At 71.5% G+C, this 57,671-nt stretch carries 49 protein-coding genes and 5 tRNA genes (2 of these 54 cut by a window edge); 33 read left to right on the top strand and 21 right to left on the bottom strand.

The window, feature by feature from the left end:
- A protein-coding gene (locus LZ604_RS11220; RefSeq protein WP_234514841.1) for a ricin-type beta-trefoil lectin domain protein crosses the window boundary here: on the bottom strand, positions 1-1,700 show its 5' portion. It extends 169 nt beyond the left edge of the window; 1,700 of the gene's 1,869 nt are visible here — the first part of the coding sequence; it begins with the start codon at positions 1,698-1,700; its stop codon lies off the left edge, out of view.
- A gap of 251 nt (positions 1,701-1,951) precedes the next feature.
- On the opposite strand from LZ604_RS11220, the gene LZ604_RS11215 reads away from it, so the two are divergent.
- The 4 genes from LZ604_RS11215 (at position 1,952) to LZ604_RS11200 (ending at position 8,255) form a co-directional block, all read left to right on the top strand.
- The gene (locus LZ604_RS11215) at positions 1,952-4,975 is read left to right on the top strand and encodes a glycoside hydrolase family 3 protein (RefSeq protein WP_234514840.1); all 3,024 of its coding nucleotides are present in this window, start codon (positions 1,952-1,954) and stop codon (positions 4,973-4,975) included.
- 83 nt (positions 4,976-5,058) lie between these two features.
- Positions 5,059-6,408: a hypothetical protein gene (locus LZ604_RS11210; protein WP_234514839.1), complete on the top strand. Its 1,350-nt coding sequence runs from the start codon at positions 5,059-5,061 to the stop codon at positions 6,406-6,408.
- A 180-nt stretch (positions 6,409-6,588) separates the two neighbouring features.
- Entirely contained in the window at positions 6,589-7,008 is a 420-nt protein-coding gene (locus tag LZ604_RS11205; RefSeq protein WP_234514838.1) for a hypothetical protein, read from the top strand.
- A 128-nt stretch (positions 7,009-7,136) separates the two neighbouring features.
- Positions 7,137-8,255: a septum formation family protein gene (locus LZ604_RS11200; RefSeq protein ID WP_234514836.1), complete on the top strand. Its 1,119-nt coding sequence runs from the start codon at positions 7,137-7,139 to the stop codon at positions 8,253-8,255.
- A gap of 71 nt (positions 8,256-8,326) precedes the next feature.
- On the opposite strand, the gene LZ604_RS11195 is transcribed toward LZ604_RS11200, so the two are convergent.
- A complete protein-coding gene (locus LZ604_RS11195) occupies positions 8,327-8,929 on the bottom strand; it encodes a YceI family protein (RefSeq protein WP_234514834.1) in 603 nt (200 codons plus the stop codon).
- A 401-nt stretch (positions 8,930-9,330) separates the two neighbouring features.
- Here LZ604_RS11195 and LZ604_RS11190 point away from each other — a divergent pair, with 401 nt between their 5' ends.
- Positions 9,331-10,923, top strand: a complete 1,593-nt coding sequence (locus LZ604_RS11190) for an acyl-CoA carboxylase subunit beta (protein ID WP_234514832.1) — start codon at positions 9,331-9,333, stop codon at positions 10,921-10,923.
- A gap of 57 nt (positions 10,924-10,980) precedes the next feature.
- On the top strand, positions 10,981-11,178 hold the full coding sequence (locus LZ604_RS11185; protein WP_234514830.1) for an acyl-CoA carboxylase subunit epsilon: 198 nt from the start codon (positions 10,981-10,983) through the stop codon (positions 11,176-11,178).
- Between the two features lie 202 nt (positions 11,179-11,380).
- Here the strand turns inward: LZ604_RS11185 and LZ604_RS11180 are convergent, their stop codons facing one another.
- From LZ604_RS11180 to LZ604_RS11145, 8 genes are all read right to left on the bottom strand, one after another.
- On the bottom strand, positions 11,381-11,962 hold the full coding sequence (locus tag LZ604_RS11180) for a GTP-binding protein (RefSeq protein WP_046729246.1): 582 nt from the start codon (positions 11,960-11,962) through the stop codon (positions 11,381-11,383).
- Positions 11,943-12,512, bottom strand: a complete 570-nt coding sequence (locus LZ604_RS11175) for a DUF742 domain-containing protein (RefSeq protein WP_234514828.1) — start codon at positions 12,510-12,512, stop codon at positions 11,943-11,945. Before LZ604_RS11175 ends, LZ604_RS11180 begins: the two co-directional genes overlap by 20 nt.
- 97 nt (positions 12,513-12,609) lie before the next feature.
- Positions 12,610-13,023 (bottom strand): roadblock/LC7 domain-containing protein, encoded by a 414-nt coding sequence (locus LZ604_RS11170; protein ID WP_004983065.1) that lies wholly within the window; start codon positions 13,021-13,023, stop codon positions 12,610-12,612.
- 10 nt (positions 13,024-13,033) lie between these two features.
- Positions 13,034-16,252, bottom strand: a complete 3,219-nt coding sequence (locus LZ604_RS11165) for a sensor histidine kinase (protein ID WP_234514818.1) — start codon at positions 16,250-16,252, stop codon at positions 13,034-13,036.
- Positions 16,253-16,619: 367 nt separating this feature from the next.
- The gene (locus LZ604_RS11160) at positions 16,620-17,195 is read right to left on the bottom strand and encodes a GTP-binding protein (RefSeq protein WP_058922977.1); all 576 of its coding nucleotides are present in this window, start codon (positions 17,193-17,195) and stop codon (positions 16,620-16,622) included.
- A complete protein-coding gene (locus LZ604_RS11155; RefSeq protein ID WP_055493544.1) occupies positions 17,176-17,574 on the bottom strand; it encodes a DUF742 domain-containing protein in 399 nt (132 codons plus the stop codon). The genes LZ604_RS11160 and LZ604_RS11155 overlap by 20 nt, the downstream gene beginning before the upstream one ends.
- A gap of 111 nt (positions 17,575-17,685) precedes the next feature.
- Entirely contained in the window at positions 17,686-18,099 is a 414-nt protein-coding gene (locus tag LZ604_RS11150) for a roadblock/LC7 domain-containing protein (RefSeq protein ID WP_005479910.1), read from the bottom strand.
- A 9-nt stretch (positions 18,100-18,108) separates the two neighbouring features.
- Positions 18,109-21,846 carry a sensor histidine kinase gene (locus tag LZ604_RS11145; RefSeq protein ID WP_234514805.1) on the bottom strand — a complete coding sequence of 1,246 codons (3,738 nt, stop codon included), beginning with the start codon at positions 21,844-21,846 and terminating at the stop codon, positions 18,109-18,111.
- Positions 21,847-22,438: 592 nt separating this feature from the next.
- Here LZ604_RS11145 and LZ604_RS11140 point away from each other — a divergent pair.
- From LZ604_RS11140 to LZ604_RS11095, 10 genes are all read left to right on the top strand, one after another.
- Positions 22,439-22,627 (top strand): hypothetical protein, encoded by a 189-nt coding sequence (locus LZ604_RS11140; protein ID WP_234514793.1) that lies wholly within the window; start codon positions 22,439-22,441, stop codon positions 22,625-22,627.
- Between the two features lie 287 nt (positions 22,628-22,914).
- Positions 22,915-23,691 (top strand): fumarylacetoacetate hydrolase family protein, encoded by a 777-nt coding sequence (locus LZ604_RS11135; protein WP_234514791.1) that lies wholly within the window; start codon positions 22,915-22,917, stop codon positions 23,689-23,691.
- Positions 23,684-25,159: a glutamate--tRNA ligase gene (gene gltX / locus LZ604_RS11130; protein WP_234514767.1), complete on the top strand. Its 1,476-nt coding sequence runs from the start codon at positions 23,684-23,686 to the stop codon at positions 25,157-25,159. Before LZ604_RS11135 ends, gltX begins: the two co-directional genes overlap by 8 nt.
- Positions 25,160-25,378: 219 nt before the next feature.
- On the top strand, positions 25,379-26,083 hold the full coding sequence (locus LZ604_RS11125; protein ID WP_234514765.1) for a DUF4241 domain-containing protein: 705 nt from the start codon (positions 25,379-25,381) through the stop codon (positions 26,081-26,083).
- Between the two features lie 52 nt (positions 26,084-26,135).
- Entirely contained in the window at positions 26,136-26,891 is a 756-nt protein-coding gene (locus tag LZ604_RS11120; protein ID WP_234514763.1) for an HAD family hydrolase, read from the top strand.
- Positions 26,892-26,981: 90 nt separating this feature from the next.
- Positions 26,982-27,053: transfer RNA gene (locus LZ604_RS11115), tRNA-Gln, on the top strand.
- A 39-nt stretch (positions 27,054-27,092) separates the two neighbouring features.
- A tRNA-Glu gene (locus tag LZ604_RS11110) sits at positions 27,093-27,165 on the top strand.
- Between the two features lie 61 nt (positions 27,166-27,226).
- Positions 27,227-27,299: transfer RNA gene (locus LZ604_RS11105), tRNA-Glu, on the top strand.
- Between the two features lie 21 nt (positions 27,300-27,320).
- Positions 27,321-27,392, top strand: a tRNA-Gln gene (locus LZ604_RS11100).
- A gap of 28 nt (positions 27,393-27,420) precedes the next feature.
- Positions 27,421-27,493, top strand: a tRNA-Glu gene (locus LZ604_RS11095).
- 313 nt (positions 27,494-27,806) lie between these two features.
- Here LZ604_RS11095 and ndgR read toward each other — a convergent pair.
- A complete protein-coding gene (gene ndgR / locus LZ604_RS11090; protein ID WP_023546516.1) occupies positions 27,807-28,523 on the bottom strand; it encodes an IclR family transcriptional regulator NdgR in 717 nt (238 codons plus the stop codon).
- A 191-nt stretch (positions 28,524-28,714) separates the two neighbouring features.
- Here ndgR and leuC point away from each other — a divergent pair, with 191 nt between their 5' ends.
- The 4 genes from leuC (at position 28,715) to LZ604_RS11070 (ending at position 32,010) form a co-directional block, all read left to right on the top strand.
- The gene (leuC, locus tag LZ604_RS11085) at positions 28,715-30,145 is read left to right on the top strand and encodes a 3-isopropylmalate dehydratase large subunit (RefSeq protein WP_234514751.1); all 1,431 of its coding nucleotides are present in this window, start codon (positions 28,715-28,717) and stop codon (positions 30,143-30,145) included.
- Positions 30,146-30,151: 6 nt separating this feature from the next.
- Positions 30,152-30,745, top strand: a complete 594-nt coding sequence (leuD, locus tag LZ604_RS11080; protein ID WP_234514749.1) for a 3-isopropylmalate dehydratase small subunit — start codon at positions 30,152-30,154, stop codon at positions 30,743-30,745.
- Positions 30,746-31,013: 268 nt separating this feature from the next.
- Entirely contained in the window at positions 31,014-31,244 is a 231-nt protein-coding gene (locus tag LZ604_RS11075) for an SCO5555 family protein (protein WP_234514747.1), read from the top strand.
- A 127-nt stretch (positions 31,245-31,371) separates the two neighbouring features.
- Positions 31,372-32,010, top strand: a complete 639-nt coding sequence (locus LZ604_RS11070; RefSeq protein ID WP_234514745.1) for an HU family DNA-binding protein — start codon at positions 31,372-31,374, stop codon at positions 32,008-32,010.
- Between the two features lie 111 nt (positions 32,011-32,121).
- Here the strand turns inward: LZ604_RS11070 and LZ604_RS11065 are convergent, their stop codons facing one another.
- Positions 32,122-32,325, bottom strand: coding sequence for a hypothetical protein (locus tag LZ604_RS11065; protein ID WP_234514743.1), 204 nt, complete (start codon positions 32,323-32,325; stop codon positions 32,122-32,124).
- 61 nt (positions 32,326-32,386) lie between these two features.
- A complete protein-coding gene (gene cofC / locus LZ604_RS11060) occupies positions 32,387-33,034 on the bottom strand; it encodes a 2-phospho-L-lactate guanylyltransferase (protein WP_234514731.1) in 648 nt (215 codons plus the stop codon).
- Positions 33,035-33,270: 236 nt separating this feature from the next.
- Here cofC and LZ604_RS11055 point away from each other — a divergent pair, with 236 nt between their 5' ends.
- Genes LZ604_RS11055 through LZ604_RS11045 form a run of 3 tightly spaced genes read left to right on the top strand, consistent with a single transcriptional unit; the run spans position 33,271 to position 36,265 of the window.
- The gene (locus tag LZ604_RS11055; protein WP_234514728.1) at positions 33,271-34,041 is read left to right on the top strand and encodes a lysophospholipid acyltransferase family protein; all 771 of its coding nucleotides are present in this window, start codon (positions 33,271-33,273) and stop codon (positions 34,039-34,041) included.
- Positions 34,038-35,048, top strand: a complete 1,011-nt coding sequence (locus LZ604_RS11050; RefSeq protein WP_234514715.1) for an NAD(P)H-dependent glycerol-3-phosphate dehydrogenase — start codon at positions 34,038-34,040, stop codon at positions 35,046-35,048. Before LZ604_RS11055 ends, LZ604_RS11050 begins: the two co-directional genes overlap by 4 nt.
- A gap of 59 nt (positions 35,049-35,107) precedes the next feature.
- Positions 35,108-36,265, top strand: a complete 1,158-nt coding sequence (locus tag LZ604_RS11045) for a D-alanine--D-alanine ligase family protein (protein ID WP_234514713.1) — start codon at positions 35,108-35,110, stop codon at positions 36,263-36,265.
- A gap of 39 nt (positions 36,266-36,304) precedes the next feature.
- On the opposite strand, the gene LZ604_RS11040 is transcribed toward LZ604_RS11045, so the two are convergent.
- On the bottom strand, positions 36,305-36,787 hold the full coding sequence (locus tag LZ604_RS11040) for a DUF3515 domain-containing protein (protein WP_234514711.1): 483 nt from the start codon (positions 36,785-36,787) through the stop codon (positions 36,305-36,307).
- Positions 36,788-36,807: 20 nt separating this feature from the next.
- A complete protein-coding gene (locus tag LZ604_RS11035) occupies positions 36,808-37,041 on the bottom strand; it encodes an Lrp/AsnC family transcriptional regulator (protein WP_028802415.1) in 234 nt (77 codons plus the stop codon).
- Between the two features lie 206 nt (positions 37,042-37,247).
- On the opposite strand from LZ604_RS11035, the gene LZ604_RS11030 reads away from it, so the two are divergent.
- Entirely contained in the window at positions 37,248-38,213 is a 966-nt protein-coding gene (locus LZ604_RS11030; RefSeq protein WP_234514709.1) for a thiamine-phosphate kinase, read from the top strand.
- A gap of 55 nt (positions 38,214-38,268) precedes the next feature.
- On the opposite strand, the gene LZ604_RS11025 is transcribed toward LZ604_RS11030, so the two are convergent.
- The 3 genes from LZ604_RS11025 to rpmB all read right to left on the bottom strand — a co-directional run bounded on the left by LZ604_RS11025 (position 38,269) and on the right by rpmB (position 42,880).
- A complete protein-coding gene (locus tag LZ604_RS11025; protein WP_234514696.1) occupies positions 38,269-39,471 on the bottom strand; it encodes an FAD-dependent monooxygenase in 1,203 nt (400 codons plus the stop codon).
- A gap of 35 nt (positions 39,472-39,506) precedes the next feature.
- Complete coding sequence (locus tag LZ604_RS11020) at positions 39,507-42,584, bottom strand: AfsR/SARP family transcriptional regulator (protein WP_234514694.1); 3,078 nt, start codon at positions 42,582-42,584, stop codon at positions 39,507-39,509.
- 110 nt (positions 42,585-42,694) lie between these two features.
- The gene (rpmB, locus tag LZ604_RS11015) at positions 42,695-42,880 is read right to left on the bottom strand and encodes a 50S ribosomal protein L28 (RefSeq protein WP_003993230.1); all 186 of its coding nucleotides are present in this window, start codon (positions 42,878-42,880) and stop codon (positions 42,695-42,697) included.
- 313 nt (positions 42,881-43,193) lie between these two features.
- Here rpmB and LZ604_RS11010 point away from each other — a divergent pair, with 313 nt between their 5' ends.
- Positions 43,194-44,867 (top strand): DAK2 domain-containing protein, encoded by a 1,674-nt coding sequence (locus tag LZ604_RS11010; protein WP_234514682.1) that lies wholly within the window; start codon positions 43,194-43,196, stop codon positions 44,865-44,867.
- Between the two features lie 111 nt (positions 44,868-44,978).
- Here LZ604_RS11010 and LZ604_RS11005 read toward each other — a convergent pair whose 3' ends face one another.
- The gene (locus tag LZ604_RS11005; RefSeq protein WP_234514679.1) at positions 44,979-47,873 is read right to left on the bottom strand and encodes a tetratricopeptide repeat protein; all 2,895 of its coding nucleotides are present in this window, start codon (positions 47,871-47,873) and stop codon (positions 44,979-44,981) included.
- Positions 47,870-49,717, bottom strand: coding sequence for an HSP90 family protein (locus LZ604_RS11000; RefSeq protein ID WP_234514928.1), 1,848 nt, complete (start codon positions 49,715-49,717; stop codon positions 47,870-47,872). The genes LZ604_RS11005 and LZ604_RS11000 overlap by 4 nt, the downstream gene beginning before the upstream one ends.
- Before the next feature lie 171 nt (positions 49,718-49,888).
- Here LZ604_RS11000 and recG point away from each other — a divergent pair, with 171 nt between their 5' ends.
- From recG to mutM, 8 genes are all read left to right on the top strand, one after another.
- Positions 49,889-52,102, top strand: coding sequence for an ATP-dependent DNA helicase RecG (gene recG / locus LZ604_RS10995; RefSeq protein WP_234514676.1), 2,214 nt, complete (start codon positions 49,889-49,891; stop codon positions 52,100-52,102).
- Positions 52,103-52,206: 104 nt separating this feature from the next.
- Positions 52,207-52,794 (top strand): 16S rRNA (guanine(966)-N(2))-methyltransferase RsmD, encoded by a 588-nt coding sequence (rsmD, locus tag LZ604_RS10990; protein ID WP_234514674.1) that lies wholly within the window; start codon positions 52,207-52,209, stop codon positions 52,792-52,794.
- Positions 52,791-53,300 (top strand): pantetheine-phosphate adenylyltransferase, encoded by a 510-nt coding sequence (coaD, locus tag LZ604_RS10985; protein WP_234514672.1) that lies wholly within the window; start codon positions 52,791-52,793, stop codon positions 53,298-53,300. Before rsmD ends, coaD begins: the two co-directional genes overlap by 4 nt.
- A gap of 123 nt (positions 53,301-53,423) precedes the next feature.
- Positions 53,424-54,506: an ATP synthase F0 subunit B gene (locus tag LZ604_RS10980; protein WP_234514669.1), complete on the top strand. Its 1,083-nt coding sequence runs from the start codon at positions 53,424-53,426 to the stop codon at positions 54,504-54,506.
- Between the two features lie 164 nt (positions 54,507-54,670).
- Positions 54,671-55,315: a YceD family protein gene (locus LZ604_RS10975; protein ID WP_234514666.1), complete on the top strand. Its 645-nt coding sequence runs from the start codon at positions 54,671-54,673 to the stop codon at positions 55,313-55,315.
- A 2-nt stretch (positions 55,316-55,317) separates the two neighbouring features.
- Entirely contained in the window at positions 55,318-55,491 is a 174-nt protein-coding gene (rpmF, locus tag LZ604_RS10970; RefSeq protein ID WP_003951102.1) for a 50S ribosomal protein L32, read from the top strand.
- A 19-nt stretch (positions 55,492-55,510) separates the two neighbouring features.
- On the top strand, positions 55,511-56,335 hold the full coding sequence (gene rnc, locus LZ604_RS10965) for a ribonuclease III (protein ID WP_234514653.1): 825 nt from the start codon (positions 55,511-55,513) through the stop codon (positions 56,333-56,335).
- A gap of 105 nt (positions 56,336-56,440) precedes the next feature.
- On the top strand, positions 56,441-57,313 hold the full coding sequence (gene mutM / locus LZ604_RS10960; RefSeq protein WP_234514649.1) for a bifunctional DNA-formamidopyrimidine glycosylase/DNA-(apurinic or apyrimidinic site) lyase: 873 nt from the start codon (positions 56,441-56,443) through the stop codon (positions 57,311-57,313).
- 16 nt (positions 57,314-57,329) lie between these two features.
- Here the strand turns inward: mutM and LZ604_RS10955 are convergent, their stop codons facing one another.
- A protein-coding gene (locus LZ604_RS10955) for a winged helix-turn-helix transcriptional regulator (RefSeq protein ID WP_234514647.1) crosses the window boundary here: on the bottom strand, positions 57,330-57,671 show its 3' portion. 45 nt of this gene lie beyond the right edge of the window; only the last 342 of its 387 coding nucleotides appear in the window; its start codon lies beyond the right edge, outside the window; its stop codon occupies positions 57,330-57,332.

Raw genomic sequence — 57,671 nt, 5'->3', positions numbered from 1 at the left:
CAGTCGTACAGCTGGACCTTGGCCCCGTCCGCGGTCGAAGCGCCCGACACATCCAGGCACTTCCCGAGCGCCTGAACGGAACCGTCGGCCTTCACCGTCCACTGCTGGGCGGCCGTCCCGTTGCAGTCGTACAGCTGCACCGCGGTTCCATTCGCGCTCGACGCCCCGGCCACGTCCAGGCACTTGCCCGCGAGGCCCACGAACGCCCCCGACCGGTCACCGCCGCCCGACTGCGCCCCCGACCAGGTGAAAGTCGCCGACGTCTTGCCGGGCAGCGAGTAGGTCGCGTGCCGGCCGCCCCAGTTGATCGTCACGGTCTGCGCCGACGACGCGTCGTTGTACGCGATCAGTGCCTTGGAGCCGTCCGGGTTCCGCCAGGCCACGTTCGGCACCGCCGAGTCGGCCGTCGACGCGATGCGCTGGGCACCCGGCCGTACGAACTTCGTCAGATGGCCCATGGTGTAGTACTCGATCGTGTAGTCGACCGTCCCGCTCGCCCCGTCCCCGTTGTGGACCGTGATCAGGCCGGTGCAGGTGCCGCAGCCGCCGTTGTGCGGACCCCTGTTCTGGTCGACCGCGAGCGACCACTTGGTCACCGACTTCGCCCAGTTCCGGGTGTAGTCGACGATGTTGAGCATGTCCTCGCGCTGCTGGTTCGCGATCCAGGTGCCGCCCGAGTGTTCCGTGCCGAACGCGTCCAGCTGCGGGTACTGGTTGTGGACCGTGGTCTGCTTCGTCACGTCACCGCCGTAGCCGTGCCAGGCGATCCCGCCGAAGTTGGGGTGGGAGCGGACCGCCGCGTCGTCCACCGTCCGGGCGGCGTAGGAGTCGTAGCTGTCCCAGTTCCAGTCGTGCGCCAGCACCTTCGTCGCAAGATTCGCCGCCTGGAGTTTCGGCAGCAGCTCGTTCTTCGTGAAGTACGCGAGTCCGGACGCGTTCCAGCTCATCGACGGATAGCCCGAACAGCACGTCGGCTCGTTCTGGGCGGTGACGTAGGAGACGGGGACGTCCTGGTCCTTGTACGCCTGGAGGTACTTCACGAAATACGACGCGTAGGCGCCGTAGTCCTCCGCCTTCAGCCAGCCACCGTTGAGCTGACCGCTGTCCTTCATCCAGGCGGGCGCCGTCCACGGGGTGGCCATCACGGTCAGCGACGGATTGAGCTGGAGCGCCTGCCTGGTCAGCGGCACCACGTCGGCCAGGTCGTGCGCGATCGAGAACCTCGTCAGGTCGGGGTCGCTCTGCCCGGCCGGCACGTCGTCGTAGGTGTAGCCGTAGCGGGCCAGGTCCGAGGCGCCCATCGGATTGCGCAGGAACGACAGCCCGATCCCGTCCGTCGGCGAGAACAGCTTCCGCATCGTCGCGTCCCGCGTCGCCTGCGACAGCGCCCCGCTGCTGTTCATCAGCCAGGCCGCGGTGTCCGTGAAGGACGCGCCGCCGCCGGTGAAGGTCTGGTAGCGGGTGTTCTCGTCGACGGTGATGTTCTCGCCGCCGCCACCGGTTCCCGGCTGGAAGGCGAACGGTGTCTGTGCCTGGAGTCCGCGCACGACATGCCGTCCGCCGCTGTCGTCGGTCGTGGTCAGCCACGCCGTGACCTGCTCGCCGGCGGCGTGCGCGGGCAGGGTGCCCGCCGCGGTCAGCCCGGCCGTGGTCAGCAGCCCGGCGAGGAGCAGGCGTGCTGCGCGCAGGGGGGTTCTCATGGTGCGCCGCCCTTCTGGGGGGTGGTGGGGATGGGAGGCGTGCGAGGCGTGAGTAAATGACGGCGCCGGGGCCGCGTCAAGGGGGTGAGCGTTCAGTTTCCGAAGGGACAACCAGCTATCTCAGCCCGGGACTTGGGGCCCCAGTTGTTCTGACGTGAAGTCTTGACGGCGGGGCGGTACGCCAGTTAACTCACGGCGTGATCTAAGTCGTAAGCTCGCCACGTGGATTACGAGAGCCAAAGGGAAGGTCCATGCGAAGAACCGCCCTGCTCGCCTCCGCCGCCCTGCTCACCGCCCTGATCCCGCTCACCGCCGTCGGCACCGCGTCCGGCGCCGACGACCCCGCCCCCGTACCGGTCGACCGCTTCGAGGGCGAGGTGCCCTTCGCCAGCCAGCCGGCCGACGGCATCTTCACCTGGGGCGGCGACGCCGACGACCCGCCCACGCTGCGCCTCACCGAGCGCGCGGACGCCCCCGAGGGCGCCCAGGTCCTCACGGGCAGCTACGACATCAGCGGCTACGGCGGCTTCACCCACGACTTCGCCGCCGACCGGCCCCCTCATGACTGGTCCGCCCACCAGGGCATCCGCTTCTGGTGGGACGGCCGGAACAACGGCAAGAAGATCGCCTTCGAGATCAAGGACGGCGGCGCGAACGGCGAGGCCTCCGAGCTGTGGACCACCTCGTTCACCGACGACTTCAGCGGCTGGAAACAGATCTCGATCCCGTTCGCCGACTTCACTTATCGCACGGACTACCAGCCCGTCGGTGGCATCGACCACATCCTCGGCCTCACCGGGATGTGGGGGTACGCCGTCACGCTCCCCGTCGGCGTCAAGGGCGGGTTCGCCATGGACGGCGTCGAGCTGTACGGCAGGGCCGACCAGTCCCGGCGGGCCTCCGTCACCACGGACTCCGCCGTCTACCCGGTCAGGGAGGGCGGCACGGCACAGGTGAAGGTCACCGTCGCCACCACCGGCTCCGTCCCCCTTGACGAGCCCGTCACCGTCGCCTACGACACGGCCGGCGGCACCGCCGAGTCCGGCACCGACTACACCCCCGCCCGGGGCACCCTCACCTTCCCTGCCGGGACTCCCTCCGGCAGCACCCGGACCGTCCAGGTGCGCACCCTCGGGGACAGGGCCGCCGAGACGGCCGAGACCATCCCGCTCAGGCTGGCCGTCACCGGCGCCAAGGCCCCCGCCGAGACCCCGCAGGTGGTCATCGACGCCCACGGGCTGCCGTACCTGGACAGCAGGCTGCCGGTGAGGAAGCGCGTGGCGGACCTGCTCTCCCGGATGTCCCTGGAGGAGAAGGCCGGCCAGATGACCCAGGCCGAGCGCGCCGGCCTCACCTCCCAGGGCGACATCGCGACGTACGACCTGGGCTCGCTGCTGTCCGGCGGCGGCTCGACCCCGACGCCCAACACCCCCGAGGGGTGGGCGAAGATGATCGACTCCTTCCAGCTGCGGGCGCAGGCGACCCGGTTCCAGATCCCCCTGATCTACGGCGTCGACGCCGTCCACGGGCACAACAACCTCGCCGGCGCCACGATCATGCCGCACAACATCGGCATCGGGGCCACGAGAGACCCCCAACTGGCCGAGAGAACCGGAGCGGTGACGGCCGGTGAGGTACGCGCCACCGGCATCCCCTGGGACTTCGCGCCCTGCCTGTGCGTCTCGCGCGACGAGCGCTGGGGCCGCTCCTACGAGTCCTTCGGCGAGGATCCGGCGCTCGTGAAGTCCATGGAGACGATCATCCAGGGACTCCAGGGACGCGCGGACGGCCGGGACCTGAGCCGGAACGACAAGGTCCTCGCCACCGCCAAGCACTTCGTCGGCGACGGCGGCACCGAGTACGGCTCGTCCACCACGGGCTCGTACACCATCGACCAGGGCGTCACCAAGGTCACCCGGCAGCAGCTGGAGGCCGTCCACCTGGCCCCGTACCGGACGGCGGTCGACCGCGGCATCGGCTCGGTCATGCCGTCGTACTCCTCGCTCGACGTCCTCGGTGACGGCCGGGGCCCGGTGAAGATGCACGCCCGCGCCGACATGATCAACGGCGTGCTGAAGGGCCGGATGGGCTTCGGCGGCTTCGTCATCAGCGACTGGAACGCCATCGACCAGCTCCCCGGCGACTACGCGTCCCACGTCCGCACCGCGGTCGACGCCGGCGTCGACATGATGATGGTGCCGTACACGTACAAGGACTTCCGCACGACGCTGACCGACGAGGTGAGAGCGGGCCGCATCAGCGAGAGGCGGATCGACGACGCCGTCTCCCGCATCCTCCGGCAGAAGTTCAGGCTGGGGCTCTTCGAGCACCCGTACGCCGACACGAGCGGCGCCGACCGGATCGGTTCCGCCGCACACCGGGCCGTGGCCCGGCAGGCTGCCGCCGAGTCCCAGGTGCTGCTGAAGAACGCGGGCGGAGTGCTGCCGCTCAGGAAGAACCAGAAGGTGTACGTCGCCGGATCCAACGCCGACGACCTCGGTAACCAGACCGGCGGCTGGACCCTCACCTGGCAGGGCGCGTCCGGCACCCATACCCAGGGCACGACCATCCTCCAGGCTATGCGGAAGGCCGGGGGAGACGTCACCTACTCCAAGGACGCCTCGGCCCCGCTGAACGGCTACGACGCCGGCGTGGTCGTCGTGGGCGAGACCCCCTACGCCGAAGGTGTCGGCGACGTCGGCAACGGCCACGACCTTCAGCTGTCCGCCGCCGACAAGGCCGCCGTGGACAAGGTGTGCGGCGCCGTGAAGTGCGCGGTGCTGATCGTCTCCGGCCGCCCGCAGCTGATCGGCGACCGGCTCGGCGAGATCGACGCCCTGGTGGCCTCCTGGCTGCCGGGCACCGAGGGCGACGGCGTGGCGGACGTCCTCTACGGCAGGCGCCCGTTCACCGGACAGCTCCCCGTGACCTGGCCGAAGTCGGAGTCCCAGCTGCCGATCAACGTCGGTGACGCCTCGTACGACCCACAGTTTCCGTACGGCTGGGGACTGACCACGCTCACCAGGGTCCCGAAGGGAGGCGAGGCGACCCTGAGGGCGCTGGCGCTTGCCGCCGCCATGGCCGAGCGCACGGGCTCCGCACCGGCGGGCCGCGCCATCGTCGCCAAGGCCCGGCTGCTCGTCCAGCAGAAGGCGGGATCCGGGATCACGGCGGCTCTCGCGGGGCCGTTCGCGGAGGCGGACCATCTGCTGCTGACGGGGAGGTACGCGGCGGCGGTGGCCAAGCTGACCCAGGCGTACCGGGCGGTGACCTGACGTGTCCGGGCAGGGGCGGTCCACATCGGGCACCGCCCCTGCCCGGCCCTTCGGTTCCCGGCGCCTTCGGGTAGCGTCGAGGTATGAGGTCCGCACTGGTCAAAGGACTCGCAGTACCGCTGGTCGCGCTGCTCATGGCGGCCCTGACGGTCCTGTACGCGGGTGCGCCCCGCGCGGACGCGGCGACGGACGTCTCGACCATCGCCGTGGCGCTGCGCAAGGGGCCCGTCTACGTCGATCCGGCGGCCTCCGGACAGCTGTCCGCCCGGGACGCCGAGGCCCTCGCGAAGAAGATCGAGGACGCCGGCAAACCGGTCTTCGTGGCGGTCCTGCCCGCCGGCTACCCCACACAGAACCTGTTCTCCGACCTCCGCACCGCCACCGGCGTCACCGGTCTGTACGCGGTCCGCCTCGGCGACCGCTTCGACGCCCGGGCCGACTCCTCGGTGCTGCCCCGCACCGCCGTGCAGAACCTGGTCACCAGCGTGCAGGGCGAGTCCGCGAAGGCACAGCTCAACGACTTCACCGACCGGGCGCTGCTCAACGTGCGCGGTCACGCCCCCTCGAGCTGGGGCACCTCGGGCGGCAACGGCGGCGTCTCCTCCACCGCGCTGATCGCGGTCGCCGCGGTGCTGGTGGCCGGCGGCGCGGGCGCCTACGCGCTCGTACGGCGCGGCCGGCGCCGGCGGGAGGAGGAACAGCGGGCCGCGCTGGAGAAGCTGCGGGTCGTGGTCGACGAGGACATCACCGCTTTCGGCGAGGAACTGGACCGCCTCGACTTCCGTCCCGGGGAGCCGGGCGCGAACGACGCGATGCGCGAGGACTACGAGCGGGCGCTGGACGCGTACGAGCAGGCGAAGTCGGCGATGGCCGGGGCGCAGCGCCCGGAGGACGTCAAGGCCGTCACCCAGGCGCTGGAGGACGGCCGCTTCTCGCTGGCGGTGCTCTCCGCCCGCCGCGAGGGCCGTCCGCTGCCCGAGCGCCGGCCGCCGTGCTTCTTCGACCCGCGCCACGGCCCGTCCGTCGCCGACGCGCTCTGGACACCCGCGGGCGGCGCCCCGCGCGAGGTACCGGTCTGCGCGGCGGACCGGACCCGGCTGGCCGAGGGCCGCGACCCCGCGGTCCGCGAGGTGGAAACGGAATACGGCCGCCGCCCCTACTGGGACGCGGGCCCCGCCTACGGCCCCTGGGCAGGCGGCTACTTCGGCGGCGGCATCCTGCCCGGCCTGCTGGTCGGCACGCTGCTCGGCAGCATGATGGCCACCCCGTCGTATGCGGCGGACTACGGCGCGGGCTACGGCGACTTCGGCGGTTACGACGGCGGCGACATGTCCGGCGCGGACTTCGATCCCGGCGACTTCGGCGGCGGCTTCGGCGACGGCGGCGGAGGGGACTTCGGCGGGGGCGGCGGGGACTTCGGCGGAGGCTTCTGACCCACCGGCTCAACGGCCCCGGGCACGCCGCAGGGCCGCCGACTACTGCAACCGTCGCACTGTCCAACGTATTTGCCGCCCGTCACACGGCTATGGCGGCCGCCCCTTCCACCGGGTGGGGATGCTGTATGGCGCACAGGCAGCGCGGCACCTGCGTGCCTGTCCGTGACGGGGGGCACGATGAGTTGGTGGCAGTTCGGCCTGTTCGGCGCCGGAGGAGGACTGAGCGTAGAACTGCTCGCCGTGTTCCGCGGATGCATGCAGTGGCAGGCGGCCCGCAGAACGGCGAGCGGCAGACGGCGCGCGAGGCCCCCGGCCCTGTGGCACTACCTGGACACCGCCGCCCACGTGTGCCTGGCCGTCCTGCGCGCCGGCATGGGCGCCGCCGCGGCCCTGCTGTTCGCAGCCACCGGGCAGATCAGCGGCGCCTACGCGGCGGTGGCACTGGGCGTCAGCGCGCCGGCCGTGCTGGCCACGCTGGGAGCCGTCCCCCAGGTGGCGAACCTGGTCGCCGGATCCTCGGTGCCCGCGCCCGCGAACGGCGGCGCCCCGCAGGGCGACGGCACCCTCGAGGCGACCGGCCCCGGAGGCGGACAGTGACGAGGAGCCTCGGGCGACGCGTCCTCATGCATCTGCTCGGTGTGCCCGTGCCGGGGCCGCAGCTGTGGGGGCGGACACCTGTGTCCGCCCCGTACCTCCGGTACCGGCGGTACCCGTTGCACCGGCGTGTGGCGGCAGGACTCCTCGGTGCCTCCCTCCAGGGTCCTTCGGACCCGGGGCACCTCCCGGACGGGACGGACGGCGTTCCGCTCCCGGACTCCCGGGCGGCGACCGCTCCGGCCGGGTCCGCGACCGTCTCCCCGCGGGGTTCGTACGACGACGAGGCCGGCGATCAGGCACCCCCTTTCGTACCGGTACTCCTTCGAGGCCCGGGACCGGGGAACGGGAAGGAGCTCTCGTCCCCGGGCCTCGAGCCACCCGACGCGAGACGGCGCACCGGCTCGCACGTCCTGTGGGCCGCGCTGGCGGGCGCGTACGCGGTGGTGGTGGTCGTGGTGGGTGTCTGGATCTCCCTGGACCGTGTGCAGTCCCGTGAACCGGGTCCGGCATCGCCGGGTTCCGTCATCTCCGTCACCGAGCGGCTCGAGGTCGGCGACTGTGTCCTGGTCGAGTGGGCGGGCCCCCGCTTCGAAGGCACACCGCACCTGACCGTGGACCGCCCCTGCGCCGCTCGGGCGCCCGACGGCCAGGTCATCGCCGTGGTCGGCGCGAGGACCGCCGACGAGGCCCGGTGGCGCGGCCCGCTGCAGTGCGAGCGGCGGACGGAGGAACTCCGCGACAGGCTCGCCGATGTGAGCAGTTACGCCGTCGTTCCGACCCGGGAGACCTTCGACGTCGCGGGGCGGCGCACCGCCTGTCTGGTGCTGGGGGCGCACGGGCCGGTCTACGGGCCGCTCGGACCGGGCCGGACCTCCGGCTATGCCTTCACCGACACGGCGAACATGCAGATGGGGGACTGCCTACGGGTGCAGTCCAACCGGGCCGCCCGGCTGATCTCGTGCTCCCGGCCTCATGACCAGGAGGTCCTCGGCTTCACCCGGCTGGGCGCCGATGTCACGCTCACCGAGGCCAAGTCCCGGTCGGACGCCGCGTGCGCACGGGACGTGCCGCCGGCCGGACACGGATTCGACCCGGCCGTCTACGAGCCCGCCTCGTGGACGGCGCAGGGCGCCTGGAAGTCCGGTACCCACGTTGTCGTGTGCGCCGTCCGCAGGCAGAACGGGGCCACCATGCGGGGCAACGAATCCGGGGACTTACGGACGGCCGAGAGCCCGCCCTCCCTGTAGGGATCGGAGGACGGGCTCTTTCGGGCAGGCCGCGTGGCGTGGGGCGCACGCGGCGGCTCGGGCGGCAATGGTTACGCCTGCTTGATCGCCGAGATGTCGAAGACCAGCTTGATCTTGTCCGAGATCAGCACGCCGCCCGTCTCCAGCGCCGCGTTCCAGGTGAGGCCCCACTCCGAGCGCACGAGCTCGGCCTTGCCCTCGAAGCCGACGCGCTCGTTGCCGAACGGGTCCTTGGCCGCGCCGTTGAGCTCCAGGTCGATGCTGATCGGCTTGGTGGTGCCGAGGATCGTGAGATCGCCGTTGATCCGGAACTCCTCGGCGCCCAGGATCTGCACCCCGGTGGAGCGGAAGGTCATCATCGGGTGCTCGTCGATCTTGAAGAAGTCCGCGCTCTTGAGGTGGTTGTCGCGGTCGGCCGAGCCCGTGTCGATGCTCTCCATCGTCACGTCGATCGAGGCCGTGGACTTGGTGGGATCCGAGCCGTCCAGGTGCAGCGTGCCCTCGAACTCCTGGAAGGCGCCCTTGACGTTCGTGACCATGGCGTGGCGGGCCACGAAACCGATGGTGGTGTGCGACGGGTCCACGGTGTAGGTGCCGCTCAGCGCGGCGAGGTCGGGGTTCACCGCGGCGCTCGGGACGGTGGCGGTGGTGTTCTTGCGGGCGAAGATGCCCATGATGTGCTCCTTGAGGGTGCGGTTCGCGGCTTCCGGATCGGCGAGCCGGGCGGCTGAAGAAGCTGTTTAATCTTCAACGAGCTCAACATGCTCGACGGTAGCGGCATTCCGTTCAACTTTCAACCTTCATCCCGGACGGCTCCTTCGTGCGGGGTGGCGGATACGGTGAAGGGCGCCGCCGTTCGGGGCCTTGCGTCACTCCGGAGATGGCATCCGCGGCGCCGAATCCGCAGTGGCGTCCGGGTGAGCTCTTTGTGCGGGCCCTACAACGCTCGGGGCTTCTGAGCAGTCGGATCGGCTGCATCCGGGGATGGTTCTGTTCAGGGGTACCAGGAAAACGGGCCGGAGACTGTGAGGAGTCGACGGACCGCTTTCCTTGGTGGACTTCGTAAGGTCACTACATGACCGTTTTGGACGAGGCTGTAGATTCCGGGAGCGAGCCCACCGACGCGCGCGGGCGCGTCGCCGAACTGCACGAGATCCGTGCACAGGCCCTTGCCGGGCCCAGTGAGAAGGCGACCGAGGCGCAGCACGCCAAGGGCAAGCTCACCGCCCGGGAGCGCATCGAGCTGCTCCTGGACCCGGGGTCCTTCCAGGAGGTCGAGCAGCTGCGCCGGCACCGGGCGACCGGGTTCGGCCTGGAGACCAAGAAGCCGTACACGGACGGTGTGATCACCGGCTGGGGCACGGTGGAGGGCCGCACGGTCTTCGTCTACGCCCATGACTTCCGCATCTTCGGCGGCGCCCTCGGCGAGGCCCACGCCACCAAGATCCACAAGATCATGGACATGGCCATCGCGGCCGGCGCGCCGCTGGTCTCCCTGAACGACGGCGCAGGCGCCCGTATCCAGGAGGGCGTCAGCGCGCTCGCGGGCTACGGCGGCATCTTCCAGCGCAACACCAAGGCATCCGGCGTCATCCCGCAGATCAGCGTGATGCTCGGCCCCTGCGCGGGCGGTGCGGCCTACAGCCCCGCCCTCACGGACTTCGTGTTCATGGTGCGCGAGACGTCCCAGATGTTCATCACGGGCCCGGACGTGGTCAAGGCCGTCACCGGCGAGGAGATCACCCAGAACGGCCTGGGCGGCGCCGATGTGCACGCCGAGACCTCGGGCGTCTGCCACTTCGCGTACGACGACGAGGAGACGTGCATCGCCGAGGTGCGCTACCTGCTGTCGCTGCTCCCGCAGAACAACCGTGAGAACCCCCCGCGGGCCGAGTCCACGGACCCCGTGGACCGCCGCAGCGAGGTGCTGCTGGACCTGGTCCCGGCGGACGGCAACCGGCCGTACGACATGGCCAAGGTCATCGAGGAGATCGTCGACGACGGCGAGTACCTGGAGGTCCACGAGCGCTGGGCGCGCAACATCATCTGCGCGCTGGCCCGGCTGGACGGACAGGTGGTGGGGATCATCGCCAACCAGCCGCAGACCCTCGCCGGGGTCCTGGACATCGAGGCGTCGGAAAAAGCTGCGCGCTTTGTCCAGATGTGTGACGCTTTTAACATCCCGCTGATGACCTTCCTGGACGTCCCCGGGTTCCTTCCCGGTGTCGACCAGGAGCACGGCGGAATCATCCGCCACGGCGCGAAGCTGCTGTACGCCTACTGCAACGCGACCGTGCCGAGGATCTCGCTGATCCTGCGCAAGGCGTACGGAGGTGCGTACATCGTCATGGACAGCCAGTCCATCGGGGCGGACCTCACCTATGCCTGGCCGACCAACGAGATCGCCGTGATGGGCGCGGAGGGTGCCGCCAACGTCATCTTCCGACGGCAGATCGCGGGCGCGGAGGACCCGGAGGCCATGCGGGCGCGGATGGTCAAGGAGTACAAGTCCGAGCTGATGCACCCCTACTACGCGGCGGAGCGGGGCCTGGTGGACGACGTCATCGACCCGGCCCAGACCCGCGAGGTCCTGATCAAGTCCCTGGCGATGCTGCAGTCCAAGCACGCGGACCTGCCCGCCCGTAAGCACGGCAACCCCCCGCAGTAACCGAGCGGATCCCTCGCGGCAATCCCGCGGACCCCTCACCCACGGAGACTGACACCCATGAACACTGCCGACATCCGCGTCGAGAAGGGCCACGCCGAGCCCGAGGAAGTCGCCGCCATCACGGCCGTCCTCCTCGCCCGCGCGGCCGCCCAGCCGCCCGCCACCTCGCCGGCCCACCGAGGCCGTGCCAAGGCCGGCTGGCGCCGGCTGGAGCGCGAGCCCGGCTTCCGGGCACCGCACAGCTGGCACGCGTAGGCTGCCGCCGGCTCCGCCGCTCGTAGAAGGGCCCCTCCGCCATGGAGGGGCCCTTCTCGCTGGCGGGACACGTGCTGCCGGGAAGGGCGGCAGGGCCATGGAAAGGAAAAGCCCCGCGCCCCCTGAACAAGGGGCGCGGGGAACCGTGTGAGCGACCGGACACGAGGCGCAGACGGCGCGCAGGACGTGTCTGGGCGGCGCGTTACCGCAGGCGGGCCATCAGCGCGTGCTCGACCAGGGTGATCAGCGCGGACTTGGCATCGGCCCGATGTCTCGCGTCCGTCGTGATGATCGGGGTGTCCGGCCCGATCTGGAGCGCCTCGCGGACCTCCTCGGGGTTGTACGGCTGGTTGCCGTCGAAACCGTTGAGGGCGATGACGAAGGGCAGGCCGGAGTTTTCGAAGTAGTCGACGGCCGGGAAGCAGTCGGCCAGGCGGCGGGTGTCGACCAGGACGATGGCGCCGATCGCGCCGCGGACCAGGTCGTCCCACATGAACCAGAAGCGGTCCTGGCCCGGCGTACCGAAGAGGTACAGGATCAGGTCCTGGTCCAGGGTGATGCGGCCGAAGTCCATGGCCACCGTGGTGGTGGTCTTGTCCCCGGTGTGGGTGAGGTCGTCGATGCCCGCCGAAGCAGACGTCATGACGGCCTCCGTGCGCAGCGGGTTGATCTCCGAGACGGCGCCGACGAACGTGGTCTTGCCCACGCCGAAGCCGCCCGCCACCACGATCTTCGCGGAGGTGGTGGAGCGGGAAGGACCGCCGCTAGAGCTTGCGAAGTCCACTGAGCACCCTTTCGAGCAGTGTCACGTCTGGCTGGCCGCCGGCGTTTTCGGCGCCGCCCGGCTGATGGATGGCGACCAGGCCCGCCTCCGCCAAGTCGGCGACGAGGATCCTGGCCACGCCGAGAGGGATCGTCAGGAGCGCCGAGATCTCGGCCACCGACTTGATCTCCCGGCAGAGGTTGCAGATCCGCTGATGCTCGGGCAGCTGGCCCTGCATCTGGTGCGGCTGCGCGGTGGTGTGCACCAGCGCCTCGATGGCGAGCTGGTAACGCGGCCTGGTGCGCCCGCCCGTCATGGCGTACGGACGCACCAGAGGGTTGCTCGACGACCCCGCGGGCGCCGGCTCGGGGGAGCGGCGCTGCGGCTGCACGGGCTGGATGCGCGGCGCCGGCGGCTGGTCGTACGGCGACGGGCCGGGACCCTGGGGCGCGTACGGCTGACGCCGCTGGCTCGGTGCGGAGGGGAAGTTGTACCGGTTCTGATCACCCTGGCCCTGGCCGGGGCCATAGGACCAATTACCCGCGGGCGAACCGCCTGGGGGTGTTGCCACGTTCTCTCCTCCTCCGACTGCGCCTGGCACCCATCCCTGTGGAAGCCGCGTCCCGAAACCTTACGGTGCCGGGTCGCCAATACACACCGTTGGTCTCTTAGTTGAGAAGGCTTCCCTGAAGCTCCGCACGAAGGTCCGGAGTCAGGACGGTACCGGCTCGGTCCACCAGAAGCGCCATCTCGTACCCAATGAGGCCGATGTCGGCCTCCGGGTGTGCGAGAACGGCGAGCGAGGAACCGTCGGAGATGGACATGATGAAGAGGAATCCCCGCTCCATCTCCACAACCGTCTGGTTCACACTGCCGCCCTCGAAGATGCGGGAGGCACCCGCGGTCAGCGAGGTCAGACCGGACGCGACGGCCGCCAGCTGGTCGGCGCGATCGCGCGGGAAGCCTTCGGACATCGCCAGAAGGAGTCCGTCGGCGGAGACCACCACCGTGTGGGACACCCCCGGGGTGTTGTCCACGAAGTTGGTGATCAACCAGTTCAGGTTCTGTGCCGCCTGGCTCATCGGGCTCACACTAACGCTCCTGGTTGTAGGTGCTGTCAGGACCGAAGCCCTGGCCGTTCGTTTCACTGCCTGCGCTGCGTCCGCGTTGGACGCCTCGACGCAGGTTGCTCAGCCGGCCCCGGACGTCCTCCGGGGCACGGGAGACCTGTGGGCCTCCCTGCGGGGTGGTTTCCGCGGCGCCCTCGATCAGGTTCGCCTTGGGTACCCGGCGAGGCAGACCGGAAGAGGTGACCCCGCCCGCCTTGGGCTTCCTGAGCTGCGCTGCCTGCTGCCACCGCTGGTCGTTCGCGGAGCGCCACTCGTCGCCCGAGCCCGTGGCCGCCGGCGGATCCTGCGCCACGGGCCCCGGCCGGCCGGACGCGCCGTTCGCGGTGGAGCCGCGGCGGGGCAGTCCGGAGTCGGTCAGCTGGTGGCCGGCGGAGGGGGTCGGTTCCGGACGGTCGAAGCCTACGCGGTCCCGCTCACTCACGTCAGCGGCCTGCGCGGATTCCGTTTCCGGAGCGTAATCGGCGCGGTAGCCGTTCTGGTAGTCGTCCCGCTTGGACCAGTCGTCCTGGTAGGGCGACTCGCTGAAGGCGGAGAACGTCTCCGAGGCGGTGGCCTGGCCCGCCGAGTGGTTGTCCTGGGCCCGCTCCGCATAGCCGGACTCCGGGTAGCCGCCGCCGGACGAGAAGCCGTCGCTCTGCGGCAGGCCGCCGTTCGGTGAGTAGTACTGCTCGTCGTACGCAGGCTGCTGGGGCTCCTCGTACGCCGTCTGCTGGTCGTACGCGGCCTGCTGGTCGCCGTACGCGTGCTGACGGTTGTCGTACGACTGCTGCCCGTTGTCGTACGCGGGCGGCGCCCCCAGGCCGTCCTGGTAAGCGTCGGCCTCCTGCTGCTCCTGCGGCCTGGTGTGGCCTTGTGCCTGGGCCTCCAGGGCCGCACGGCGCTCCTCGCGCATCAGCGAGCGGCCGACGGGGTCCAGCCCGCGGATGTCGTCCGGGACCTCGGTGTAGCGGCTGTCGTCGAATCCCAGCTCCGCGGCCGTCAGCATCGGCTGCGGCGACCCGAAGTCCTCACCATGGAACTGCTGCTCGGGGATGATCTGCGACACCGTGAACTCGTCGCGCTGCAGCGCCTGTTCGCCGCCACCGCCGTGGGTGATGGCGTCGGGCAGCATGACCAGCGAGGTGGTGCCGGCCTGCTCGCCGGAGGGACGCAGCTGGACCCGGATGCCGTGGCGGTCGGACAGCCGGCCGACCACGAACAGACCCATGCGCTGCGAGATCGCGGCGTCCACGGTCGGCGGGTTGGCCAGCTTGTGGTTGATGTCCGCGAAGTCCTCGGCGGTCAGGCCGATGCCCTTGTCGTGGATCTCGACCATGATCCGACCGTCGGGCAGGCGGGTGGCGGTGACCCGAACCTTGGTCTGCGGCGAGGAGAACGTCGTGGCGTTCTCCAGCAGCTCGGCGAGCAGGTGCACGAGGTCGGTCACGGCGCGGCCGTGGATCTCGGCCTCCGGAACGCCGGACAGCTCGATGCGCTCGTACTGCTCCACCTCGGAGGAGGCGGCGCGGAGCACGTCGACCAGCGGGACCGGCTGGTCCCAGCGGCGGCCGGGCTCCTCGCCGGCGAGGACCAGGAGGTTCTCGCCGTTGCGGCGCATACGGGTCGCCAGGTGGTCCAGGCGGAAGAGGTTCTCCAGCTGGTCCGGGTCGGCCTCGTTGTTCTCCAGGTCGGTGATCAGGGTCAGCTGGCCCTCGATCAGGGACTGGTTGCGGCGCGAGAGGTTGGTGAAGATCGCGTTGATGTTGCCCCGCAGCAGAGCCTGCTCGGCGGCGAGCCGGACGGCCTCGCGGTGGACCTGGTCGAAGGCGCGGGCGACCTCGCCGATCTCGTCCTTGCTGGTGATCGGGATCGGGGCGACCCGGGTGTCGACCCGGCCGGGGTCCGTGCGGGAGAGCTGGTCGACCAGCATCGGAAGGCGCTGCTCGGCGATGCCGAAGGCGGCGTTGCGCAGCTGGCGCATCGAGCGGCTCATCTGGCGGGCGACCATGCCGGCCAGGATGAACGCGGCGAGCAGGGCCACGACCACGATGCCACCGGTGACCAGCGCGTCCTGCTTGGCGTTGTCGGCGATGTTCTGGGCGTCGGCCACCGCCTTGTTCACGAGCTCGGTCTCGACCGTGTTGTAGCCCTGGTACTTCGCCGTGGAGGCGCCCATCCAGGTCTTGACGGTCACGCCCTTGGCGGCGAGCTGCTGGGGGGTGAAGACGCCCGAGGCGATGCCCTGGACCATGCGGTCGGCGGCGGGCATGGCGGAGTAGGCGCCGCCCTGTGTGGAGGAGGTCTGGCCGGCGTCGACCGCGGTGCCCGTGTCACCGACGGCCTTGCGCTGGCCGGCCATGACCGCGTCGAGACGGTTGACGTCGGCCTCGGTGGCGCCGGAGACGAACTCGTTGACCGCGATGCCCTCGAGGTAGCGGTAGGAGACCAGGGAGACCCGCTGCTGCTGGGCCACGGCCACCTTGGCGCTCGGGCGCAGCAGCAGGTGCGTGCCGATGGAGCGCTGGAGTGAGGCGGCGGCCTTGGCGAGGGAGATGGCGTAGACGGTACGGCCGTAGCTGGTGACGTTGCCCGTACCGAGGCTGAGCTCGTTGGCGAACTCCATCAGACCGTGCTGGACGGCGACGTAGCCCTCCTCGGTCCTCACCGGGTCCATCGCCTCGGTGTACGCGGCCTTGCGCAGGCCGTCGAGTTTGGTCTCGTTGGAGCGGAACAGGCTCAGGCGGCGCTCCAGGGACGCCGTATGCGGCATGTTCTGCGCGGCCTTGTCGAAATTTGCCTTGGCCGCGTCCGTGGCGGCCCGGAGTTTCTTGACGTCGCCGGTCTCGCCCTTGCCGGTCAGCAGGTCGGGGGCGCCCAGGTCACGCTCGTCGAGGAGGGCCTGGCCGTACTGTTCGGCCGCGCGCACCATCAGTGCCACTTTCTCGGCGTCCTCGGCGTCCTGCCAGGTGTCGATCGAGCTCTTCACCTGGAAGCCGCCCATGACGAGGCCGACCAGCACGGGTATGAGCAGGATCGCGTTCAGCCTGGTCGGCACGCGCCAGTTGCGCGGGGAGAAGCGGCTGCCGCCGGGCGGGACAGCCGTCGGCTCCGGGCCGGGCACTTGTGCGGGCGCCGCTCCGCGCGGCGGCGGGGTGAAGTTGCCCCGTGCCGACGGCCCGGGACTGCTCTTGCTTCGCCTCACTCGACCAACAACCTCTCGGCGACGGCACCTACGTCGTGCCGCGGTGTCTCCAGAGCCCTGTCTCCGACCGGTACGTCCTTGACCCTTGGGCAGTTCAGGCATTCCAGCACGTCAGCCTGCGCGATTCCAAACACTCGGAAGTGAGGATTCGACCCGCTGTAAGTGCCAGATAAAACGGTCATAAAGAGCGAGCCCCGCCAAAAGGCGGGGCTTTTGTGAGCGCAGCGACACCGACCGACCGCGACGCGTGGCGATACCACCGGATTTCTCTGTCGAAACGTTATGAACAGCGGAGCCGACCGTGTCAAACGCCACAGCCGGCTCCCGCATATGTACGACAACTGCCGTATGTCACGGACGACTTGATCTATCGCAGACGCGCCATGAGGGCATGTTCGACCAGGGTGATCAGGGCACTCTTGGCGTCCGCGCGGTGGCGGGCGTCCGTCGTGATGATCGGGGTGTCCGGCCCGATCTGCAGTGCCTCACGGACCTCCTCGGGCGCGTACGGCTGGTGCCCGTCGAAGCCGTTGAGGGCGACGACGAAGGGCAGGCCGGAGTTCTCGAAGTAGTCGACGGCCGGGAAGCAGTCGGCCAGGCGGCGGGTGTCGACCAGGACGACGGCGCCGATCGCGCCGCGGACCAGGTCGTCCCACATGAACCAGAAGCGGTCCTGGCCCGGCGTACCGAAGAGGTACAGGATCAGGTCCTGGTCCAGGGTGATGCGGCCGAAGTCCATGGCCACCGTGGTGGTGGTCTTGTCCCCGGTGTGGGTGAGGTCGTCGATGCCCGCGGACGCGGACGTCATGACGGCCTCCGTGCGCAGCGGGTTGATCTCGGAGACGGCGCCGACGAACGTGGTCTTGCCCACGCCGAAGCCACCCGCCACCACGATCTTCGCGGAGGTGGTCGCCCGCCCTCCGTCAGAGCTTGCGAAGTCCACTGAGCACCCTTTCGAGCAGTGTCACGTCCGGCGCGCCGCCGTTGTTCTCGTCGCCACCGGGCTGGTGGATCGCGACGAGACCGGCCTCCGCGAGGTCCGCGACGAGAATCCGTGCCACACCGAGCGGCATGGCGAGGAGCGCCGACACCTCGGCCACCGATTTCACCTCACGGCACAGGTGGCAGATCCGCTGGTGCTCCGGCAGCAGTCCCATCAGCTGGGCCGGGTCGGCCGTCGTGCTGATCAGCGCCTCGATGGCGAGCTGATAGCGCGGCCGGGTCCGGCCGCCGGTCATCGCGTACGGACGCACCAGCGGCTGGTCGCCCTCGTCCCCGTACGGCTCAGCGTACGGATCATGATGGGCGGTGGGCGGGGTCATGAATCCTCCGGGCGGGACAGCAAGTCGGTCAGTCGTGCCGTCTGACGGGGCCGGTGGGGGGATTGTGGCGGCCGGACGGTGATTTGGTGAGGTGGGTGGTACCGATACCTATCAGTGGAGCAGACTGCCCTGGAGCTCGGCGCGCAGGTCGGGCGTGAGGACCGCGCCCGCGCGGTCCACCAGGAGCGCCATCTCGTAGCCGACGAGGCCGATGTCGCACTCGGGGTGGGCGAGTACGGCGAGCGACGAGCCGTCGGAAACCGACATCAGAAACAGAAATCCGCGTTCCATCTCGACGACCGTCTGCGCCACGTCCCCGCCCTCGAAGATGCGGGAGGCACCCGCGGTCAGCGAGGTCAGACCGGACGCGACGGCCGCCAGCTGGTCGGCGCGATCGCGTGGGAAGCCTTCGGACATCGCCAGAAGGAGTCCGTCGGCGGACACGACGACGGTGTGGGACACCCCGGGGGTGTTGTCCACGAAGTTGGTGATCAACCAGTTGAGGTTCTGTGCCGCCTGGCTCATCGGGCTCAACTAACGCTCCTGCTGGTGAGTGGGGCTGGGGAAGCTGCCGGTCTGGCCGGTACCGGCCTGGCGACCCTGTGCGATGCCCCGTCGAAGGTTGGTCAGCCGGCCGCGTACGTCATCGGGCGCACGCGAGACCTGCGGACCGGCTTGGTGCTGTTGCTGCTGGGCCGTGCCCGGCACGAGGTTCGCGCGCGGGACCCGGCGCGGCAGACCGGAGGTGGTGATGCCACCCGCGGCGGGCTGCCGCACGCGCTCGGCCTGGCGGACGAGCTCGTCGTTCGGTGAGGTGCGCCAGGCCGGGGTGGCGGCCGGACGCTGAGGTGCCGCGGGGGCCTGCTGTTGCGGGGCCTGCGGCGCGGAACCGTTGCTCTGCTGCTGCCCCTGTCCACCGCGGAACCAGTTGGTCTCCAGCGTGTCATACAGCGGCGTACGCCCGTCGCCGGGGCCCGTCGCCGGCGGAAGCGCTTCGGGCTCCTGACGGCGCGGAGGCTGCTGCGGCGGGCGCTGCTGGGCCGGCGGCAGGGACGCGCCGTAGCCGTCGCCCGCCGTCTGCGGCCGCTCGAACTGGCCGGTGCCCGAGGGGTCCTGGCGGTTTCCGTACCCCGGGGCCGCGAACTGGCCGGTGCCCGAGGCGTCATAGCCCTGGGCGGGGAACTGGCCGGTGGCGGCCGGGTCCTGGGGACGGCCGGGCGCCGGGTACTGGCCGGTGTCCTGCGTGCGGCCGGGCGCCGGGTACTGGCCCGTGCTCTGACCGTGGCCTGCGGACGGGTACTGGCCCGTTCCCTGACCGTGGCCCGCGGACGGGTACTGGCCCGTCGCACCGCCCTGGTTGCCGCTGCCGTAGACGTCCGAGCGGACGAACGAGCCGCCGCCCTGCGGTGCACCCGCCCCGGGGTGCGGCGTGTTGCCGTCCGGTCGCGGGAACTCGGAAGTGGCACCGTGGCCCTGGCGGTCGTCGATGCGCGGCAGGGGGGAGGTCGCGGACAGGGCGTCCGGCTCCTCATGACCGCGCGGGGCGTCCAGCGAGGCGCGCGGCACCGACGGCTGCGCGTTCTCGTCGCTCCAGCTCGGAGTGCGCTGCTGGCCGCCACCGGGCAGCTCGGCCCGCGCACCGCCACGTCCGGGCAGCTGCGGACGGCGCCGCGCGCCGCGTTCCTTGGGCTGCTTCTGCTGAGGCTGCTGCTTCTGCGGGGGCTGCTGCTGCGTCTGCTGCGGAGCACCGTCGCCGAAGCCGGCCTGGTGCATTCCCGAGCCGCCGTCGCCGAAACCGCCCTGGCGGGAACCGGCGTCCTGGAACGACTGGGGGTTCTGGGGTGCCTGCCGGCCGCCCTGGCCGAAGGCACCGGCGCCCGTCGCGGCGGGCCGTCCCTGCGGTCCGCCGGGGGCGGTACCGGGCAGCGCGGCACGGGGACCCTGTCCGGCGCCCACCTGCCCGCGCTGCGGGGCGGCGCCCAGTCCGGGGCCGCCGGAGGAACCGGTACCGAAGGACGAACCGCTCTGCTGGGCCTGGCGACGGGCCGCGGCCGCGCCGGCGGCGGCCTGCGCGGCGGCCGGGCCGCCCGTGGAGGGGGCGCCCGGCTTGCCCGGAGCGGGCTTCTTGCCGCCCTGGGCGACGTCGACCGGAAGCATGACCAGCGCCGTCGTACCGCCGGAGTCGGACGGCCGCAGCTGGATACGGATGCCGTGGCGCTGCGACAGACGACCGACCACGAACAGACCCATGCGCCGGGACACCGACACGTCCACGGTGGGCGGCGAGGCGAGCCGCTCGTTGATCTGGGCGAGGTCCTCGGGGGACAGACCGATACCCGTGTCGTGGATCTCGATCAGGACGCGGCCGTCCGGCAGCGCGTGACCGGTGACCTTGACCTTGGTCTGCGGCGAGGAGAAGGAGGTGGCGTTCTCGAGCAGCTCGGCGAGCAGGTGCACGAGGTCGTTGACGACGCGGCCGGCGACCTCGGTGGTCGGGACGGCGGCCAGCTCGATGCGCTCGTACTGCTCCACCTCGGACGCGGCGGCACGGAGCACGTCGACCAGCGGGACCGGGCGGGTCCAGCGGCGGCCGGGCTCCTCACCGGCGAGGACGAGGAGGTTCTCACCGTTACGGCGCATACGCGTCGCGAGGTGGTCGAGCTTGAACAGCGAGGACAGCTGGTCCGGGTCGGCCTCGCGGGACTCCAGTTCGGAGATCAGAGACAGCTGGCGCTGGATCAGACCCTGGGAGCGGCGCGAGAGGTTGGTGAACATCGCGTTGACGTTGCCCCGCAGAAGGGCCTGCTCGGCGGCGAGGCGGACCGCCTCGCGGTGCACGTCGTCGAAGGCCGCGGCCACCTGGCCGATCTCGTCCCGGGAGTGCACACCGACCGACTGCACGGACGTGTCGACGTCCTGCGGGTCGGACTCGGACAGCTGCTTGACCAACTCGGGCAGACGGTCCTGGGCGACCTTGGTCGCGGTCTCCTGGAGCCGGCGCAGCGAGCGGATCATGGACCGGGCCACGACGAAGGCCCCGACGAGGGACACACCGAGGACGAGCAGGATCAGCGCACCGGAGATGATCGCCTCACGCTGCGAGGCGCTCTTCAGCTCGCGGGCCTTCTGCTCCATCTGCTCGAGGAGCGTGCCCTCGATCTTCTTCATCTGCTCGATCTTGGTCGAGTCGTCGTCGACCCAGTCCTTGTACGAGCGCTTGTCCTGGTTGCGCATGCCGGACGCGCTCTTCAGGACGCGGCTGGCGTACTGGTCGGCGGCCTCGATCGTCGGGCTGCCCTGGTCGATCGGCTTCGTCAGGTCCTCGGCGCCGTCGCCGTAGATGCTGCGGAAGCTGTCCAGCTCGGAGTCCTGGCTCTCGAGGGCCGACAGGGCGTACTGGCGGTCGTTCTCGGAGAGCTTGCCGAACGAGTCGATGTTGGCGGGCAGGGCGGCCGCGATCACCGCGCGCTGCATGGAGGCGTACTCCTTGGCGGTGGAGAAGGCCGCCAGGGCGCGGGTGCGCTGGATCATCTCCGGGTTGCTGGTCGCCTCCGCCATGTCCTGGGAGAGGCTGAGCAGCTGGCTGATCAGACGGTGGTAGGCCTCGACCGTCTGCGTGGAGTTCTGCGAGTCCTTGTAGGCGCCGGCCCGGATGGCGCTGAGGTTGTTCAGCTCGCTCGCGATGCCGACGACGCTGTCGCGGACACCGGAGAGCTGGCCGCTGTCGGAGGCGTCACCGATCTCCTGGGTGCCCTCCAGGAAGGAGGAGCGGGCGCGGTTGGTCTTGTCGCGGACACCCTTGACCGTGTAGTCGGACGCCAAGGCGCCGTGGGCGAGCGGGCCGGCGGACTGGTCGCGCTCCTCCTGGAGCGCGGCGGCCAGCTGGGTCGCCTGCTTGGTCATGTCCGTCAGCAGCTTCATGTTGTCGAGCTGCTGGATCTGGTCCATGTTGTCGCTGATGCGCAGGGCACCGAGCGAGGTGGCGGCGACCACGGGGAGCGCGAGCAGCGACACCAGACGCGTGGAGATGCGCCAGTTGCGCAGCGCCACGCGGGAGCCGGAGTCGACCGGTGGAGCGCTCTTGGGTGGTGCCGGGGGAGTGGGTGCCGTGGGGCCCCCGGGCGCGCCGGGGCGCCCGGGCCGCTCGACACCGTTGCCGGACGGTGCCGGTCCCGGGTTCTGGGCGTGCTGGGGCGAGGAACCGCGGTCGGTCCCGCCATGCGGCTCCGGCTCGGCCGAAGCGCTGCCATCCCTCTTGAAACGTCCCTGCACTAGCGTCGCAACCTCTGGACCAGGCGCCCCTCCGCGCGAACGGCGAGGCGGTGTCGGCGTTGTGAGGGGCGCCCTGAATGCGCCCCTCGGGTGGTCGTGAGTGACCGGCGCTGGCTCCCCCTCCCCGCCGCTGCTCGGCGCTGCGTTGCGCCCCTTGCGCGCCGGTGCGATCCCGCGGCGGTCCGTGGAATTCCAGCACAGTGCCGGATCTCCAACAAGGCCAACGGGTGAGGCTGTGACCACCGTGACACCTTGTGAGGGCCGCATCACATGCCGTAGAAATAGATCTCGTACATAAGGGGCGTATGTGTACGAGTTATTGGAGGGCGCAGGGTGTCCCAGTCGCCATGATCAGGAGCGGAATGCAAGCTTCAGTGAAGCAATGTCCGTTTTGTCGCGGCGCGAAGGCGGTCTGGATTAGGCCTTTTGTCCGCGGCGTAGTGAGCAAACTCACACAAGGCTCACGGCCTCTTCACGGCTTCGCGCGGGAATTGCATGTTTAGCCTGACGCTTTACAGGGATGGCGAATCCGACAACCCGCGCCCCGGCGGCCATGCGCCCGGCGCCCGTCACGACAAGGTCAACGACAACAGTGAAGACCACGATGATGTTCCGCACCATAGCCAACCCGCGGCGCACGACGCTGGCGCACCTCGCCGACGCCGAAGAGCTGCAGACCCCGGCGACTCCGGAACACTCCGTCGACCTTCCCACCCAGACCGCCAATCCCCAGCGCACCGTTCTCATGGAGGTCCCGGTCCAGGCCTCCGCCGCGAGGTAATACGCGCGCCGGGCGCCGGTCGCTCAAACCGATGTGTACGAATGGCGCAGGCCCGGTGCCGGTTGCATCCCGAGACGGCGGCCGGCGTTCCCGTGCAGCTGATGATCAAGGCTGCGGGAAGCCGGTGACCGAAGCCGCCGGGAGCCGGTGATCACGAGTGCCCCGCAGGCCCGCGTCGCCCGGCGGTGCGGGCCGTGCCCGGCGTCATGCGCGGGGCGGCCGCCCCCGCCCGCGTTAGCCTGGAGCGTCAGACTCCAGCCAGCTCAGTTAAGGGGCGCAAGCATCCCGTGCGCATCGCCAGGTTCTCCATCGACGGGAACGTCGCCTTCGGCGCGGTCGAGGGCGACAAGCCGGACGAGCTCGTCCTCGACATCATCAAGGGCATCCCGTTCGCGGACTTCGAGCTCTCCGGTACGAAGGTGCCGCTGAGCAAGGTCAGGCTGCTGCCGCCCGTGCTCCCCAACAAGGTCGTGGCCTTCGGCCGCAACTACGCGGAGCACGCCAGGGAGCTGGGCAACGAGGTTCCGGAGGCCCCGTTCGCCTTCTTCAAGCCGTCCACCTCGGTGATCGGCCCCGGCGACGAGATCGCCTATCCCCCCTTCTCGCAGGAACTGCACCACGAGGCGGAGCTGGCCGTGGTGATCGGCCGCCTGTGCCGTGAGGTGCCGCGCGAGCGCGTCAAGGACGTGATCCTCGGCTACACCTGCGCGAACGACGTCACGGCGCGCGACGTCCAGCGGCGCGAGAAGCAGTGGGCCCGGGCCAAGGGCTTCGACACCTCCTGCCCCCTCGGCCCCTGGGTGGAGACCGACCTCGACCCGGGCGATCTCACCATCCAGCTCACGGTCAACGGCGCACAGCGCCAGCTCGGCCGTACGAGCGAGATGATCCACTCGATCGAGGATCTGATCGTCAACATCACCGAGGCCATGACGCTGCTCCCCGGCGACGTGATCCTCACGGGCACCCCCGCGGGGGTCGGCCCCCTCAACGTCGGCGACGAGGTCGCCGTCACCATCGAAGGCATCGGCACTCTCACCAACAAGGTGATCAAGCGTGGCTAACGCGAACGTCCGCGTACGTTTCTGTCCGTCCCCGACCGGCAACCCGCACGTGGGCCTGGTCCGCACCGCCCTGTTCAACTGGGCGTACGCCCACCACACCGGCGGCACGTTCGTCTTCCGTATCGAGGACACGGACGCCGCCCGTGACTCGGAGGAGTCGTACGTCCAGCTCCTGGACTCGCTGCGCTGGCTGGGCTTCGACTGGGACGAGGGCCCGGAGGTCGGCGGCCCCCACGCGCCGTACCGCCAGTCCCAGCGGATGGACCTCTACAAGGACGTCGCCCACAGGCTTGTGGACGGCGGGTACGCCTACCACTGCTACTGCACCACGGAGGAGCTGGACACCCGCCGTGACGCCGCCCGCGCCGCCGGCAAGCCGTCCGGGTACGACGGGCACTGCCGTGATCTGACCGCCGAGCAGGTGGCGGCGTACGAGGCCGAGGGCCGTACCCCGATCGTCCGCTTCCGCATGCCCGACGAGACGATCACCTTCACGGACCTGGTCCGCGGCGAGCTGACCTTCACACCCGAGAACGTGCCGGACTACGGGATCGTACGAGCCAACGGCGCGCCCCTGTACACGCTCGTGAACCCGGTCGACGACGCCCTGATGGAGATCACCCACGTCCTGCGCGGCGAGGACCTGCTCTCCTCCACCCCCCGGCAGATCGCCCTGTACAAGGCGCTGGTCGAGCTGGGCATCGCGAAGTCCGTGCCCGCCTTCGGTCACCTGCCGTATGTGATGGGCGAGGGCAACAAGAAGCTGTCCAAGCGTGACCCGCAGTCGGCGCTGAACCTCTACCGCGAGCGCGGCTTCCTGCCGGAGGGCCTGCTCAACTACCTCTCGCTGCTGGGCTGGTCGCTCGCGCCCGACCGCGACATCTTCTCGATCGACGAGATGGTCGCCGCCTTCGACATCGCGGACGTGAACCCGAACCCCGCCCGCTTCGATCTCAAGAAGGCCGAGGCGATCAACGCGGACCACATCCGCCTGCTGGACGTGAAGGACTTCGCCGAGCGCTGCCGGCCGTGGCTGAGGGCCCCGTTCGCCCCCTGGGCGCCCGAGGACTTCGACGAGGCGCAGTGGCAGGCGATCGCCCCGCACGCGCAGACCCGCGTCAAGGTCCTGTCCGAGATCACGGAGAACGTCGACTTCCTGTTCCTGCCGGAGCCGGTCTTCGACGAGGCGTCCTGGGCGAAGGCGATGAAGGAGGGCTCGGACGCGATGCTGCGCACGGCCCGCGAGAAGCTGGAGACGGCCGACTGGACGTCCCCGGAGTCCCTGAAGGAGGCCGTCCTGGCCGCGGGCGAGGCGCACGGCCTCAAGCTCGGCAAGGCCCAGGCCCCGGTCCGCGTCGCCGTCACCGGCCGCACGGTCGGCCTGCCGCTCTTCGAGTCCCTCGAGGTCCTCGGCAAGGAGAAGACGCTGGCCCGCATCGACGCGGCACTGGCGAAGCTGGCGGCATAGCCGCTTCCCCGACACCCGTCCTCACGACAGGGCGGCAGCCATGGCGGCTGCCGCCCTGTCGCGTTCCGTGCGCGGTGCCCCTCGTGCACCCCGAATAGCCGCGTGTGTCGGTCCCGAGGACTACCGTTCGGACATCGCACCGCGCGGTCGACGCAGGGCCGAAGTCGGCCGTGCCGTCCGTGGATCGACCGTGCCCGGCCCCGAAGGAAAGGCGCCCTCATGCCGATGCCCGCCCGTGACTACGCGTGGCTCTTCACCCCCGGAAGCACCTTCCGGTACGAGTCGGGGACGGCCGGCACGCTCGACGTGACCGCCGGCGGGGAGCTGTGGCTGCCCACCGGCCGGGTCGTGGCCTGTGACCCGTTCGTCTACCTGGGGCAGGGCGACGTCGAGCCCTTCACCGTCTCCGTCCCGCCCGGCCGCTACCGCGTCGACGCGGCCGTGGCGACGCTCACCCAGCCCGACGAGCCGCCGTCCGACGACCCCCACCTGCGGGTGGCCGCCGCACGCCTCGTCATCCGCGACGAGCCCGCCGCCCGGTGGGAGCCCGCCCTCCTGCCCGGCCAGGACACCGCCGCGCTCGGCGAGGACGAGTTCTACGGCTACGGCGTCGACGCCGGCACCGGCTGCTTCTACGACGCGGCGGCCGACGCCTCCTTCCGGGACTGGAGCGAGGGCGACGAGGGGCCGCTGTGGGATGCCTTCGAGAACAGCGACTGGTCCCCGGGCCCCCACCTGGTCACCGCACCGGACACCGGTCACACCCTGGCCGCCTTCTCCTCCGGCTGGGGGGACGGCTGCTACCCCACCTGGATCGGCCGTACGGCGGCCGGCGAGGTCACCTGCTTCGTCACCGACTTCTTCGTCGCCCCCGACCCTTCCGACGCCGAGGAGCCGAGCGGTGCTGCCGCCGCCACCGGCTGAGCGGCTACGGTCGTCGGGGCCCGGCCAGGGCCCCGAGCCGGAGGTGAACCACGTGCCGATCAAGGCCGTCGTCTGGGACGTCGACGACACCCTTTTCGACTACACGAGCGCCGACCGCGCCGGGATGCGCGGGCACCTGGCCGCCGAGGGGCTGCTCGGCGGGTACGGCAGCGTGGAAGAGGCCCTCGCGCGGTGGCGGGAGATCACCGACCGGCAATGGGCCCGGTACGCGGCCGGGAAGACCTCCTTCGAGGAGCAGCGCCGGGACCGCGTACGGGTCTTTCTCGGACGGACGCTCTCCGACGAGGAGGCCGACGCCTGGTTCCGGCGCTACCTGGACCGCTACGAGGCCGCCTGGGCCCTCTTCCCGGACGTCCTGCCCGTCCTGGACGCCCTCGCCGCCAGTCACCGGCACGCGGTGCTGTCCAACTCCAGCCTTCACGTCCAGGAGTACAAGCTGCGCTCCCTCGGGGTCCGCGACCGCTTCGAGGCCGTGCTGTGCGCCGCCGAGCTGGGCGTCTCCAAGCCGGACGCCCGGGCCTTCCGCGCGGCCTGCGACGCGCTCGGACTCGCCCCGCAGCACGTCGCGTACGTCGGTGACCACCCGGAGATCGACGGCCGGGGGGCCGCCGAGGCAGGGCTGCTGTCCGTGTGGATCGACCGTGCGGGTGTGCGTGTCGTCACGGACGGACTGGCCGGCGAAGGGGCCGAAGAGCCCGCCGGCCTGCACCGGATCGCCTCGCTCGACGAACTCCCCGCGGTCCTCCGCGTCGATACCCGTTTTGGAGCGCCGTCCACCTTCGGGTAATGTTCTTCCTGCGCCGCCGGGGAACGGGCCGAAAGGCCGGAACCGGAGGCGCAAGCTAGAACAAGACCCCCTCAGGGGCTTGCGTTCCAGTGGCCTATGGTGTAATTGGCAGCACGACTGATTCTGGTTCAGTTAGTCTTGGTTCGAGTCCAGGTAGGCCAGCTCGCAGAGCTCATCTGCACTCGCGGATCTCATCCGCAGGCCCCCGTTGTGTAGCGGCCTAGCACGCTGCCCTCTCAAGGCAGTAGCGCCGGTTCGAATCCGGTCGGGGGTACAGATCCTTCCCGCGAGGACAGCCGGGTCGCTCCCGCCGTCGTCGATGCAGGATCGCTAGGGCCCCCGTTGTGTAGCGGCCTAGCACGCCGCCCTCTCAAGGCGGTAGCGCCGGTTCGAATCCGGTCGGGGGTACTGTCTGGTCTAAACCATCATTGGTCTATGGTGTAATTGGCAGCACGACTGATTCTGGTTCAGTTAGTCTTGGTTCGAGTCCAGGTAGACCAGCTCGGATCTGCGGAAACGTAAGATCCTCGCCCCCGTTGTGTAGCGGCCTAGCACGCCGCCCTCTCAAGGCGGTAGCGCCGGTTCGAATCCGGTCGGGGGTACACGGCTCGCAGGGCCTCCACTTCGGTGGAGGCCCTGCGGCGTTTCCCGGCCCGGCCAACTGCGAGGACGGTACGAGGACTTCGGTGTCCCCGGCGCATGGGCGGCGGCCTCCACGTGATCCCTGTGATCAGGGTTTCTCATGGGGCATGGGTTGCTGGTGTCACTGATACGGCTGAATTGGACGGATGGGGCAGGTGTGGTCGACGTGCCTTCTGTGGTGAGGCGCCCGGACCACCGGGCGCCCCGCCCGCCTGCGCCGGAAAAGAGCCTGCCGCGGCGTTGAGGCCGGCCCTCCTCCGTGCTCGGCGACGGTCAGCCGGAGCGGCGCAGCGCCTCGGAGAGGCGGGCGGCCGCGTCGATGACGGCCTGCGCGTGCATCCGGCCGGGGTGGCGCGTCAGGCGCTCGATGGGCCCGGAGACGGACACCGCGGCCACCACGCGGTTGGAGGGTCCGCGTACGGGCGCGGACACGGACGCCACGCCCGGCTCGCGCTCACCGATGGACTGGGCCCAGCCCCGTCGCCGTACGCCCGACAGGGCCGTCGCCGTGAAGCGGGCGCCCTGCAGGCCGCGGTGCAGCCGCTCGGGCTCCTCCCAGGCCAGCAGGATCTGCGCCGAGGAGCCGGCTTTCATCGTGAGGGTGGAGCCCACCGGAACCGTGTCCCGCAGACCGGAAAGGCGCTCCGCGGCGGCGACGCAGATGCGCATGTCCCCCTGGCGGCGATAGAGCTGCGCGCTCTCGCCCGTGACATCACGCAGGTGGGTCAGCACCGGACCCGCCGTCGCCAGCAGGCGGTCCTCGCCCGCCGCCGCGGCCAGCTCCGCCAGCCGGGGGCCGAGAATGAAACGGCCCTGCATGTCGCGCGCCACCATGCGGTGGTGCTCCAGTGCCACGGCCAGGCGGTGGGCCGTGGGTCGTGCCAGTCCGGTGGCGCCGACCAGACCCGCGAGGGTGGCCGGACCGGACTCCAGAGCGCTCAGGACGAGGGCCGCCTTGTCCAGAACGCCGACGCCGCTACTGTTGTCCATGCAACGATACTCACGTCTCACTCTGTGAAACGCAAGTTCAATTTTCCGTGGGACGCGCCACCCTGGAAGTCACGACGGCCCGCGGACCAACGGGCCCGGCGGCACACGCCCGGAAACCCGGGGGACGGGCGCTGCCACCCCCAAGATCTCTAGTGGGGCCGGCACACACGTGCCCGGCCGGAGGGAAAGCGATGGGTAGGACACTCGCGGAGAAGGTCTGGGACGACCACGTCGTCCGGCGCGCCGAGGGCGAGCCCGACCTCCTCTACATCGATCTGCACCTGCTGCACGAGGTGACCAGCCCCCAGGCCTTCGACGGCCTGCGCAAGAGCGGGCGCCAGGTGCGGCGGCTCGACCTGACCATCGCCACCGAGGACCACAACACCCCGACCCTCGACATCGACAAGCCCATCGCGGACCCCGTCTCCCGCGCGCAGCTGGAGACCCTGCGCAAGAACTGCGCCGAGTTCGGTGTGCGCCTGCACCCGCTGGGCGACGTGGAGCAGGGCGTCGTGCACGTCGTCGGCCCGCAGCTGGGCCTGACCCAGCCGGGTACGACCGTCGTCTGCGGCGACTCCCACACCTCCACGCACGGAGCCTTCGGTGCGCTGGCGTTCGGCATCGGCACCTCCCAGGTCGAGCACGTGCTCGCCACCCAGACGCTGCCGATGGCCCGCCCGAAGACCATGGCCATCACGGTCGACGGCGAGCTGCCCGAGGGCGTCACCGCCAAGGACCTCATCCTGGCGATCATCGCGAAGATCGGCACCGGTGGCGGCCAGGGCTACGTCCTGGAGTACCGCGGCCCGGCCATCGAGAAGCTCTCGATGGAGGCCCGCATGACCATCTGCAACATGTCCATCGAGGCCGGTGCCCGCGCGGGCATGATCGCCCCCGACGAGACGACCTTCGCCTACCTCAAGGGCCGTCCGCACGCCCCCGAGGGCGCCGACTGGGACGCCGCGGTCGAGTACTGGAAGACCCTGCGGACCGACGACGACGCGGAATTCGACGCCGAGGTGCGGATCGACGCCGCCGAGCTGTCCCCGTTCGTCACCTGGGGCACCAACCCGGGCCAGGGTGCTCCGCTTTCGGCCTCCGTCCCCGACCCGGCTTCGTACGAGGACGCTTCGGAGCGCCTGGCCGCCGAAAAGGCCCTGGAGTACATGGGGTTGGCGGCCGGACAGCCGCTGCGGTCCATCAACGTGGACACCGTCTTCGTAGGCTCCTGCACCAACGGCCGCATCGAGGACCTGCGCGCCGCGGCCGAGATCCTCCGGAGCCGCAAAGTCGCCGACGGCGTACGGATGCTGGTCGTCCCGGGCTCCGCGCGGGTGGGCCTGCAGGCCGTCTCCGAGGGCCTGGACGTGGTCTTCAAGGAGGCCGGCGCCGAATGGCGGCACGCGGGCTGCTCGATGTGCCTGGGCATGAACCCGGACCAGCTGGCCCCGGGCGAGCGCTCCGCGTCCACCTCCAACCGCAACTTCGAGGGCAGGCAGGGCAAGGGCGGCCGTACGCACCTGGTCTCGCCGCAGGTCGCCGCCGCGACGGCGGTCCTGGGCCACCTGGCGTCCCCCGCCGACCTGTCCGACGCCGACACTCGTACGCCCGCTGGAGTCTGAGAAGTCATGGAAGCATTCACCACGCACACCGGGCGGGCCGTCCCGCTGCGCCGCAGCAACGTCGACACCGACCAGATCATCCCCGCCCACTGGCTCAAGAAGGTGACCCGGGACGGGTTCGAGGACGGGCTGTTCGAGGCCTGGCGCAAGGACCCCGAGTTCGTGCTCAACCGCCCGGAGCGGCAGGGTGCGACCGTCCTGGTCGCGGGCCCCGACTTCGGCACCGGCTCCTCCCGTGAGCACGCCGTCTGGGCGCTGCAGAACTACGGCTTCAAGGCGGTGATCTCCTCCCGCTTCGCCGACATCTTCCGGGGCAACTCGCTCAAGAACGGCCTGCTCACGGTCGTGCTGGAGCAGAAGACCGTGGACGCGCTGTGGGAGCTCACGGAGAAGGACCCGCAGGCCGAGATCACGGTCGACCTCCAGGCCCGCGAGGTGCGCGCCGAGGGCATCACCGCCGCCTTCGAACTGGACGAGAACTCCCGCTGGCGGCTGCTGAACGGCCTCGACGACATCTCCATCACCCTCCGGAACGAGGCCGACATCGCCGCGTACGAGGCGGGACGCCCCGCCTACAAGCCGCGGACGCTCCAGGTCTGACACCGGGGCCACCCGCACGGGCTGGTTTCGGCCACCGCAACACCTGTCTGTACCCCCAATCGTGGACGGTTGGGGGTACAGCCGTATCCGGCCCCGGGCGGGTCCGGCGCGCCGCCTGGCGGCGAGCCAACTGCGCTGGTTACACAGGTCATTGCCGGGGTACCCGCTGCTCGACGACACCGGGTGTCCGGGTCCCCGGAAGGCGGCGGAGAGGCGGTAGTTGCCCCCAGCGGGGGCGACAACTCGCCCCAGATGGCACAATCTGTGCATGGACAACGACGGCCAACTCGAGCTCTATACGGCGGTCGCGGCCCAACTCAAGGAAGCGCACTCCAGGGTGCGCGCACTGCAAGTCCCGGAGGGCGTACGGATGGCGCTGACCCGGAAGCTGCTGGTCATTACGGCCGCGGCCAAGCACGATCCCGCCGAAGCGGCCCGGCGTCTCGCACGGTTCGTGACCGGCCTCGACGAGGGCCGAATCCCCGAAGACGAACTCTGAGACGGCCGAGTCGGTTGCGGCACAAGGGTGATTAGCCCGTTTCGTGTTTGATTTGCGGTATATATCTGCCTAACGTGCGAAAAAGCTTGAACACTTTCGTTCTGGCGATGTCTCCGAAGGGGAAGACGTGAACAAGGCGCAGCTCGTAGAAGCGATTGCCGACAAGATGGGCGGTCGCCAGCAGGCCGCCGATGCTGTCGACGCGGTCCTGGACGCCATCGTCCGCGCGGTCGTCGGAGGCGACCGGGTCTCGGTCACCGGCTTCGGTTCGTTCGAGAAGGTGGAGCGTCCTGCCCGGTACGCCCGCAACCCCCAGACGGGCGAGCGGGTTCGGGTCAAGAAGACCTCCGTGCCGCGCTTCCGCGCGGGCCAGGGCTTCAAGGACCTGGTCAGCGGCACGAAGAAGCTGCCGCGCGGGGGCGAGGTCTCCGTGAAGAAGGCGCCCAAGGGCAGCCTCCAGGCCGGCGGCGCGGCGGCCACGGTCAAGAAGGCCGCGGCCAAGAAGACCACCGCCAAGAAGGCGGCCCCGGCGAAGAAGGCCGCTGCGAAGAAGGCGGCCCCCGCGAAGAAGACCACGGCGGCGGCGAAGAAGACCACCGCGAAGAAGACGACCGCCAAGAAGACCACCGCGGCCGCGAAGAAGACGACCGCCAAGAAGACCACCGCGAAGAAGGCGGCGGCCAAGAAGGCCCCGGCGAAGAAGGCCCCGGCCAAGAAGTCCACGGCACGCAAGACCACTGCCAAGAAGACCACCGCCCGCCGTTAACGGGGCGCACGGGCACCTACGCGCCGGGCCGGGCTCCCAGGGGGAGCCCGGCCCGCGGTGCGTTGCGGGGCATGCGCGGAAAGTGCACGGCGACGATCGGCGGCGGCCTGCTCAGAAGGTGTGCAGGGTCACCAGCGTGATACGCCGGGCCTCGCCCTCGCCCTCCATCTCGATCCGGACCCGCTGCCCCGGGCGCAGCAGCCTGAGCCCGCCCGCGTCGAACGCGGGCGCGTCGAAGGGGACGGGGGTGCCGTCGTCGAGCAGCACCTGGCCGGTGCGGCTCTCGGCGTCGTAGGTGTACGCGGTCGCCTGCATGACGGCAGCCTATCGACCGTTCCGCGCCCCTCGCGGCCCGTTCCCGGGCCGGAGCCCCACGTCAGCCCGCAGGCTGCCCCGGGATCAGCAGCCGGGCCGCCGCGGCCGCCGTACGCGGGCCCACACCCAGGGCCAGGGCCGCACGCAGATCGTCCCCGGTGTCCACGTCCTGACGTACGGAGTCCACCGCCTCAAGGGCGATTTCCACCGCACCCGAGGCGCGGTGCCGTACCCGTGAATCCATACCGAATGCGGGCAGCAATTCCCGACCGGGAGCCGCGGCGAGCAGAGTCGTACCGATTCCCGCGGCATCGGGCAGAAAAGCGCGCGGGAATTCGGCGGCCGTATCCAGGACCCGGGCCAATTCCACCGCGCGCAGCGCCGGGAGATCGGCGTTCAGCGCCGCCACGGCGGCGCCGGGCCGGGCCGCCCGTACCACCCCCGCCGCATGCGCGAGCGCGGCGTTCAGACCGTCCGCCGGCTCGTCCGCGACGACCCGGGCACCCAGGGCCGCCAGCTCGCGCCCGGCCAGTGGATCGCCCGTGACGACCGCCACATCGCGCACCGCGGCGCAGTCGAGCGCGGCGGCCACCGTGTCCTGGGCGAAGGCGAGGGCGAGGGCGGGACGCAGACCGTCCGCCGCGGTGTCCGAGAGCCTGCTCTTCGCCCGCGCAAGGGCTTTCAGGGGTACGACCACAGTCCACTGCACGAGCGCTCCGTCCCTGTCTTGGCGCGTCCATTGTCACCCGGATCCCCCCGGGGAACCGACGGCCCTGGCGGCGGTCGAGACGGGGAAAAGGCGTGCGAAGCCCCATGCAACGGCGGTCGGCGGAGACGGGCGGGCGTACCGTGTTCTCGACAGACGGGCGGCCTGGGGCGACACTTGTGCGGCCCCCAGCCCCAGCCCCGGGCCTGATCGCCGGGTCCCTAGAGGAAGGTGTCCGCGTGCCCCGCCGCAGAATCGGCTTCTGGTACCGCTTTGCAGCGGTCCTCTGCAAACCGCCGCTGGTGGTTCTGCTCAAGCGGGACTGGCGCGGAATGGAGAACATTCCGGCCGAGGGCGGATTTATCACCGCGGTGAACCACAATTCGCATGTGGACCCGTTCGCCTACGCGCACTACCAGTACAACACCGGGCGCGTTCCTCGTTTCCTGGCCAAGAGCGGTCTTTTCAAGAAGGGATTCGTCGGCGCCGCGATGCGCGGGACCGGGCAGATCCCCGTCTACCGCGAGACGACGGACGCCCTCAGCGCCTTCCGGGCCGCGATCGACGCGGTGGAGCGCGGCGAGTGCGTCGCCTTCTACCCCGAGGGCACCCTCACCCGGGACCCGGGCGGCTGGCCGATGACCGGCAAGACCGGTGCCGCCCGCGTCGCGCTGGAGACCAAGTGCCCGGTGATCCCCATCGCCCAGTGGGGAGCCAACGAGCTGCTGCCGCCCTACGCCAAGAAGCCGAACCTCTTTCCGCGCAAGACCCACCATGTGCTCGCGGGCCCGCCCGTGGACCTCTCGCGCTTCTACGACAAGGAGATGTCCCCCGAGCTTCTGAAGGAGGCCACGGAGGTCATCATGAAGGCCATCACCCGCCAGCTGGAGCAGATCCGCGGCGAGAAGGCGCCCGAGAAGCCGTACGACCCGCGCGAGGTGCGCATCCAGCAGCGCCGCCGCAGTGCCGCCCAGGAGATGGCACGCCAGAAGGAGGGGCAGGGCAAGTGAGCAAGCCGGTCAAGGCGGCCGTGTTCGGAACGGGATCGTGGGGGACGGCCTTCGGCATGGTGCTCGCCGACGCCGGGTGTGAGGTCACCCTGTGCGCGCGCCGCAGCGCACTCGTCGAGGCGGTCAACTCCACCCGTACGAACCCGGACTACCTGCCGGGCGTCGAACTGCCCGAGAACCTCAGGGCCACCACGGACCCGGCCGAGGCCGCGCGTGGGGCGGACTTCACCATACTTGCGATCCCTTCGCAGACCCTGCGCGGGAACCTCGCCGAGTGGACGCCGCTGCTCGCGCCCCACACGATCCTCGTCTCCCTGATGAAGGGCGTCGAACTCGGCTCGGCCATGCGGATGAGCGAGGTCGTCGAGGACGTCGCCAAGGTCGGACCGGAGCGCGTCGCCGTCGTCACCGGGCCCAACCTGGCCCGCGAGATCGCCGCCCGGATGCCGGCCGCCGCCGTGGTGGCCTGCACCGACGAGGCCGTCGCCCAGCGCCTCCAGAGCGTCTGCCACACCCCGTACTTCCGGCCGTACACCAACACCGACGTCGTCGGCTGCGAACTCGGCGGTGCGGTCAAGAACGTCATCGGCCTCGCGGTCGGCATCGCGGACGGCATGGGCCTCGGCGACAACGCCAAGGGCTCTCTCATCACGCGCGGGCTCGCCGAGACCACCCGGCTCGGCCTCGCCATGGGCGCCGACCCGCTGACCTTCTCCGGGCTCGCGGGCCTCGGCGACCTGGTGGCCACCTGCTCCTCGCCGCTGTCGCGCAACCACACCTTCGGCACCAACCTGGGCAAGGGCATGACGCTCGAGGAGACCATCGCGGTCACCCGGCAGACCGCCGAGGGTGTCAAGTCCTGTCAGTCCGTGCTCGATCTGGCCGGCAGGCACGGCGTCGACATGCCCATCACGGAAACGGTCGTCGGCATCGTGCACGAGGGCAAGCCCCCGGTCGTCGCCCTCAAGGAGCTGATGTCGCGCAGCGCGAAGCCAGAACGACGCTGAGCGACCCGGTCCGGCGGACGCTGTCTCAGGGCCCTACCACCGGGTACTCTCATCGCGATATGAGCACCGAGAACCTCCCCCAGAGCCCTGGGCAGCGCCCTCGCAAGCCGCGCGTCGCCGTCGTCTACGGCGGCCGCAGCTCCGAACACGGTATCTCCGTGGTCACGGCCGGTGCCGTGCTGCGCGCCATCGACCGGACGAAGTACGACGTCCTGCCGATCGGTATCACCCGGGACGGCCGTTGGGCGCTCACCGCCGACGAGCCCGAGCGGATGGCGATCGCCGACCGCCGTACGCCCAGCGTCGAGGAACTCGCCGAGTCGCAGGAGGGCGGCGTCGTGCTGCCCGTCGACCCCAAGAACCGCGAAGTCGTCTACAGCGAGCCCGGTTCGGTGCCCAAGGCACTGGGCGAGGTCGACGTCGTCTTCCCGGTGCTGCACGGCCCCTACGGCGAGGACGGCACCGTCCAGGGCCTGCTGGAGCTGTCCGGTGTGCCGTATGTGGGCTCCGGAGTCCTCGCCTCCGCCGTCGGCCAGGACAAGGAGTACATGAAGCGCGTGTTCACCTCGTTCGGGCTCGAGGTCGGCCCGTACGTGGTGATCCGCCCGCGCGAGTGGGAACGCGACGAGTCCGCCGCCCGCAAGAAGATCGTCGACTTCGCCGGCGAGCACGGCTGGCCGCTGTTCGTGAAGCCCGCGCGCGCGGGTTCGTCGATCGGCATCACCAAGGTCGACGACCTCTCTGGTCTCGACGAGGCGATCGCGGAGGCCCGGCGTCACGACCCCAAGATCCTCGTGGAGGCCGCGGTCAGCGGACGCGAGATCGAATGCGGTGTGCTGGAGTTCGAGGACGGCCCGCGCGCCTCGGTGCCGGCCGAGATCCCGCCGCCGGACGCGCACGCGTACTACGACTTCGAGGCCAAGTACATCGACTCCACCCCCGGCATCGTGCCCGCGCCGCTGACCGACGAGCAGACCGCCGAGGTCCAGCGGCTCGCCGTGCGGGCGTTCGAGGCCGCGTCCTGCGAGGGGCTGGTCCGCGCGGACTTCTTCCTCACAGGGGACGCGAAGTTCGTGATCAACGAGATCAACACGATGCCCGGTTTCACACCGATCTCCATGTACCCGCAGATGTGGCAGGCGAGCGGCATCGGCTACGCCGAGCTGGTCGACCGCCTGATCCAGGCGGCGCTGAACCGTTCGACGGGCCTGCGGTAGCACCGTTCGGCGGGCCCGCGGCAGGAGCGGGACGACCTCTCAGCCGGCGATCCCCTTGGGGATCGCCTTCTTGACGGCGGGCGCCAGACCGACGAGCGGTGCCACCCCGCCCTCCGTGCGTGCCTTGCCCAGGTTCACCTCGACGTATGCCCGGCGCAGCGTGGTGGTGAAGCGGAACGAGCCGTCGTCCCGCTTCTGCAGGAGCCAGCCCACACCGTCGACCTCCACGCCGTCGGCCTCGGGGTCGTCCATCTCCGCGGGCCTCACCACGCCGCAGCGCAGTATGATCGCCGGGCTTCCCCAGCCCGCCGTCAGTGCGGACCGGGGCTCGGGATCGTTCCGCTCGAGGCCGTCCACCTTCCGCGGCAGCACCTCGTCCAGGTTCCGGCACAGCTGTGCGACCTTCGCGTCCGGGCTGGGAACCGCCGCCGAGGGGCTGCCGTCGCTTGAGGAACAGCCCGCCGCGGCGATCAACAGGGCGAGAGCGGGCAGTCCGAGGAGCCGGTGACGGAAGAAGTGCACCGGCCAAGGGTAGACGGGGGCTACAGGTGCACCACCGGGCAGGTCAGGGTTCGGGTGATGCCATCCACCTGCTGGACCTTCGCGACCACCATGCGGCCCAGCTCGTCGACGGTGTCGGCCTGAGCGCGCACGATGACGTCATAGGGACCCGTCACGTCCTCGGCCTGGATGACCCCAGGGATCTTGCTGATCGTCTCGGCGACGGTCGACGCCTTGCCGACCTCCGTCTGGATCAGGATGTACGCCTGTACCACGGAACCTCCAGGGCGGCCACGAGGATCATGTGGGGGAAAGGGACGCCACGGTATCGCGTTGCCGCTTGCCGCGGGGAGACCCGCGGGGGCTGTGGCGTGAGCACCGGGGAACACCCGCGACACAAGTTGACGGTCGACTCGACCGTACCGGCGGCGACGACGGCTCGCGACCGCGCGCGGCAGGCAAGAGAAGGGGACGTACGACGATGAAGGGCACCGTGGGCGAGCTGGGCGAGTTCGGGCTCATCAGGGAGCTCACCGCGCGGCTCACCACCACCCCGGCGGTCCGGCTCGGCCCCGGCGACGACGCCGCGGTGGTGGCAGCACCCGACCGCCGGGTGGTGGCGAGCACCGACATCCTGCTGGAGGGCCGGCACTTCCGCCGGGACTGGTCGACGGCGTACGACGTCGGGCGCAAGGCGGCCGCGCAGAACCTCGCGGACATCGCCGCGATGGGCGCCGTGCCGACCGCTCTGCTGCTCGGTCTCGTCGTCCCGGCCGAACTGCCCGTCACCTGGCCCACCGAGCTGATGGACGGCCTGCGCGACGAGTGCCAGGTCGCGGGCGCGGCCGTGGTGGGCGGCGATGTCGTACGCGGCGACACCATCATGGTCTCGATCACCGCGCTCGGGGATCTGCGCGGCCACGAGCCGGTCACCCGGGCCGGTGCCCAGTCCGGCGACGTGGTCGCCGTCACCGGCTGGCTCGGCTGGTCCGCGGCCGGGCACGCGGTGCTCTCCCGCGGGTTCCGCTCGCCGCGCGCGTTCGTCGAGGCGCACCGGCGCCCCGAGCCGCCGTACCACGCGGGGCCGGCCGCCGCCGGGCTCGGCGCGACCGCCATGTGCGACGTCAGCGACGGGCTCATCGCCGACCTCGGGCACATCGCGGAGGCCAGCAAGGTGCGCATCGACATCAGCTCCGGCGCCATCGACATCCCCTCCCAGATGAACGACATCGGGCAGGCCGTGGGCGTCGATCCCATCCAGTGGGTGCTCACGGGCGGCGAGGACCACGCGATCGTGGCGACCTTCCCGCGGGACGTGAAGCTGCCCGCGCGCTGGAAGGTGATCGGCGAGGTCCTCAACCCCTCCGCGCTGCCCCAGGTGACGGTCGACGGGGCGCCGTGGACCAGCAAGGGCGGCTGGGACCACTTCGGAGACATCGAGATGTAGTCGCCCGGCTCGTGCGCGTTGGGGACGCCTGACCCACCGCGGGCGGCCGGTGCCCTCACGCGGGGTACTCGGGCAGCTCGATGTCCGTCGCCGCCTTCTCCGTCAGCCGTTTGAAGAACCCGGCGAGCAGACGCGAGCTGAGCAGCCGGTACATCCGGTCCCGGCTGCGGATCCGCCGCTCGGTCGCCGGGGCGAAGAACGGGCCCGCGTTGCCGGAGATCTTCTGGCAGCCCTTGGCGAAGTCACGGATCCGTGCCTCGTACGCGGCCAACGCCGTGCGGTGGTCGCCGCGGGCCAGCGCGAGTTCGCCCGCCAGGACATAGGCGCCGACGACCGCCGCACCGGTGCCCATCCCGCCCATCGTGGCGCCGTACCCGGCGTCCCCGAGCAGCACCACGCGCCCCTTGGCCAGCCGGTCGATGTGGATCTGGGCGATCGCGTCGAAGTACAGGTCGTCCGCCGTCTCCAGGGCCTTCAGCACCGCGGGCGTCTCCCAGCCCATCCCCGCGAACCGCTCGGCGAGGATCCTCTTCTGCGCGGCGACGTCCCGGCGGTCGTACGCGAGCTGCTCGGACCGGAAGACGAGCAGGGCGCCGGCGCGGTCCGGGTCACCGTCGTAGTTGCCGATGACGACCGCGCGGCCGGGCTCGCTGTAGACGCGCCCGGTGCGGTCCAGGCCCAGGTGGTTGGGGATGTCGAAGCCGGCCACATAGTGGTCGAAGAAGCGCAGATGGCGGGACTCGTCGCCGAAGACCAGGCGGCGGGTGTGCGAGTGCAGCCCGTCCGCGGCGACGACCAGGTCGAAGCGGCGCGGCGCGGCGCGCTCGAAGGTGACGTCGACGCCTTCGGAGGTGTCGGTGAGCGTGGCGATGGAGTCGCCGAACACGTACTCCACGCGGTCCTTGGTGTGCTCGTACATGATCCGTGCGAGGTCACCGCGGAAGATCTCCACATCGCCGCTCATCATCTCCGCCGGCAGATCCACGCGCGGGGTGCCGTCGGCACCGACCACGGTCTGCCGTCCCATGTGGGTCTGGTGGTCGTGGACGTCGTCCCAGATGCCCATCGCGGTCAGCACCCTGCGGTGCACATGTCCACGGAAGTCGACCGCGAAGCCGCCCTCGCGCAGGGCCGGCGCCTTCTCGACGACGGTGACGCGGGCACCGTACCGGGCGAGGTTCAGGGCGACGGCGGGTCCCGCGACGCTGGCGCCGGAAACGAGGACGGTCAGGTGGCCGAGGTCGGGTGTGTTCGTCATGCGAAGGAGCTTCGGCGACGGCGCTGACCGTGCTCCTACCGTTCGCTGACCGCCGCTGACCGCAGACGCCGTCCCTGGTCGAAGGCCTCTTCATAGGCTTTCGGGGACAGCTTTTCGCGGGTGGCCCGAAGGGTGCGTACGACATCGGGGTCGCCCGGGAGCGGCGCGCCCCGCAGGCCCGTGGCGGCGCCGAGCAGCTCGGCCGCGCGCTCGGGCGACTCGGCGACCGACGCCAATGCCTCGGCGGCCGCGGCGAGTTCCAGCACGCTCGTCCCCTCTCCGGCGAGCCCGGCGGCCTGCCCGAACCAGGCGCGGGCCTCCTCCGTCCGCCCCTCGGCGGCCGATGTGCGGCCGAGCCCGATCAGGATGCGGACGCTCTCGCCGACGCTGAACCAGTTGGCGGCACACGCCTGAAGGGCCCTCTCGTACTCCACGCGCGCCCGGGCGGTGTCCCCGGTCAGCCGGGCCAGGTCGCCGAGGCCCCGGCGGGCGCTCGCCTCCTTGTCGGGCACACCGGCCGCGCGGGCGAGGCCGGCCGACTGCTCGAAGTGCGCGGCCGCCTCCTCGAAGTCGCCCCGGTGCAGCAGCGCGGTCGCCCGGGCGCGCAGCAGGTCCGCGGTCTCCTCGGGCGCCTCCAGCTCCCGGACGTGCGTCAGGCCCTCGTCGAACAGCTCCAGCGCCCGCCCGTACTCGCCGCGCCCGTCGGCGAAGCCGCCCAGCGGATCGAGGCAGTTGGCCATGCCCCAGCGGTCACCGGTCGCGCGGAAGCCGGCCAGGGCCCGGGCGAAGGCGGCCTCGGAGTCGCCGGGTCGGCCCGCGAACTGTGCCTGGTAGGCGAGCCCCACATCGAGCAGTGCGCGGCCCCACGGGTCGTCGCCGAGCCGGACGGCCTCGAGTGCCGTGTCGGCGGTGAGCAAGGGGCCTCCGCAGAGCGCCCAGAGCACCATCGTGAACGGCAGCCGCAGCGGCCGGTCCAGGGCGCGCAGGATCTCGGAGATGCGCGCGACGCGGCCGGGTTCCGCCGGGTCGTCGCCGCGTCCGGTGACCGTGTTCATCGCGCACAGGGCGTACTCCTCGGCGAGCCCCTCGGGAGGTTCGTCGCCTACCGCCGCCAGCAGCGCGAGGGCGACGGGCACCTGTTCGCCGTGCGGGCCGCGCAGCCGCCAGAACCAGGAGAGGTGAGCCATGAGGCGCAGCGCGTCCTCGGGGGCCGTGGCCACCAGGTGGCGCAGGGCCGCGTCCAGATTGCCGTGCTCGGCGGTCAGCCGGGCCAGCCAGGTCAGCTGCTCGCCGCCGCGGATGTACGGCTCCGCCCGCTCGGCCAGCCGCAGGAAGTACGCGGCGTGCGCGTCCCGCAGCCGCTCCCGCTCACCGGCCGCGGCCAGGTGCTCGGCGGCGAACGCGCGGATGGTCTCCAGCATCCGGTAGCGCCCGTCCGCCACCTCGAGGAAGGACTTCTCGGCCAGCGACGCCAGGAGGTCCTCCGGGTACGGCACACCGCACACCGCCTCGACCGCGCAGAGCGTGGCGCCACCCGGGAACACCGACAGCCGCCGGGCCAGCTCCCGCTCCTCGTCGTCCAGCAGGTCCCAGCTCCACTCCACGACCGCGCGCAGGGTGCGGTGCCGGGGCGCCTTGGTGCGGTCGCCCCGGGACAGCAGCCGGAACCGGTCGTCCAGGCGGTCGGCCAGCTCCTCCGGGGTCAGCGTGCGCAGCCGGGCCGCGGCCAGTTCGATCGCCAGCGGCAGTCCGTCGAGCGCGGCGCAGACGTCCGCCACGCGCGCATGCCCGTCGAAGCCGGGACGTACGGCGCGGGCCCGGTCCAGGAAGAGCCCCATCGCCTGCTCGGGGGGCAGCGGCGGCACCGGGCAGAGCACCTCCCCGGTGATGCCCAGCGCCTCGCGTCCGGTCGCCAGGATCCGTACGCGGGGGCAGGAGCCGAGGACGAGGGCGGCCCACCGTGCCGCGTCCTCCACGAGGTGCTCGCAGTTGTCGAGCACCAGCAGCAGCTCCCGGTCCTCAAGAACGGCCAGCAGCCGATCGCCGGCGTCGGCGGCGGGCCCCCGGAACCCCTCGCGCACACCGAGCGCGGCCAGCACCGCGTACGGGATCCGGGAGCCGTCGGTCAGGGGGGCGAGCTCGACGAAGCAGACGTCGGGTGTGGTGGCCCGGGCCCTGGTGCCGGGGGCGCCGCCGGTGTCGCCCCGGCCCTCGGCGTACCTGAGTGCCGCCTCCGTCGCCAGGCGGGTCTTGCCCGCGCCGCCCGGGCCGGTGAGGGTGACCAGCCGGGTGCCGGACGAGGCGAGCAGGGTCCGGATACGGGCGAGTTCCGGGGCCCGGCCGACGAAGCGGGTCAGCTGGGCGGGCAGGCGGCCGCCCTGGGCGGGCCCGGTGCCGCGCAGCAGCTCCCGGTGCAGACCGGACAGCTCGGGGGAGGGGTCGGCGCCGAGCTGCTCGGCGAGCGTGCGACGGGCCTCCTCGTACACCGTGAGCGCCTCCGCGGACCGCCCGCCCGCGTGCAGGGCCCGCATCAGCAGTGCGTACAGCCGCTCGCTCAGCGGGTGGACGGCGAGCAGTTCGCGCAGCTCGGGCACGAGGCGGGGTCCGGCGCCGAGCGCGAGGTCCGCCTCGGCGCGGTCCTGCACGGCGGCCAGCCGCAGCTCCTCCAGGCGGACCCGCCCGGCGGGCGCGCCGGGCAGATCGGCTAGGGCGGGGCCGCGCCACAGGCCGAGGGCCTCCCGCAGCACGGCCGCGGCCCCGTGGTGGTCACCGGCCGCCAGAGCCGAGGCGCCCTCCCGGGCGAGCCGCTCGAAGCGGTGGGCGTCCACGGTGTCGGGGGAGACGGAGAGCCGGTAGCCGGTGGCGGTCGCCTCGATCCGCGTGTGCGGGGCCAGCCGCTTGCGGAGGCGGGAGATCTGCGACTGGAGCGCGTTGGCCCGGCCCGCGGGCGGCTCCTCGCCGTACAGACCGTCGGCGAGGCGCTCGGTGGACACGGTCCGGCCCGCGTCGAGGAGCAGCAGGGTCAGCAGTGCGCGGGGGCGGGGGCCGCCCGGGTCTAGGGGGGTTCCGTCTCCGGTGCGGACGTCGAGGGGGCCGAGGATGCCGAAGCGCATGGGGCGGATTCTGGCAGGCGGCGGCCGTGCGGGCACAGCAGAAAGCCGGCCCACGTCAGTGGACCGGCTCTGTGCAGCGAACCAGCGGTGGCCGCGCGCTTAACTGGGCGTCAGCGCGAGACCTTGCCGGCCTTGATGCACGAGGTGCAAGCGTTCACGCGCTTCGGCGTCCCGCCCACCACGGTACGCACACGCTGGATGTTCGGGTTCCAGCGGCGGGACGTACGGCGGTGCGAGTGCGAGATGTTGTTGCCGAAGCCCGGCCCCTTGCCGCAGACGTCGCAGTTGGCAGCCACGGGTCACTCCAAAGACTTCAGATGCACTTACGGTTGATCCCGGCATGCCGGGATCGAGATCATAGGATCTGAGTGGCTCTGCCGGGGGAAAAGCCCGACCTGGATCGGGCAACCGGAGCAGCATACAACGGCTGCGCCCGTACAACGAAACTACCACGGCCGCCCCGCAGCCGGGTCCGGGCCCCGGAACGGCTCGGATCCGCAGCCGGCCGTGCCGGGGCCCTGGCGCCGGACGTCCGCCCGGCCCTCTTCCGGGCCGTACCCGCTGTGGGTCTACGCTGCGTCCCACGTCCAGCAGCTCAAGGAGGCGCAGGTGGCGCAGGTGCCGCAGCCATTGGATGCCCTCGCGGTGCGCACCTGGTGCGGTCTCGCGCTCAAGGCGCTGGGACGGGCGCGCGAGGAGATCGACGCGATCAACGTCTATCCCGTGGCCGACGGGGACACCGGCACGAATCTCTATCTGACCGTGGAGTCGGCCGCCGCGGCCGTCGAGGCGGTCTTCGCCGGATACGAGGCGGGCGGCACCGAGCGGCCGACGCTCGCCGACGCCGTGCGGGCCATGGCGCACGGCGCGCTCATCGGGGCCCGCGGCAACTCGGGGACGATCCTCGCGCAGCTCCTGCGCGGCATGGCCCAGGTGCTCGCCGCCGACGGTGAGAGCGCTCACACCGACGCCCGGAGACTGCGCCTCGCGCTGCGGAGGGCGGCCGACTCCGCGCGGCACGCCGTCGCCCACCCCGTGGAGGGCACCGTCCTGACGGTCGCCTCGGCCGCCGCGGACGCGGCCGTCGGCGCGAAGGAGAACTGCGCCGGCGTCGCCCGGGCGGCGTACGAGGGAGCGCGGGCGGCCCTCGCGGAGACCCCTGGGCAGCTGGCGGTCCTGGAGCGTGCCGGTGTCGTCGACGCCGGCGGCCGGGGTCTGGTGGCGGTGCTCGCCGCCCTCGTGGAGACCTTCACGGGGGAGGCACCACCGGTCCCCGGCGGTCCGGGGGCCTACGCGCGCGTGAACGGCGACTTTCGGGTCGGCTCCGAGGAGTGCGCGGGCGCCCCGGCGGACGGCGGCGGCCCCGCCTACGAGGTGATCTACCTCCTCGAGGCCGACGACGAGGCCGTGGCACGGCTGCGGGAGCGGCTCGACGCGCTCGGCGACTCACTGGTCGTGGTCGGCGGCGACGGGCTGTGGAACGTCCATGTGCACCTCGACGACGCGGGCGCCGCCGTCGAGGCGGGCGTCGAGGCCGGGCGGCCGTACCGGATCCGGATCACGCACTTCGCCGCCGGCGACGTGCACACCACGCGTGCCGCGCGGCCGCCGCGCGAGCGGGCCCAGCGTGCGGTGGTGGCGGTCGTGCCGGGCGAGGGCCTGGCCGGGCTGTACCAGGAGGCCGGGGCGACCACCGTGCTCGCCCGGCCCGGAGAGCCGCCGGCGAGCGGCGAACTGGTGCAGGCGGTGCGGCGGGCGCACGCGCGCGAGGTGGTGCTGCTGCCCAACGACGCGGACCTGCGCCACACCGCGGCCGCGGCGGCCGAGCAGGCCCGTACGGAGGGGATCCGCGTGGCGCTGATCCCGACCCGGTCCGCGGTGCAGGGGATCGCGGCGCTGGCCGTCCACGAGCCGGAGCGGCGCTTCGACGAGGACGTCGTGGCGATGACGTCGGCGGCGGGGGCGACCCGTTACGCCGAGGTCGCGGTCGCCGAACGCCAGTCCTGGACGATGGCGGGCATCTGCCAGGCCGGGGACGTCCTCGGCCTGATCGACGGCGACGTCGCGGTCATCGGCTCGGACGTCACGGCGACCGCCGAGACCGTCCTGGACCGGATGCTGGCGGCGGGCGGCGAGATGGTCACGCTGGTTCTGGGCGACGAGGCCCCCGAGACGGTCGCGGCGCATCTGGAGGCCCGGGTGCGCGAGTCGTACCTGGCGGTCGACACGGTGGTCTACCGGGGCGGGCGGCAGGGGCCGCTGCTGCTGATCGGCGTGGAGTGAGGTGAACGGCCGGCGCCGGTTCTCCGGCCGTCGGGGCAGGGCAGCAGGCGGCGCGCACCCGGCGGTGCGCGCCGGGTGCCCGTCCGCGATCACGGGCACCCGGCACGGGCGTCACTCCTTGCGCTGCGCGTCCAGCGCCTCGAGCAGCCGTTCCGCCTCGGCGCGCCGTGCCCGCACCGGCTCGGCGCCGCCGTCGGCGCCCTCGTACGCCGACAGCACCGCACGCGCGCGTGCCGACGCCGCGTCCGGGCGGCCAAGGTCGGCCTCCAGCCATCCCGCGGCCAGTTCGGCGCCGGTGCGCGGGCCGAGGGCGACCGCCCCGAGGGACGCGAAGACCGCGATCGCCTCCACGATGTGTCCGAGGGCCTCCTCGAAGGCCGCCCGCAGCGTGCCCTCGTCCGTGCCCTCTGCGGCCGACCGGGCGACCAGATCGCCGAACTGGCGGTGGGTGTGGCCGAGTTCGGTGACCAGCCGGATCCGCGCCTCGTCGTCCTCGGGCGAGCCGGACTCGCATACCCCGGCCGCCTCCGCCATCAGCTCCCGGGCCGCGTCCAGGCCCCCCTCCCCGCGAGCGGCGAGCCAGGCACGGGCACGCAGGGCGCGCACCAGGCCGTGGGTGTTGCCGAGGCCGCGCCACAGGTCCGCGGCGCGGGCGTAGGCCCGGTCCGCCTCCTCCGGCAGGTCCGCGTGGCCCAGCGCCTCCGCGGCCAGATGCGCCAGCATGGCGTGGTCCCGCTGCTCCGGCCAGTGCCGGGCGATCTCGGCTGCCCGCAGCCACCGCTCGGCGGCGTCCCGGTGCTCGCCCAGCTCCGTGTGGCAGTCGCCGAGCCACCACTGCGTCTGCACGATCGCGCCCTCGCCGTGCGTCTCCGCGGTCAGATCGGGCAGTGCCGACTCCAGCACCTCGGCCGCCTCCGCGAACCGGCCCTGCCGCAGCAGCAGACCGCCCAGCTGGTGCCGCGCCCACGCGCCCAGCGTCGGGCCCTCGCCGGCCTCGTCGGCCCAGTGGGCGGCCTCCAGGGCGTGCTCCGCGGCCTCCGCGACCCGTCCCGAGGTACTCAGCGCCTCCGCCAGCCCCAGGTGCAGCTGCGCCTGCCCGGCGGGCTCCAGATGCCCCTGACCGTGCTCCAGCGCCGCGCGGGCCGCCCGCTCGCCGCCCTCCGGGTCGTCCAGCTGCCGCGCGAGATGGGCCAGCCGTGCCTCGTGCTCCACCGCGAACCAGGGCAGGCCCGCCGCCACGTACTCCTCGGCCGCCCGCCGCAGCAGCTCCGCCGCCGCCTCCGCGTCCCCGGCCCGCCCGGCCAGTTCCGCGAGCATGGCCGTGGCCTCCGCGGCCCGGGACGCCAGACGTATCTCGGCCGTGTGCGGCCCGGCGAACGCCAGCAGCTCCCGTACGGCCTCCTCGGCGGCCCCGGCGGAGCCCTCGTCCTCCTCCAGCCGGTGCATCAGGATGCGGGCCCGCCCCACCAGGACGGATGCGGTCTGCCGTACCCCCGTACCGCCTTCCTCGAAGAGGGCGAGGGCCTCCTGCCGCAGCCCGGTGATCTCCTCCAGCGCCCGGTCGGAGTGGCCCGTCAGGGCGCGGACGAACGCGGCACGCGCGCGTGCCGCCAGCGCCTCACCCGGGTCGCCCGCCGCCGCGTAGAGCTCGGCCGCGCGCTCGAAGGACTCGGCGCCCTCCGGGCCCCGGCCGATCGCCTCGTGGTCGGCGAGGTCCGCGCGGTCCCGGGCATCCAGCTCGCGGCCCTCCGCCGCTCGCGCCACCGCCGCCCACGCGTCCACTGCCTGTGGATCCATGGCGTCCGACAGCCGCCGCGCCTCGGCGAGCAGCGCCGGAAGGTCCCGCTCCGGAACCGGCGCGGCAGGCACCGGTGCGGGCGCGGGCGCCGGGCGGGCCGTTCGCACGCCGAGCGGCAGCCGGTCCATCAGCGGACGGCGGTCCATCCGCTCCCGGGTGCGCTGACCGACGTAGGCCGTCCCGTTGCGCGCATCGAAGCGGGCGGCGAGCGCCAGCGCTTCCTCGCGCGCGTGGGCGGCGAGTTCCCGGGCGGTCCACTCCCGGCCCGCCGGGCCCGGCACCGCCTGCCCGCCGAGCCCCAGCGCGACCAGCCGGTCCATCAGCAGGGTCACCACCGCCAGGAAGTCCAGCCTGCTGCGCGGCTCCCCGGGGTCCGTGAAGTACGCCGGACGCTCGGCCAGCAGTTCCAGACCGCGGGCCTCGTTGCCGGTCAGCGCGCAGAACTCCACATGGTCGGCGTACGAGCTGCGCATGCTCTCCATGCCCCGCACCAGCCGGAACCCGCGCAGGTGGTGCCCCCGCGCCTCGTCCGGACGGCCCAGGCGCAGCAGTGGCAGCAGCGAGGAGGCCAGGACGGCGTGCGGCTCGTGCGCGCACACGTACTCCCCGTCCAGCACGGGCCGCCACAGCTCCAGCGCCCGCTCGTCCTCGCCCTTGCGCGCCTGCCACCACCCCTGGTCGTGCAGCTCGCACGCATGGCAGTCGGCCATCTCGTCACGGTCGGCGGCCAGCCATGCGGCGTACGCCCGTTCGGCGCGATCCAGGTCACCGATGTGCGCGGCGACGCTGAACTCCGCGCTGCGTACGGCGCGTTCGGAGTGGCCGGCGAGCCGGTAGCGGTGCTCCATCTCGCCGAGCCACTTCTCCATGGAGGCGAGCGGGATGTGCGGCTGGCCCAGCATGCCCGCCGACATCCACTTGAAGACCCAGTGCAGCGAGTGGGTCTCGTACTCGTCGAAGTCCTCCGGGCGCTCGTCCCACATGCGCAGCAGTCGCGCGAAGGGGACGAACATCTTGTCCTTCTCGGAGCTGTAGTTGTAGACCTTCAACTGGTGCCCGAGCGCCTCGATCACGGCCAGCGGAATGTTCAGTTTCTCCGCCTCCGCGAGCAGTTGCTCCGCGCGCGCGTTGCGCGCCGGGCCCTCCGGCTGCTCGTAGTTGTCCGCCATCGCCCGGCGCAGCGAGTCGAAGTCCATGACCTGGCTCATCGGGAGCCGTCCTTGGGGGAGTCGGTGTGGGTGGCCCATTCGAGCAGGCCGATGAATGCCCGGTTCAGCAGCGCGGAGTCCGCCGGCCGCAGCGGGCGCTGGGCCATCAGCAGGGCCTGCCCGTAGAGGGACTCGGTGGCGGTGCCGATCAGCTCCGGGTCGCACAGGGAGCCGATCCTGCGGATCAGCGGGTTGAGGTGGTTGAGGACCAGACGCGCGCGCGGAGCGCTGCCACGCAGCGATCCGAGGATCCCCGCCCACAGGTCGTCGGCCTGCTCCTCGGCCTCCGCGCGGGCCTGCTCGTGGCGGGTCGCCCGGTCGTCCAGGTGCAGGGCGGGCACGGACAGGGGGTGGAACGCGCGCAGGACGACATCGCAGCCGAGCGGGTCGAGTCTGGCGCGTGCCGCTCCCAGGAAGGCCGACAGCGCCAGCTCCTCGGCCGGGTCCACCGCGTCCAGGTGCGCGGTCACGGTGTCCGCGTCCAGCTCCGCGACCACCGTCCCCGGGCGCACCGACGGCAGGGCCTGCACCAGTTCGCTGTCGTAGGTGTAGCCGCCGTTGACCACTCCGACGCCCTGCGCGGACGCGATCGGCGCGACCTGCCGGTACTCCTCCACCGTGCGCGTGAAGTGCACGACCGGGTGCCGCTGTGCGAACTCCTCCAGGGACAGCCGCCCGTCCGTGGTCTCGAAGGGGAGCCACGGCAGCATCGTGCGCAGCATCTCCCCGTCGTGCCGCGCGAGCGACTTCACCCCCAGGTAGTGCACGGACAGGAAGGCGGCCAGGCGCTCGGGGTCGCCGGCCGCGAGCCCGGTCAGCCAGGAGCGGATGCGCTCCCCCAGCGCCTCCCGCACGGCTGCCAGCGTCTCGTCCTCGTACAGCGACTCGCGGGAGGCCGTGGGTCGCAGACTGTCCGTGTCGAGGACACAGCGCACGAAGAACGCCCAGTCGGGCAGCAGCTGTTCGGCCCGCTCGGTCAGCAGCATGCCCTTCAGATGCACCCGGTGGCTCGCCCGCTGCGCCGGGCTGACCGCGCTCGGCAGCACATAGGCCACCCCCCGCACCCCGGCGAGCGGCACGTCCAGGTCGATCGAGTCCAGCGGTGTGAAACCGAACAGGTCGTGACAGTGGCGCGCCAGGGCCACCCTGCGGGTTGAGGGGGAGGGGTATGCGCGGTCCCAGGGCGCGGGCAGCTCCGTGACCGGCTCGTCGCCGACCCGGACGTCGTACGGCAGCAGCGAACCGAAGTCCCGTGCCAGGGACCGCACCCGGTCCGCCGAGAGCCAGTCCGCGGCTCCGGGGCGCGCCACCAGGTGCACCGTCGTGCCGGGTTCGGGCCGGGCGTCCGGCGGCAACGTCCGCACGACATAGGACCCGTCGTCGGTGGCCGTCCACTCCACGGGCGCCGCGTCCGGCGTACGGGCGCTGCGGCTGACGACCCGGATGCGCTCGGCGACCACGAAACAGGCGAGCAGCCCGATGCCGAACTGGCCCAGGAAGTCGGACCGGGCCTCCTGAAGCCCCTCGGCCCGCTTGGAGCTGCGCCCGATGGTGGCGAGCAGGCTGTGCACGTCGGACTCGGTGAGCCCGACACCCGTGTCCTCCACGCGCAGGCTGCCGCCGTCCGCGTACAGCCGGACGGCGGCCGGCGCGTCCGGCTGTTCGGCGCGGCGGGCGGTGATGGCGTCCACGGCGTTCTGCAGCAGCTCGCGCAGGTAGACCTTGGGACTGGAGTACAGGTGATGGGAGAGCAGGTCCACCAGACCGCGCAGGTCGACCTGAAACGTATGGGGTGATTGTGGTGACTGAGGTGACTGAGATGCCTTTGAGGTCTGGGAGTCCATCGTCACGGCGCCGCGGGTGGGGGATGGTCGACGGCGCGGGGTCGGGCGGTCCCGGTGGGGCGGTGACCGCGGGGGGCGAGCCGGAAGGATGGGTCATCCTAGGCCGCGAACCACCCCGCTGACCAGCGGATTTGCAAGACGTATACGGCGTTGTCAGTGGCGTGGTGTGCAATGGATCTCGTGCCCGCACTGCAAGAACCGCTGAAGAAGGTGCTCGGCCCCGCCACCGCGAAGGTGATGGCCGAGCACCTCGGCCTGCACACCGTCGGAGACCTGCTCCACCACTACCCGCGCAGATACGAGGAGCGCGGTCAGCTCACCCGGCTCGCTGACCTCCCCATGGAGGAGCATGTGACGGTCGTCGCCCAGGTCGCCGACGCCCGGCTGCACACCTTCGCCTCGGCCAAGGCGCCCCGCGGCAAGGGCCAGCGCCTGGAGGTCACGATCACCGACGGCAGCGGCCGCCTCCAGCTGGTCTTCTTCGGCAACGGAGTGCACAAGCCCCACAAGGAACTCCTGCCGGGCACCCGCGCGCTGTTCGCGGGCAAGGTCTCCGTCTTCAACCGCAAACTCCAACTGGCCCATCCCGCCTACGAGCTGTTGCGCGGCGACGACGTGACCGAGACGGTCGACAGCTGGGCGGGCGCGCTCATCCCGATCTACCCCGCCACGGCCAAGCTGGAGTCCTGGAAGATCGCCAAGTCGGTGCAGACGGTCCTGCCCCGTGCCGAGGAGGCCGTCGACCCCCTGCCGGACTCCCTGCGCGCGGGCCGGGGCCTCGTCTCCCTCCCCGAGGCTCTCCTGAAGGTCCACCGTCCGCACACGAAGGCGGACATCGCCGAGGCCCGCTCCCGCCTCAAGTGGGACGAGGCGTTCGTCCTCCAGGTCGCCCTCGCCCGCCGCCGCCACGCGGACGCCCAGCTCCCGGCGGTGCCCCGCGTCCCCGCCCCGGACGGCCTGCTCGCCGCCTTCGACGCCAAGCTGCCCTTCACCCTCACCGACGGCCAGCGGAAGGTCTCCCAGGAGATCTTCGACGACCTGGCCACCGACCACCCGATGCACCGCCTGCTCCAGGGCGAGGTCGGCAGCGGCAAGACCCTGGTCGCCCTGCGCGCCATGCTCGCCGTCGTGGACGCGGGCGGACAGGCCGCCATGCTCGCGCCCACCGAGGTCCTCGCCCAGCAGCACCACCGCTCGATCGTCGAGATGATGGGAGAGCTGGCCGAGGGAGGGATGCTGGGCGGAGCCGAACAGGGCACCAAAGTGGTGCTGCTCACCGGGTCCATGGGCGCGGCCGGGCGCCGGCAGGCGCTGCTCGACCTGGTCACCGGCGAGGCCGGGATCGTGATCGGCACCCACGCGCTGATCGAGGACAAGGTGCAGTTCCACGACCTCGGTCTGGTCGTGGTCGACGAGCAGCACCGGTTCGGGGTGGAGCAGCGCGACGCGCTGCGCGGCAAGGGCAAGCAGCCGCCGCACCTGCTGGTCATGACCGCCACGCCGATTCCCCGGACCGTCGCCATGACCGTCTTCGGCGACCTGGAGACCTCCGTCCTCGACCAGCTCCCGGCCGGGCGCTCGCCGATCGCCAGCCATGTGGTGCCGGCCGCCGACAAGCCGCACTTCCTGGCGCGCGCCTGGGAGCGGGTGCGCGAGGAGGTGGCGGGCGGTCATCAGGCGTACGTCGTCTGCCCCCGCATCGGTGACGACATCGACGAGCCGGGCGACCCGAAGAAGGCGGGGAGGTCGCCCGAGGACGAGGTGGAGAAGCGACCGCCGCTCGCCGTGCTCGACGTGGCCGGCCAGCTGGCCGGGGGCCCCCTCAAGGGCCTCGGGGTCGAGGTGCTGCACGGCCGTATGCACCCCGACGACAAGGACGCGGTGATGCGCCGGTTCGCCGCCGGGGAGACCGACGTGCTGGTCGCGACGACGGTGATCGAGGTCGGCGTCAACGTGCCGAACGCCACCGCGATGGTGATCATGGACGCCGACCGTTTCGGCGTCTCGCAGCTGCACCAGCTGCGCGGCCGCGTGGGCCGCGGCTCGGCGCCCGGCCTGTGCCTCCTGGTGACCGAGATGCCGGAGGCGAGCGCGGCGCGGCAGCGCCTGAACGCGGTCGCCTCCACCCTGGACGGCTTCGAGCTCTCGCGCATCGACCTGGAACAGCGGCGCGAGGGCGACGTCCTCGGCCAGGCCCAGTCCGGCGCCCGCACCTCGCTGCGCATGCTCGCGGTCATCGAGGACGAGGAGATCATCGCCGAAGCCCGCCAGGAGGCCGCCGCGGTGGTCGCCGCCGACCCGGACCTGGAGCGGCTGCCCGGCCTGCGCACGGCCCTGGAGGCACTGCTGGACGAGGAGCGCGAGCAGTACCTCGACAAGGGCTGACAAGGGTGACCGAGCGCCGACAGCCGCCGGGCTGCGAGACTGGAGGAGCACACCCGCCCCGTGGAACAGGGCTTCGGACCGCATACCGACAAAGGACCGCAGAGATGACCCGCGTGATCGCCGGCCAGGCCGGCGGACGCCGCCTGGCCGTCCCGCCGGGCAACGGCACCCGCCCCACCTCGGACCGGGCGCGCGAGGGCCTCTTCTCCACCTGGCAGTCCCTCCTCGGCGGCCCGCTGGAGGGCGAGCGGGTCCTCGACCTGTACGCCGGCTCGGGCGCCGTCGGTCTGGAGGCCCTGTCCCGGGGAGCCGGCCACACCCTCCTGGTGGAGGCGGACTCCCGCGCCGTCCGCACCGTCCGTGAGAACGTCAGGGCGATCGGCCTGCCCGGCGCCGAAGTGCGGGCGGGCAAAGCGGAACAGATCATCCGCACACCGGCGCCCGACCGGCCGTACGACCTCGTCTTCCTGGACCCGCCGTACGCGGTCACGGACGACGATCTTCGCGAGATTCTCCTCACACTCCGCACAGGGGGGTGGCTCGCGGCCGACGCCCTCGTCACCGTGGAGCGCAGCACCAGAGGCGGGGAATTCCGTTGGCCGGACGGCTTCGAGGCCATCAGGGCCCGTCGTTACGGGGAAGGGACCTTTTGGTACGGTCGCGCCGCCTCTACGTGCGAAGACGCACGATGACCGGACCGGAGAGCGAGGGATCACAAGTGCGCCGCGCCGTCTGTCCCGGGTCGTTCGACCCGATCACCAATGGACACCTCGACATCATCGCCCGCGCCTCCAGGCTGTACGACGAGGTCTACGTCGCGGTGATGGTGAACCAGGCCAAGAAGGGCCTCTTCGACATCGAGGAGCGGATGGACCTGATCCGCCAGGTCACCGCCGAGTTCGAGAACGTCGTCGTGGAGTCCCACCACGGGCTTCTCGTGGACTTCTGCAAGCAGCGCGACATCCCCGCCATCGTCAAGGGCCTGCGGGCCGTCAGCGACTTCGACTACGAGTTGCAGATGGCCCAGATGAACAACGGCCTCTCCGGTGTGGAGACCCTCTTCGTCCCCACCAACCCCACCTACAGCTTCCTGTCCTCCTCGCTCGTCAAGGAGGTCGCGGCCTGGGGCGGGGACGTCTCCCACCTGGTGCCGCCGGCCGTCCTGGAAGCCCTGGGCGAGCGCCTGGGCAAGGGCTGACCGCACCCCACGGAGCGCCCACCACCTCCTGACGGATCGTCACCTGGTGTCGGCGGGGGCGGCAGTGGCCGTACAGTCGACCCGTCCGTCTCCAATACAGCTGTAGAGAGTGGCGAGCACACGGTGGACGTGCAGAAGAAGCTCGACGAGATCGTCGCGATGGTCTCCAGCGCCCGGGCCATGCCCATGTCGGCCTCGTGCGTGGTCAACCGCGCCCAGCTGCTCTCGATGCTCGAAGAGGTGCGCACGGCCCTGCCCGACTCCCTGGCCCAGGCCCGGGAGGTGATCGGCGACCGGGAGCAGATGGTCGAGCGGGCACGCCAGGAGGCCGAGCGGATCATCGAGAGCGCCCATGCCGAGCGCGGCTCCCTGATCTCCGACACGGAGGTCGCCCGCCGCTCCCAGAACGAGGCCGACCGCATCCTCGCCGAGGCCCGCCAGGAGGCCGAGGAGATCCGCGCCGAGGCCGACGACTACGTCGACTCCAAGCTCGCCAACTTCGAGGTCGTCCTCACCAAGACCCTCGGCTCGGTCGGCCGCGGCCGCGAGAAGCTGCTCGGCACCGGCCCGGGCCTCGACGAGCAGGGCTACGAGGACGAGGACGCCCCGGAGCGCAGCCACGACCCCGAAACCCTGCGCCGCGACGCCGACGCGTACGTGGACGCCAAGCTCGGCGCCTTCGAGGCCGTACTCGCCAAGACCCTCGACGCCGTGGGCAAGGGCCGGCAGAAGCTGCACGGCCGGATCGCCACCGACGACCTCGGGGCCCTCGCCGACGACCCGACGACCGTCCAGCACTCCAGCGACGCCGACTACCTCGCCGACCTCGCGGCCCTCGCCGACACCCCGGCGCAGGCCCCCGCGACGCCCGCCCAGGCGCCCGCGATGCCTGCCGAGCCCGCGATTCCGGCCCAGCACCAGCCCGCCTACGCACAAGCACAGGATCCGTACGGGTATCAGCAGCCCGACCAGTACGGCTACCAGCAGACCTACGCCCAGCAGGACGCCTACGGCTACCAGCAGGCGGACCCGTACGCCGCCTACCCGCAGCCGGCAGCGTACGACCAGCAGGCGGCGGCGTACGATCAAAGTCAGGGCCATGGCTACCCGCAGGGCAACGCCCTCGACGAGACCAGCCTCTTCGATACCAGCATGATCAGCGCCGAGCAGCTCCGGGCCTACGAACAGGGCCGTGGCGGTCACTGAGCGTGCCGCCCGCCCGGGTCGCCGGAACGGCCGGATGCAGCGGATTGGGCCGTGAGCGAAAGGTCCAGTATCCTGGCTCTTCGGTCGCGCGTACCCTTCGCGATCCATGCTGCCCGGAACACCACGGACAGCGTCCCCCTTGAGCTTCGAGACCGAAAGCAGGAATGGCTCTGAACGCCCGCCTCGACCACCGCAAACCCCTCGTGTTCGACACGCACGAGCTGGGGCGGCGTCCTGGTGCGCTCCAGCGCCTGACCCGTACGGTCGACGCCCCGAAGGACTTCGGGATCCAGGGGGTCGTCGGAGTGCCGGAAGGCGCCCCGGTGGAGCTGGAACTCCGGCTCGAGTCGGTCATGGAAGGGGTGCTCGTAACAGGCACCGCCCGTGCATCGGCCGAGGGGGAGTGCGTAAGGTGTCTGGAGCCGCTCGAGCTGGAGCTCGAAGCGGAGTTCCAGGAGCTGTTCTCGTACCCTGACGCCGACGACCGGGGCCGTGTGATCGCGGAACCGGGCGACGACGCCGAGGACGACGAGGACAGGTTCTTCCTCGAGGACGGACTCTTCGACCTCGAACCTCTGCTGCGCGATGCGGTGGTGCTCGCACTGCCGATGCAGCCGGTGTGCCGGGAAGACTGCCCGGGTCTGTGCTCCGAGTGCGGAGCGCGGCTCGCTGACGACCCGGACCACCACCACGACGCCGTCGACATCCGTTGGGCGGCACTGCAGGGACTCGCCGGTTCACTCGAACCCGGCGATAAGGACGAGATGAGCGGCGCCGAAGCGGGCGTCGACGAGAAGCAGGAGAAGTAGCCGTGGCTGTTCCGAAGCGGAAGATGTCGCGCAGCAACACGCGCCACCGCCGGTCGCAGTGGAAGGCTGCGGTCCCCACCCTGGTTGCGTGCGAGCGCTGCCACGAGCCCAAGCAGCAGCACATCGCGTGCCCCTCGTGCGGCACCTACAACAAGCGCCAGGTCCTCGAGGTCTGAGCGGTTGGTGAGAGGTCTGATGTCTGACGCCAAGGCGGACCCAAACGCCAGGAAAAGGGCGGACAACACAGCCTCGTCCCACACGCTTCTGGAAGGGCGGCTCGGCTACAAGGTCGAGTCCGCCCTTCTGGTGCGTGCGCTGACCCACCGCTCGTACGCGTACGAGAACGGCGGTCTGCCGACGAACGAGCGCCTGGAGTTCCTCGGGGACTCCGTCCTCGGCCTCGTCGTCACGGACACGCTGTACCGCACCCACCCCGACCTGCCCGAAGGCCAGCTGGCCAAGCTGCGGGCCGCGGTGGTCAACTCGCGTGCGCTGGCGGACGTGGGCCGCGGCCTCGACCTGGGCTCCTTCATCCGGCTCGGCCGGGGCGAAGAGGGCACGGGCGGCCGGGACAAGGCGTCCATCCTCGCCGACACCCTCGAAGCGGTGATCGGCGCTGTCTATCTCGACCAGGGGCTGGACTCGGCGGCGGAGCTGGTGCACCGCCTGTTCGACCCGCTGATCGAGAAGTCCTCGAATCTCGGTGCCGGCCTGGACTGGAAGACCAGTCTCCAGGAGCTGACCGCGACCGAGGGGCTCGGTGTTCCCGAGTACCTGGTCACGGAGACCGGCCCGGATCACGAGAAGACCTTTACTGCTGCCGCCCGCGTCGGAGGCGTCTCGTACGGCACCGGCACCGGCCGCAGCAAGAAGGAGGCGGAGCAGCAGGCCGCGGAGTCGGCCTGGCGTTCCATCCGCGCCGCCGCGGACGAGCGCGCCAAGGCAGCGGCCGAGGCGGCGTCCCCCGACGGGGCCGCCGAATCCGTCCCGGCCCCGTCCAGCGACACGGCCACGGCCTGAATCCTTCACACTCGGACCCCGTCCCGGCGTACGCGCCGCGGCGGGGTCCGTTTCATGGGAGGTACTCTTCGGGCGTCGCCCCGTTCATCCCCGCGGAGGAGCCCCGTGCCCGAGTTGCCCGAGGTCGAGGTCGTGCGGCGCGGCTTGGAGCGCTGGGTCGCCCACCGGGCCGTCGCCGATGTGGAGGTGCTGCACCCGCGTGCCGTCCGCCGGCACACGGCGGGCGGCGAGGACTTCGCCCACCGCCTGAAGGCGCAGCTCCTCGGCACCCCGAGCCGCCGCGGCAAATACCTCTGGATCCCGGTCGAGGGCACCGGCACGGCGGTCCTGGCCCACCTCGGCATGAGCGGACAGCTCCTCGTCCGGCCGCACGACGCCCCCGACGAGAAGCATCTGCGCATCCGCCTGCGGTTCGACGACGGCCTCGGCACCGAGCTCCGGTTCGTCGACCAGCGCACCTTCGGCGGGCTGTCGCTGCACGACACCACCCCCGACGGGCTGCCCGACGTGATCGGGCACATCGCCCGCGACCCTCTCGACCCGCTCTTCGACGACGCCGCCTTCCATCAGGCCCTGCGCCGCAAGCGCACGACCATCAAGCGGGCCCTGCTCGACCAGTCGTTGATCAGCGGGGTCGGCAACATCTACGCCGACGAGGCACTGTGGCGCGCCCGCGTCCACTACGAGCGCCCGACGGCCCACTTCACCCGCCCGGGCACCGCCGAACTCCTCGGCCACGTACGGGATGTGCTGAATGCCGCGCTGTCCGTCGGCGGCACCAGCTTCGACAGCCTCTATGTCAACGTCAACGGGGAGTCCGGCTACTTCGACCGGTCACTGGACGCGTACGGCCGCGAGGGGTTGCCCTGCCGGCGTTGTGCGACGCCCATGCGCCGCCGCCCCTGGATGAACCGGTCGAGCTACTTCTGCCCGAAGTGCCAGCGGACGCCGCGCAGCGCGCCGCCCGTGATGCCGTAGAAGCGCCCGGGAAGCGTCAGTCCGTGCGGGCGTCGTCGTAGCGACGGCGAGCTTCCAGCACGTCGTCCATGCGTCCCTCCACGAAGTGGATGAGGCCGAGCAGACGCTCGGCGACCTCGTGCCCCAGCGGAGTCAGCTCGTAGTCCACGCGCGGGGGATTCGTCGGCTGTGCCTCGCGGTGCACGAGACCGTCCCGCTCCAGCGCGTGCAGGGTCTGGGACAGCATCTTCTCGCTCACCCCGTCGACCCGGCGGCGCAACTCGTTGAAGCGGAGTGAGCCTTCGTGGAGCGCGCCGAGGGTGAGTGACCCCCAGCGTCCCGTCACGTGCTCGAGCGTGCCCCGCGACGGGCACGCCTT

This window comes from Streptomyces glomeratus, from assembly GCF_021462825.1.
Lineage (GTDB): Bacteria > Actinomycetota > Actinomycetes > Streptomycetales > Streptomycetaceae > Streptomyces > Streptomyces glomeratus.
The sequence above is the reverse complement of the archived record's forward strand: the minus strand, read 5'-3'. Positions and strand labels throughout refer to the sequence as shown.

What these genes read in the sequence shown, in the direction of transcription:
- LZ604_RS11020 (WP_234514694.1), bottom strand. Translation starts at nt 42,584, where the DNA reads ATGCGCTTCGGCATCCTCGGCCCCCTCGACGTCCGCACCGGAGACGGA.
- LZ604_RS11210 (WP_234514839.1), top strand. Translation starts at nt 5,059, where the DNA reads ATGAGGTCCGCACTGGTCAAAGGACTCGCAGTACCGCTGGTCGCGCTG.
- LZ604_RS10975 (WP_234514666.1), top strand. Translation starts at nt 54,671, where the DNA reads ATGGCTCTGAACGCCCGCCTCGACCACCGCAAACCCCTCGTGTTCGAC.
- LZ604_RS11045 (WP_234514713.1), top strand. Translation starts at nt 35,108, where the DNA reads ATGAGCACCGAGAACCTCCCCCAGAGCCCTGGGCAGCGCCCTCGCAAG.
- rnc (WP_234514653.1), top strand. Translation starts at nt 55,511, where the DNA reads ATGTCTGACGCCAAGGCGGACCCAAACGCCAGGAAAAGGGCGGACAAC.
- LZ604_RS11215 (WP_234514840.1), top strand. Translation starts at nt 1,952, where the DNA reads ATGCGAAGAACCGCCCTGCTCGCCTCCGCCGCCCTGCTCACCGCCCTG.
- LZ604_RS11190 (WP_234514832.1), top strand. Translation starts at nt 9,331, where the DNA reads ATGACCGTTTTGGACGAGGCTGTAGATTCCGGGAGCGAGCCCACCGAC.
- recG (WP_234514676.1), top strand. Translation starts at nt 49,889, where the DNA reads ATGGATCTCGTGCCCGCACTGCAAGAACCGCTGAAGAAGGTGCTCGGC.
- LZ604_RS11005 (WP_234514679.1), bottom strand. Translation starts at nt 47,873, where the DNA reads ATGAGCCAGGTCATGGACTTCGACTCGCTGCGCCGGGCGATGGCGGAC.
- leuC (WP_234514751.1), top strand. Translation starts at nt 28,715, where the DNA reads ATGGGTAGGACACTCGCGGAGAAGGTCTGGGACGACCACGTCGTCCGG.
- LZ604_RS11185 (WP_234514830.1), top strand. Translation starts at nt 10,981, where the DNA reads ATGAACACTGCCGACATCCGCGTCGAGAAGGGCCACGCCGAGCCCGAG.
- LZ604_RS11170 (WP_004983065.1), bottom strand. Translation starts at nt 13,023, where the DNA reads ATGAGCCAGGCGGCACAGAACCTGAACTGGTTGATCACCAACTTCGTG.
- leuD (WP_234514749.1), top strand. Translation starts at nt 30,152, where the DNA reads ATGGAAGCATTCACCACGCACACCGGGCGGGCCGTCCCGCTGCGCCGC.
- LZ604_RS11075 (WP_234514747.1), top strand. Translation starts at nt 31,014, where the DNA reads ATGGACAACGACGGCCAACTCGAGCTCTATACGGCGGTCGCGGCCCAA.
- LZ604_RS11030 (WP_234514709.1), top strand. Translation starts at nt 37,248, where the DNA reads ATGAAGGGCACCGTGGGCGAGCTGGGCGAGTTCGGGCTCATCAGGGAG.
- LZ604_RS11205 (WP_234514838.1), top strand. Translation starts at nt 6,589, where the DNA reads ATGAGTTGGTGGCAGTTCGGCCTGTTCGGCGCCGGAGGAGGACTGAGC.
- LZ604_RS11025 (WP_234514696.1), bottom strand. Translation starts at nt 39,471, where the DNA reads ATGACGAACACACCCGACCTCGGCCACCTGACCGTCCTCGTTTCCGGC.
- LZ604_RS11195 (WP_234514834.1), bottom strand. Translation starts at nt 8,929, where the DNA reads ATGGGCATCTTCGCCCGCAAGAACACCACCGCCACCGTCCCGAGCGCC.
- LZ604_RS11000 (WP_234514928.1), bottom strand. Translation starts at nt 49,717, where the DNA reads ATGGACTCCCAGACCTCAAAGGCATCTCAGTCACCTCAGTCACCACAA.
- LZ604_RS11150 (WP_005479910.1), bottom strand. Translation starts at nt 18,099, where the DNA reads ATGAGCCAGGCGGCACAGAACCTCAACTGGTTGATCACCAACTTCGTG.
- rsmD (WP_234514674.1), top strand. Translation starts at nt 52,207, where the DNA reads ATGACCCGCGTGATCGCCGGCCAGGCCGGCGGACGCCGCCTGGCCGTC.
- LZ604_RS11065 (WP_234514743.1), bottom strand. Translation starts at nt 32,325, where the DNA reads ATGCAGGCGACCGCGTACACCTACGACGCCGAGAGCCGCACCGGCCAG.
- ndgR (WP_023546516.1), bottom strand. Translation starts at nt 28,523, where the DNA reads ATGGACAACAGTAGCGGCGTCGGCGTTCTGGACAAGGCGGCCCTCGTC.
- LZ604_RS11125 (WP_234514765.1), top strand. Translation starts at nt 25,379, where the DNA reads ATGCCGATGCCCGCCCGTGACTACGCGTGGCTCTTCACCCCCGGAAGC.
- coaD (WP_234514672.1), top strand. Translation starts at nt 52,791, where the DNA reads ATGACCGGACCGGAGAGCGAGGGATCACAAGTGCGCCGCGCCGTCTGT.
- LZ604_RS11155 (WP_055493544.1), bottom strand. Translation starts at nt 17,574, where the DNA reads ATGACCCCGCCCACCGCCCATCATGATCCGTACGCTGAGCCGTACGGG.